The following is a 57671-nucleotide window of genomic DNA, read 5'->3' as shown; positions in this document are numbered from 1 at the left end:
ATCTATGGACTTATCAGCGGCCCATGCAGAGCAGAGCCACCCCCCGCTTCAAATGCGCTGATCCTTGGTCCGGCCGAGGGCCTGACGCCATCAACCCGTAAAGGGTCGGACTACGCATGCGCGTGCCGCCGCTTCGGCTGCGCCTGTCGCGGTGATTGCGGCCCTCGGCCGAACACATCGGGCGCCTGTCAGCGGGGGATGGACCTCCGCTCGAAACAGGAGCTGGATCAATGTCCTTCCACGACGCACACGCCTTCGCCTTCAGCCTCGCCACCACCCTGATGGCCGTCATCGTCATCTTCCGCGCCGGTGACGGCACGCTCTCGGTCATGCCCGCCAGCGAATATGACGGCGACAGCGTGGCCATCGTCGATGAAATCGACCCTTTCGCCCCATGACCGGCAGAAAATTACCGCGCGCGATGCCGAAACCCTGCTGGTTTCCGCTCCCGCCGACGGCGATGTTCTGCTATGGTTCCGGCCGCGCCGCGGTGGTGGTGGAGGCGCGACCTTCAGACCTTTCTGTCTCGGAGACACCACCATGTTCATTTTTGGCATCATCTTGTCCATCGCAGCCATCGGCTTCTTCTGCTGGCTGCTGTTTACGCTCGCCGTCTTCGCGCTGCCTTTCTTCGCAGGTGTCACCGCTGGCGGCTGGGCCTATCACACTGGCGCAGGCTGGCTGGGCGCAATCCTCATCGGCACGGTCGCGGCCGGGCTGACGCTCGGCTTCGGCCAGGTCTTGCTTGCAACCGTCCGTCCGCTCTGGGCCAAGTTTGCGATCGCCGCGATCTTCGTCGCGCCCGCCGTCATCGCGGGTTATCACGCCGTCCACGGAATCGTGAAACACACCATCCCTTCGGAGACTTGGCAGATCGTCTTCTCGGTCCTCGGCTCGATTGCGGTGGGCATCACGGCGTTTCTGCGCATTGCGGGCATGGCAGCGCCCGACCCTGTAAACCAGGGGCTGGCGCGGGCTTAGGCGGCCCCGACACCGTGGGCGGCAACGCCCGAACAGCGGGGATAGACGCCATCCCTGTCGCCAGAGATCGCGTGGGTGTTGGGCAGGAGCGACGGATCGGAGCCGCGCCCCAAGGCCCGCACCCTCGAGGGAGCTTCGATCAGCGGCACACACGAATGGCGGCAAAGCCCGAACATGGGTGACGGGTTTGTTCTGTGGTGGCCGGGCACGGGAGGGAGCACAACCTGCCTGTCCTGCAAGATGCAACGATGCCGGTGAACCGCCGGTCCTGTTCTCTTGCCGATCGCGAGATGTCGCCGTGCGTCTCCTTCATCTGTCCCGTTGAACGAGCGCACCTCACGGCCTCTCCAATGGCCTGATCTGGCCGAAGACCGGCTTCGCCTCGACCGCCTATGCCGCAACGGCGTGTCGCAACTTTCTTCCCCTGGGTTTCACCCATTCCTCGCGAGACAAGAAAGTCGCGCCTGCGCCGTCCTCCGCTCCGCTTCGGTCGCAAGCGATGCGTCGTCGGTCGCCTCCGGCCCACCGATCGCCATCGAGGCCGCATGGTGCGGGCTCGAAAACGCAAAAAAAGGAGACTTACCATGGCGACCATCGGCACCTTCAAGAAGACCGGCTCGAACGAATTCACCGGCGAAATCGTCACTCTCAGCGTCCAGGCCAAGGGCGTGCGCATCGTTCCCGACCTGCGCGCCACCGGCGAAAACGCCCCCAGCCACCGCGTTCTGGTCGGCCGCGCCGAGATCGGCGCCGCCTGGTCCAAGCGTTCCAACGAAGGCCGCGACTATCTGGGCCTCAAGCTCGACGATCCGAGCTTCAACGCCCCGATCTACGCCAATCTCTTCGACGATGAGGATGGCGAAGGTTACTCGCTGATCTGGTCCCGTCCCAACGGGCGCCGGGGCGACTGAGCCCCCGGAGCAAGGCCCCGGTCGAAAGGCCGGGGCCGCTTACCCGCCAAAACCGAATCAGTTCGGCACGTAGAGCGGCGACGGGCCAGAAGTTGAGCACCACAAACACCGAATTGTGGTGGCGCTCACTCCAAGAACGACTAAAATAGCCGTAGTTCTGGCAAGTGCGTTTCGGCCGGTGGGAGGTGATCATGCATGATCACCGCCCGACAATCACGGGCCGCACGCGCGTTGCTGGGTTGGACGCAGGAGACGCTCGCTGACAAGGCCCGAGTATCGCTGACCGCTCTCAAACGCCTCGAATCCGAAAGCGGGCTTGATGTGTATGAGACGACGCGCGATCAAGTCAGGCGGGCACTGGAAGCCGCTGGCGTCGTCCTTCTGTCCACCGACAAGGGCGAAGGAGTGCTGCGGCTTCATGACGAACACCAGCGACGATCCCCATCCTAGCCGTCGCGCCCACGCGGCGGCGATCCTGCCTGTTTTTCCACGGTCCGCATGTCCTGCGTCAATGACGGCGGCGGATTTGGTTAACAGGATCGCGTCAGGCGAATAGGATGGCCCGGTGACACGATCAGCCCCGCAGTTTCTTGACGAACCACCTCCCGGCCAGGGTCTGACGCCCTATGACCGAAAGCACATGACTTTGTATCTCCGCTTGCTCGACGCCGCTCGCGATGGTGCCGACTGGCGCGAGGCTGTACGGATTCTGTTCGGTCTCGATCCCGAACTCGATCCAAGACGTTGTCGCCTGATCCACGACTCGCATCTTGCCCGTGCGCGCTGGATGTCCGACCGCGGCTATCGAAATCTGGTCCGCGACAGTCAAAGGCACTGACGGAGTGATGCCGCCCCGGCATCGCTCTCTGCCGTCAAGACCTCTTCCCTCAATCAACCTTTCCGGGAAATCATATCGCTCCCGCAATTTGGTCAATCGATGGGAGGAACGCGATGACGCCGGACGCATCCCTGTGGCGCTCGCCCGCGCACTACGATCCCATCGATGATCTCACCGCATCCGACCTTGCCTGGGAGTGGCTGCGCCGAAACGATGCTTATGACCATGACTACGAAGCGTTTGATGACGCGCATGTCGATCGACAAGAGCTGACAGGTAAGATCCGTCAGCAATGGGGGTTACGATTTCCCTGTCGATCCTCTGCGCGCCCCACCAAACGCCCCCGTCTTTTGGCTACCGCAGCATGACACCAGCATCCTGGTGCTCGGAGCTTCGCCAGCCGAGTTGGGCCCAGTCGATCCGCCACCGGTTATCGATGCAGCGGTCTCAGTGACCGAAAACAACACTGCTTACTTGCTGTTTGACCTCGGCAGCGGCCAACAACTTCAACTCATTCACCAGGGTCTTGCAGCTACAGCAGCAATCATTCCGCTCGGTGTGGATGGGTTCGATCGCCTCGAAGCCGTTTATCGGCTTCTGGCTGCTCTGCATGGCCGTGCGGTTCCTCCCGACACACGTTTGACTGCCCAGCAACGGGCACGAATGCGCCGAATGCTGCAAGCTTTCGACGGTCATCGGGCCGGCGCGACCGGGCGCGAGATCGCGCAGGTCATGTTCAGAACCGGCGCACTGGACCGCAGCGAATGGCAAACTTCTTCAGTGCGGTATGCCGTCAAGGCGCTGATCCGCGATGCCCGAACTATGATCGCGGGTGGCTATCGCAAACTGCTTCGGCATCGCCGCGCTTTTTAGGCGTAGATGGCTCGCCCGGTGGGCGATTTCGATACCCCCCAACTTCGCCCTCCATCCCGACACTCGCCCTTCGCCATCGTGACCTTCGTCCGCCGCCGATCATCGGCGGCCCCACCGAAGATCACGAAAGGCCGATCCATGCGACCCGACCTCGCCGTTTTGCCGCCGCGCTTTCTGCGCACCAAGGAAGCGGCTGAATTCCTCAGCCTTTCCGCCCGCACGCTGGAGAAACATCGCACCTACGGGACTGGCCCGGCCTATCGCAAGCTCGGCGGGCGCGTCGTCTATTCGGTAGACGATCTCGAAGCTTGGGCCGCGCGTGGCGCGGTGACCTCGACCTCCGATCCGCGGGGCAACGTGCTGCCTGCCAAGCGTCAGGTGCAGCCGCTTGTGGCGCAGCCTGGCCGCTTCGCACGCTGATCGCGGTTTCAGAATGGCGGCGCGGCATCAGTCCCTCTCGGAGCGCGGACAGCTCGACCTGTTCCGGGCGCTCCCCGGCGATTTCGCGCCACGAGACGCGCAGGATCTCATGGCCTATCCGTTCTTCTCCCTCTCCAAATCCCATCGCGTCGCGCCGATCGACTTTTGCGCCGGCAAGATCGCGATCCGGGTCGAGGCTGTCCCCGATCACGGCATGGCGACCATATGGGACGCCGACATCCTGATCTGGGCGGCGAGTCAGATCGTCGAAGCCCGCGACGCGAGGCTTCGCACCTCACGGCTGATGGCCGCCACCCCGTATGAAATTCTCCGGTTCATCGGCCGCGGCACGAGCCTGCGCGATTATCAACGCCTGAAGGCGGCGCTCGATCGGCTCCAGTCCACCACCATTTCGACCACGATCCGCCAGCGCGCCGAGGGCCGACGGCATCGCTTCTCGTGGATCAACGAGTGGAAGGAACGCACCGATCGCAACGGGCGGCCTGACGGGATCGAACTGATCGTTCCCGACTGGTTCTACCAGGCCGTGCTCGACGACGCGCTCGTGCTGACCATCGACCGCGCTTATTTCGATCTCACCGGCGGCCTCGATCGCTGGCTATACCGCATCGTGCGCAAGCATGGCGGCCGGCAACGCAATGGTTGGCGTTTCGACTTCCGTCATCTGCACCAGAAGTCGGGTAGCCTGTCGCCCTTCAAGCGCTTTGCCTTCGAGCTGCGCGACATCATTCGACGCCAGCCACTGCCCGGCTACACGCTGTTTCTCGAAGCCGAAATCGGCGGGCGGATGCTGCTCGCCTTCGAGCCGATTCCGGCCTGTGGACAGACTGTGGATAGCGTCGTGCCATCGGGAACCGGCAGGCGCGTGCTATCGGGAACCACCCCCTCGTGCCATCGGGAACCTAAACAAGGCCTAACCCTCGGCACGAAAAGCGGAATTTGCTCCCCTAACTTAGAGTCTAACAGAGAATCTAACTCTGTAGAGCGGACGCGTGAGGTGGAAAATCTCATCCGCGGCGCCGCAAAGGCCCTTCGCGGTGCTCGCAAGCGGCCGACAGCGCCAACCGCCGAAACCCTGGTCGCGCCGTTGCTTCCCCTTCCGTCACCGGGGAAGAAGCCATGATCGTCGCGCTCCTCAACCAGAAGGGCGGCGTCGGCAAGACGACCCTGGCCCTGAATCTCGCCGGCGAATGGGCACGGCAAGGCAAGCGGGTCACTTTAATCGACGCCGACCCGCAGGGATCGGCGCTGGACTGGTCGCAGCAGCGGGCGCGCGAAGGACTGCCGCGTCTGTTCGGCGTCGTCGGCCTGGCGCGCGACACATTACACCGGGAAGCGCCGGAACTGGGGCGCACCGCCGACGTGATCGTGATCGATGGTCCGCCGCGTGTCGCAGCGCTGATGCGCTCGGCGCTCCTCGCCGCCGACCTGGTGCTGATTCCGGTGCAGCCGTCGCCACTCGATGGCTGGGCTTCCGCCGAGATGCTGACGCTTCTTGCGGAAGCGCGCATCTACCGACCGGATCTCACCGCCCGCTTCGTGCTGAACCGCTGCGGCGCGCGCACTGTGCTCGCCCGCGAAACGGCCGAGACGCTGGCCGATCACGATCCGCCGGTGCTCACCGCCACCATCAGTCAGCGCGTCGCCTTCGCGGTCGCCGCGCAATCGGGACGGCTGGTGTCCGAACTGGACGACGAAACGCCCGCCGCGCGCGAGATCGCGGTGCTGGTAGCGGCGATCGATGCACTCGACACAGGAAGGACGACGCCATGAGCGAACGCCCGACCCGTCGCGGATTCGCCTCACGCCCAGCCGATCCGGAGCAGTGGATCAAGGCGGCAGATAGTGCGCCGCGCGACAGCGACGCCGGCAGTTTTTACGCACGGCTCACCATCGACGTGACGCCAGAGCTGCGCGGCCGGATCAAGATCGCCGCCTTCCGGCGCGGCGTCACCGTCGCCGACATGCTGCGCGAGCTGCTCGCGCGTGAATTTCCCCTTGACCCCGATGGAGACCATCCATGACCGGCAACGCGGCTCCTCGCGTGCTCGGCGGCTCCGTGCCGATCGCACACGCATCCGACGACCTCACCCATGTCGAATTGACCTGGGTGGAAAAAAGAATCGAGAACTGGATCAGGTTCGGCCGCGAGGCGCGAGAAACCATCCTCGACCGCCGCCGCCGCGTGCTGTCGTTCCGGCCCGGCAGCACCTTCGCCTTCGTCCGTTGGGCGTCCAATGACTTCGGCACGATCATCTCGCGCATCGACATCGTGTGCGCCGTCAGACCCGGCGATGCCTATCAGACGCTGCCCTTCGTGCGCCCTGGCGGCGACATCCTGCTCAAGATCGAGGGCTGGCCGAATGTCCAACGGGTGCTCCGCCATATCGATGCGGTGGAAGCCGCTGGGATCGACCCTTGCGAGGTCGGCGCCGATCACTGGCGCCATGTCGCCAACCGTCTGAGCGCCGGACATGAGCCGCGTCCCTACACGGCCGAGCGCCATCAGGCGTGGCTCAAGCGGCGGGAGATCGAGCGATGACCCGCTTCGGCTATGTCATGGTGACGTATTTCTCTATCATGGGCGTCGCCATCGCGTCGTTCGTTCCGACGCCGCTACGCCTCGTGTGGAACGCCTCGGCCAGCGTGCCAATCGGCCTCTATGACCTCGATCCGCCCCGCCATCTGGCGGTCGGCGATCTGGTCGCCGTCATGCCGGACAAGCCGCTCGCCGATTTCATGGTCGAGCGCGGCTATATCGGGCGCGGCTTGCCGCTGATGAAGCGTGTCGCCGCACTTCCCGGTCAACAGGTCTGCCGCACCGGCGATGCCGTGACGGTCGATACCGTGCCGATCGGCGGCGCGCTCGACCGTGATAGACATGGCCGTCCGCTGCCGGTCTGGCAGGGCTGCCGCCGCATCGCGGATGGCGACATCTTCCTGATGAATCCGTCCGTCCCCGACAGCCTTGATGGCCGCTATTTCGGCCCGATGCCGGCACGCACCGTCATCGGCAAGGCGACGCCGATCTACACCGACGAGGCCGGCGATAGCCGTTTCGTTTGGCGGGCCCAAACCTCAACGACCACGCACTGACCCGCTTCCCATCGGCGGGAGCGGTGCTCGCCGATGGGTCTTCCAACGCCACCGCTAAGGAAACCACCATGCCACAGATCGGGACATTTACGCACGACGAAGACGGCATTGGCTTCGTCGGACATCTGACAACACTGATGCTGGCTCAGGACATTCTCATCGTCCCGGCCGAGCCATCAGACGCCGAGAACGCGCCCCAGTACCGCGTCCATATCGTCGATGGCGAGACCGGAGAAGCGGGCGCGGAGATCGGCGCCGGCTGGAAGCGCACCGGGGAGCGCGCGGGCGGATACATTGCTGTGGTGATCGACGATCCGGCACTGCCGCAGCCGGTCCGCGCCAACCTGTTCCGCAACGACGATGCCGGCAAGGACTGGTCATTGCATTGGAGCCGTCCCGCCAAGCGCGACGCGAAGGACTGACGCCATGCGCAGCACCGTCCTCCTCCTCCTTTCCGGCCTCGCGCTTGCTTGCGTTCAATCCGTGCCGTCGCTCGCCGATCCCGTCGCGACCGCCCGGCCAACGCCGCGCGATCCTTACGCCGATCATGTCGCGGAAGCGGCACAGCGCTTCGAGCTTCCGGCTGCATGGATCTGGGCGGTGCTGCGCGCGGAAAGCAATGGCGATCCGCGCGCCGTCTCGCCCAAGGGGGCGATCGGCCTGATGCAGATCATGCCACAGACCTGGGTGGGCCTGCGCGTCCGTCACCGTCTCGGCGCGGACCCATACGACCCGCACGACAACATCATCGCGGGCGCGGCCTATATCCGCGAGCTGTTCGACCGCTACGGCTCGCCTGGCTGGATCGCCGCCTACAATGCCGGTCCCGGTCGCTATGAGGCGTCGCTGAGCGGCCGTCCGTTGCCATCCGAAACCCGCGCCTATCTCGCCAATGTGGCACCAGCGCTGGACGGCAACGGTGCGACCAGACCTACCGTCGTGGCGGCCGTCGATCCGCTGGCGTGGACCCGTGCGCCGCTGTTCATCGGACAGCCGGATCGCCGCCCCGCTGCCGATCCTGTGCAGGCCGAGCGCTCCTCGACCGATACGGGACAGACGCCAGCAGTGCGCGACGTTTCTGCCATCGTGCCGCAATCCGGCGGGCTGTTCGTCGCCCGCGCTGATACGGGGACGATGCGATGAGCACCGTAGTTCCCGATCGCACGATAGCGGGCGCTGGCGTATTCCGGAGAGCGCAGAGGTGGAGCACAGGCAACACGACCGAAGGATGGCAGGATAAAAGGCCGCAATGTGCGGCTTTGGCCGGTCGTGTTGTTTCAAGGACTTATGAGGCGTTTTCGCGATGTGCGGCGTTGCTGCGCACCTCGCGGCCATGCCGATTTTCTCATCTGTTCCGGGGCTTGGCGAGATGTGCGGAGCCTCAGCCATGACAGACGAGATCAATTTCCGCATCCGTCCCGGCCGCATTCGCTCATCCGGCGCGCAGCGCGCACGGCCCTTCATCGCCCAGGCGCTCGCCGCCGCCAAAAAGGCCGGGGCCGGCGTCTCCCGCTCAGGGCGGATCGTCTCCGGTCATCGCTCCCGCTTCGGCCGGGGACAGCGCGCCAGCGTCCAGGCAAATCGGCTGATTACGGCCCGTACACGCGGCGCGGTTATCAAGGCGCGGGTGGTGCGTCATAGCGCCCGGTCGGCGCCGCTCGCCGCCCATCTCACCTATCTGCGCCGCGAGGGCGTGACCCGGGACGGGGAGAAGGCCCGGCTGTTCGGCCCCGGCGGGGAGGACGTCGATCCCAAAGCGTTCGCCGGACGCTGCGAAGGTGATCGCCACCATTTCCGGTTCATCGTGTCCCCGGACGACGCGACGGAGATGACGGACCTCAAATCCTTCGCCCGCGATCTCGTCGGTCAGATGGAGAAGGATCTTGGCACCCGTCTGGACTGGGTGGCCGTCGATCACTGGAACACCGAGCATCCGCACGTCCATCTGATCGTGCGCGGCGTCCGCGACGACGGCCAGGATCTCGTCATCTCCCGCGATTACATCAAGGACGGAATGCACGACCGCGCCCGCGATCTCATCACTCAGGAGCTGGGGCCGAGAACCGATCTCGACATCCGCCGCGGGCTGGAACGCCAGGTCGATGCGGAGCGCTGGACGCAGCTCGATCGCCAGCTTGTCCGCGACGCACGAGACTCCGGTGTCATCGATCTGGCCCCACGACCGGGCGAGCAACCGGATGCGTATCACGCCCAGAAGGTCGGACGGCTGCGCAAACTCGAAGGGCTGGGTCTCGCCGCCGAAGTCGGTCCCGGCCAATGGACGATCGACGACAAGGCCGAGGCGGTGCTTCGAGAACTGGGTGAGCGCGGTGACATCATCAAGCGGATGCACCGCGCACTGACCGAGCGCGGCATCGAGCGTGGATCGGCGAGCTATGTGCTGGCCGCCGAGAGCCTTGACGTGCCCATCATAGGCCGGCTGGTGACGCGCGGTCTCGACGACGAGCTGAGCGGCACCGCTTACGCCGTGGTCGATGGTGTGGACGGGCGCACCCACCATATCAAGATGCCCGATCTCGATGCCGCCGGCGACAGCGCGCCCGGGTCGATCGTCGAGCTGCGTCGGTTCGATGACGCCAAGGGACAGCGCCGGGTCGCCATCGCCATCCGCTCTGATCTCGACATCGATCGCCAGATCACAGCATCGGGTGCGACCTGGCTCGACCGGCAGAACATCGCGCGCGAACCGGTCGCGCTGTCCGATGGCGGGTTCGGGGCCGAGGTCCGCCAGGCGCTCGACCGCCGAGCCGAGCATCTGGTCGAGCAGGGTTTCGCCGAACGCGGCGGCCAGCGCGTCATCTTCACCCGGAACCTGATCGACACGCTGCGTGCCCGGGAGCTGGAGGCGCTGGGGGAGAAGCTGGCGGCCGAGACCGGCCAGTCCTTCAACCGCGCCGCCAGCGGCGAATATGTCGCCGGCTCCTATCGCCAGCGCTTCACGCTCGCCTCCGGCCGCTTCGCCATGCTGGACGACGGCCTTGGCTTCCAACTCGTGCCCTGGACGCCCTCCCTCGAAAAGCACCTGGGCCGCCATGTCTCGGGCATCGCCCGCAGCGATGGCGGCATCGACTGGAGCTTCGGCCGCAAGCGCGGCCTCGGCCTTTGATCCCATGCAGAAAGACCCGACGATGTCCGCTACCAAAATACTCTGGGGCCAGATTCTTGTCGTCGCCGCCATTGTCCTGACCTGCGTCTGGGGCGCGACCGAATGGGTCGCCTGGCGTCTCGCCTTCCAGCCCGAATTGGGCGCACCGTGGTTCCGGCTGCTCGGTTTTCCCTTCTACCTGCCGCCGTCCTTCTTCTGGTGGTGGTACGCTTATGATGCCTATGCGCCACAGGTCTTCATTGAGGGCGCCTATATCGCCGCTTCGGGTGGATTGATCGGCGCCGCCGTCGCGATTCTCATGTCGGTCTGGCGGGCGCGCGAGGCCAAGAATGTCGAGACTTATGGGTCCGCGCGCTGGGCCGAGAAGGGGGAGGTTCAGGGCGCCGGCCTGCTCGGCGCCGATGGCGTGGTGCTCGGCCGCTATGATCGCGACTATCTTCGCCATGACGGGCCGGAGCATGTGCTGTGCTTCGCGCCGACCCGCTCCGGCAAGGGCGTCGGTCTGGTCGTGCCCTCGCTGCTGACCTGGCCGGGATCGGCTATTGTCCACGACATCAAGGGCGAGAACTGGCAGCTCACCGCCGGCTTCCGGTCGAAGCATGGCCGCGTGCTGCTGTTCGATCCGACCAACGCCAAATCCTCGGCCTATAATCCGCTGCTGGAAGTGCGCCGCGGCGAATGGGAAGTGCGCGACGTCCAGAACATCGCCGACATCCTGGTCGATCCCGAAGGCAGTCTTGAGAAGCGAAACCACTGGGAGAAAACCAGCCATGCCCTGCTGGTCGGCGCGATCCTGCATGTCCTCTATGCCGAATCCGACAAGACGCTGGCTGGCGTCGCCGCCTTCCTGTCCGATCCAAAGCGGCCGATCGAATCCACGCTCGCGGCGATGATGAAGACCGCGCATCTGGGCGAAGCAGGGCCACACCCCGTCATCGCCAGCGCCGCCCGCGAGCTGTTGAACAAATCGGAGAACGAACGATCGGGCGTGCTCTCAACCGCCATGTCGTTCCTCGGCCTCTACCGCGATCCCGTCGTCGCCGAGGTCACGCGCCGCTGCGACTGGCGGATCGGCGATATCGTGGGTGGGAAGCATTCCGCCACGCTTTACCTTGTCGTGCCGCCCTCCGACATCAACCGCACCAAGCCGCTGATCCGCCTGATCCTCAATCAGATCGGCCGCCGCCTGACCGAGGATCTGCAGGCGAAAGGCGGCCGCCATCGCCTGCTCTTGATGTTGGACGAGTTCCCGGCGCTCGGACGGCTCGACTTCTTCGAGAGCGCGCTGGCCTTCATGGCCGGTTACGGCCTCAAGAGCTTCCTGATCGCCCAGTCGCTGAACCAGATCGAGAAGGCGTATGGCGCCAACAATTCGATCCTCGACAACTGCCATGTCCGCGTCAGCTTCGCCACCAATGACGAGCGCACCGCCAAGCGGGTGTCGGACGCCCTCGGCACCGCCACCGAAATGAAGGCAATGCGGAACTATGCCGGGCACCGGCTTTCGCCCTGGCTCGGCCATCTGATGGTGTCGCGCTCGGAAACCGCCCGACCGCTGCTCACGCCCGGCGAGGTGATGCAGCTCCCGCCGACCGACGAGATCGTCATGGTCGCCGGCCTTGCCCCGATCCGGGCGAAGAAGGCGCGCTACTATGAGGACGCCAGGTTCAAGGAACGCATCCTGCCGCCGCCGGCACTTGCCGCGCCCAAAATTGCCCGGCCTGACGATTGGACCGCCTTGCCATTGCCACCCGGCCCGCAGATCGCCGAGGGGACGGCAGCCGCTGAAACCGGGGATGACGATCCCACCGAATCCGAACGCCGCCAGCAGCCGGAACTCAACCGGGTACTGTCGCCCGAGAAGAAGATGCCGATCGACAATCCGTTCGAGATCGACGCCGACCGCGACGAGACGGAGGACGATGCAGCGCGCAACAGCAGGATGAGCCGGTTGATGCAGGGCGTGGCGCGCCAGGTCTCGCTCGATCCCGGTGATGGAATGGAACTGTGAGGGACCGATGACGAAACCGCCCCGTAAGCAGCGCCTCTCCGTCTATCTCGATCCCTCCATCATGAGCCGCCTGGCGGAACATGCCGCGCGCCGCGACCATTCGCGCTCGCTGGTGGCGGAAGCGGCGATCGAATCCTTCCTCTCGCCCGATGCCGCCGAACGGCAGGAGGCCGTCATCGCCAAGCGCCTCGACCAGCTCGATCGACGCATGACGAGGCTGGAGCGCGATGTCGGCATCGCCGTGGAGAGCCTTGCCGTCTTCATCAAATACTGGGTCTCGACCACGCCGACCTTGCCGGAGCCAGCCGCCCAGGCGGCCCGCGCCAAGGCGGGCGAACGCTACGATCAGTTCGTCACGGCGCTCGGCCGCCGTCTCGCCAAAGGACCGAAGCTGCGGCAGGAAATCTCGGAGGACATAATGGGAAACGGGTCAGATTAAGTCTTCCTACGCACGACGTTAGCCCTCGCGGCACAAGGTGTCTAATCGCCTGACTTACTGACCCGTATCGGGGTTGAAACATGAAGCGGCTCGAAGTCCAGCGGTGTCGGGTCATCGCCTTGACCGTTCTCGAAAAGCAACTGGGCCAGTCCGCTCGTCAACATGCAGAGATGCGGACCGGGATTCTCGACGATGCCTTCGTGCAGAACCGGACCATGGGCAAACAGGATCCCCCCGGACGGCTGGACCCACCGGCCGATCTCGGCGGCTTCGCATTTCCATGGATCAACCCGATTTTGGATCAGAAGATCAAGGCCACTCCAGTCCGCCCAGAAGATGCCGACGCCCGCGCCGGTATCCTTGATGCGAACGAAGTAGACCTTCGTTTCGTCAGTGTGTCCGTAATCGCCCATCGCTGCCTCCTGGCGCAGTCACGTCGTGACGCTCCAATCTTTTAACAGATGTCTTGGCAAAAGAAAGCTGTCCTGATAGAGGAAGTTCGGAAAGGGGCGCTCGGCGATGCGGCGATTCGGATGGAAGACGGCGGTGATCGCTCTCCTGTCGTTTTTGCCAGCGGCTTGCGGCTCCAATGCAAGCACTCAGCATGAGAGCGCCAAACCAGATACGAATGCCGAGCAGGTGCAGGCATCGGCCGGGAAGCCCGCACAGTCGGGCGATTGCATCGTTTCCCCGGTGGCAGAAGCCGAGAGCATCGCGCTCGACGATATACGCTGGCAGCGCTTCGATTTCTGGGTCGATCGGATGCGCCGCGGCGTCGCGCGACCCGCCGACGCCGGCGACCGGTCCGGCATCGGGCATTTCTGCGGCAGTTGGCTGGTAACGGTGCGTCAGCCCGATGCCGATAGTCGTTCGGGGACCATCGGTCTGACGGTGATGCCTGACGGCAGCTATTTCGCGCTGGTCCGTGACGGGCTGGCGGACGATGGCTACGAGTTCCACATCGATCGCGGGCAACTGGCGGCGAGCGAGCGCGGTCTGCGCTTCGTTTCCGATCAGGGCTGGAACGACGAGGGACAATGGTTGCCGGTCAAGGGCGGTGGCATGGTCGCGATGATGCTACAGCGCATCCTGCTGTTTCAACCGATCGGGCCGATTGCCGGCCGACAGGTACGGACCGTGGCGGACAGCGTGGCGACGACGGGCAAGGACATGGCCTCCAACGTCGCGCTGGCGTTGGCCGTCGCGCACACCTGGTCGCCCGACGCCGAACTGCGCGCGCTGGAGGCGCGACCGCACGATGGCGATTTCACGAACCCGGTCATCGTCCCGTCCTTCTATTCGCCGCAGAAGAACGTGACGATGGTCATGCTGTTCGATCCCGCCAAGGGGCAACTGCCGTCCGGCCGGACCTATCCGGGCGATGCGACCGGCACGGCGCACGCCATCCCGGCCGCGGCGACAGGCCTGCCGGCGGTCGCGGGCGGCGGTCGCGACGACGGCCCTGCTGTCTTGCGCTGGTGGGGAGACGGAGACGCCGCGCGACTGTGGTGGGTGTTCGGGCGCCCGATGACCGCGAGTGGTCGCGGCGACATTTGCTATGATGTGAAGCAGGGCACGACGCGGGACTGCCGGGCGCTGTTCGGCGATGATGTCGCCGATTACGAACGGCGCGCTGCCCAAGTCAGACGCGCACGTGCGCGACCGCCTGCGCCGTCTCCGCTGCAAGAAGGGGAAGCGAACGGCTGGTTCCTACCCCCGTGTGCGCGGGGCGGATTCGCGCCCGGTGATCAATGCTGGGACGGCGGACCGAAGACCGTGGTGCAATGAAGTCAACCGGGACGTTGGAACCGTGGTGCGGGAAAGGCGATGATGGGGAAAGTATCGAGCGTGGCGGGCAATCTGCTCAAGGTCGGACTGATGGTCCTGTTGGTAGTTTGGGTCTGGGGCGCGCGCCGGCAGGCGGGCGACCGTCACTGCTATCCGGTGAAGGCGACCCAGGAAGAGGCGTTCGGTTTCTTCGACTGGATCGCGACCGGGTGGGACTGGCCGCTTCACTGGATCAACGGCACGCGCGCCGAACCGATCCCGTGCAAACCGGGCGTCATCGGCATCATGCAGGGCAAGGTCACGGTCGATATCTCCGACGACGTTTGGAGGGGGAGCGAGGCGTTTCGGAGCGAGGCGTTTCCCGGCGTCGGTGGCGTAGTGAAAAACGGGCACAACCCGCTCGACGCCATAACCAGCTCGCCGGTCGGGCATCGCTATCTCGATCGCTACCTGGCCGAGCATTCCGGCAACCGGGCCGCGACGCCGGGCGCCACACCGACCACCGCCACTGGCGACGAGGATCAGGGTCTCAGCCCCGAGGCGCGCGACCTGTTGGACCGGCGCCTGCAAGAGATGAATCGCTCGAACGTTCAGCGGTGACGCGCGCCATGCGCAGCGGATGGCGCGCGGCATGGCGGGCGAGCAGCATCGCCGCCGCCTGCGCGGTATCGCGTCGCATCCCGGTCATCACCGTCGCGACCACGGCGCTGTCCGGACGGCTCGCCATGCAAAGCCGCGATGCCTCGTTCCGTATCTTGACCACCACACACAGGCCGCGCGCGACGTCGCTATAGGCGACCGACCGGATCGGACCGACCCTCGCCAGCCAGCCCGACGGCAGGAAGCCGCGCAGGAACGCGCGATCGTCATCGCCTTGCGGTCCATCGCCCAGGCCGCGCGACAGCAGCGCCACCCGCCGCGCATCCTCTGCGGATCGGTAGAAGGTCAGCATCATGCGCGCGCCGTCGCTGCGTCCGACCCAGCGCCGCGCCCAGGGGCCGCGCGTATCGTCGGACGCGAAACGCTCGGCGCGTTCGGCGCCCCACGGCGCAAGCAGCGGCCGTGGTGAGGCGAGCAGAAGCGCCACCGGGAGCAGATACCTCACGCACCAAGCTCCATCATCGTCATTAGCCGCTCGAACGGCTGCGGCACCGCATCGGGGAACAGTTGATCGAGCAGTTCCGGCGGTGTCGCCGGATCGCGCGCCGCCGCCCGCGCGAGCAGCGCGATGGCGAGGTGATCCGGCGTCAGATGCAACGCGGCTGCCGTATCGCGAACGACGGGCACGGCGGCGACCTCGCGCACCAGCGCCGCCGCCGCCGGCGGCAGGTGCGCGGGATCGCCGGAGCGCAGCGACAGCATCCCGTCCTGACGCCACAGCACCTGTCCGGCCGCCGACCGCAGACGGCGGCCGAGCAGCGGCAGGTTGAGCGGCCGTGTCCGTGGCAGCAGATGATCGCGCAGCCAGTTGCCAAGCCGGACGGTCCACGGCGCGCGGGCGTTGGGGGTCGGAAGCCTCGGCAATGTCCTGCCTCGCCGGCCGGGCTGGATGTCGCCACCATCATCCAGTGGCGGCGCTTCAATGACCGGTGAGACGGGTTCCGCGACCGGCGGCATCGCGGCGGGGACGGGCTGGACCTCGGCCGCCCGCGCATCGACCAGCGCGAGCTTGCGCATCGCGGGCAGGACGCCGGACGCCTCTCCCTCCGGGCCGACGAAGACGAGGCTGGTTTCCGTCGTCAGCAGATTGCCCTTCACCGCCAGGTCGCGCACCCGCGCGCGATCGACTTTGCCGCCGGCCGTGAGCAGCGCCGCGATTTCGGTCGCGCAATGCAGCGCCATTTCCGCGCGCACGTCGTCGGCCGAGCGATCGGTCAGCGCCCCCTTGAAGCCGGCTGGGACGACGACCTCCAGCATTATCGGCGACCCGTCGATCCGCTGCTTCGGCGGCAGATCGCGTCCGGCGGCGAGCACCCGGATCGCGTCGGCGCCCTCAATGGTCAGCGTGACCGGATGCGACACGCCGCTGTGGCGCGGCAGCAAATGATCGGGCAACGCCGGAACGGCGCGGTCCGGATCCACGCCCGGGCACAGCCGCAGCATCGCGCCGGTCTCCCCGATACCGATCACGCTTTCGAAACGCAGCGTGACCGACTCTCCCGGCCGGACGCCGGCGACCGACAGCGCCTGCCAGCCCTGCTTCAGTTCTTCCAGAAGGATCGCTCGGTTCCCGTCGATCGCACCGCCGTCATAGGTCCCTTCGGCGCGACGACGCGCGCGCGCGCGCGCGCTCCAGCGCTGGTCGCCGATGCTGACCGCCATGTCGTGGACGACGGCCCCGGCCAGCGCTGGTGGCATCGTCAACACCACCTCGATCGGCACGTGTTCTCGATTGGTAAACGTGCGCACGAGGATCAGCCGGGCGATCGGCGGCACAATGCGGAGCCGGATGTCGGTGGTATCGAGCAGCAACGGCGGGCGGGGTGTCGCCGCGGGCCGCAACAGCGGCAGCAGCGGATCGGTCAGCCCGGGGCCGGTCGGCTCGATCATCCCGCCCCCCCGGCCGCTGCGCGCCGGCGCGGCTTCGATGCCCCGCTGGACAGGGCGGACCGCAACCGCGCCTCCGTCCGCTCGACGATCTGATCGACCGCCGCATCACTGCCCAGAAGCTCGGGCGCGATGACCAGCGTCACGCCATCCACGACCGGAACGGGTACGCCTTCGCGGGCGTCGAGAAGCAACCGGATCGCCGCGTTGGGAAAGCCAAGATCCTTGAGGCGCTGGAACCGCCGGATCACCTTGACATGCGCGTCACCGTAGCGGGCATAGGTCCGCCCGCCATCCGGCGAAGGAACGAAGCCCTCGCCGATCAGGAACCGGATCTGGCGAACCGTCGCGCCTGTCGCGGCGGCCAGGTCATCGAGTTTCATGGGATATCAGCATATCGACCTGTCCGTGGGCGACCCAGGAATTCCAGCATCGCCGTTGCTCCCTTTTAACACATGATTTGTGAAAAGCAATTCGGTCGGTGACGGTGCGCACATTCTCCCTTGCCGTATATCTCGCTTCTTGCGACAATATTCTTGTCAAAAGAGACAGGGGACGAGTCGGATGAATATGCGTCTAGCGCTGCTGACCATCGCGTTGCTGTCGGGATGCAATCGGCCATCGGACAGCTCGAACACCGCGACGCAGTTGGAAGGGGAGAACCGATCGCAGGAAACGACCGAACCTTTTGCCGCGACCAATGCCCTTGCAGGCGGCTTCGACGCCCGCGCCGATATCGACAGCTACAACCGCACGGTCGAGCTTGCGAAGGATGCGCTCGCGCTTGGCAATCTCTCCGGTGCCTCGGGCGTCAGGAAGGAAACGCCCGGAATGTCCGAGGGCGAGCGGGAGTTCACCGCACGCGCGCTCGCCAGCACCCTCCCGCCAGTCGGCAGCGGTGATGGACCCGAACGCGTGGTGCAGCACGAGGTCAATCTCGATCCGCCCCGGGATGCCAAATGGATCGCGCGGTCACGGGTCGTCTATGCGGGTGCAAGGCCGATCGAAGTCTATCTGTTCGATGACCCGGTTGTTCCCGCCAACGCCGCGCCCGAAGATGCGGCGTCGATGCTGGCGTGGAAATCCGACCGGCTCATCGACATGCCGATCGGAGAACTGGCGCGCACGAGCAGCACGGGCAAAGGCCCCGCGGCGTGGTGCATCGCGTTTCCGATAAAGGTGTCACGCGAGGGCATCTGCACCATGACCGCCAACAGCACGAAGCGGTTGCTGCTGACCACCTACATTCGCCGCGACGACAGCGAGCCTGTCGCCAACCGCGAGGCTCTCGGACGGCTTTTTGACGCACTAAGAGCAATGTATGCGAAGCGGTGAGCAGCAATCATCTGATTGCCCACATCGCTAAAAGGCCGATACCTGGTGGTCTATGGACGATCGCCAGGACAGGAAGGCGACAACTCCCTATGTTTATTTGGGTCTTGCTTCTCGCGTGGATCGGATCCGTTGTGATCGTCGTCCGCTCCTTTCCGAAGGCACCGGAGGTACGGCGTCGTCTGAATGCCTTATTGTTCATGATCATACCGTGGGGTCTCACGATTTTCTTGGGTCCTTTCGTGATAGACCATCATGCGGTCGGCACGCACATCCGGGAACGGATGATATTCGGCCAGTATGCGGCCGTGGTCCTTCTTTGTTTCATTGCTGCTATCGGCATCGTTCGGGCGCGTGGCGCGAGACGATGCGCATTGGCGATCAGCGTCGCTAACTTGATCCCAGTCTTTCTGCTGGTCTGCGTCAGCGTCATGATCCTTGACCCCGGCTCCTAAGCAACGCGCAACGTGCGTGAACCGAGTGCCGCCAACCGTCGCAGCCGCGCCGATCCGCTTGCGGCACGCGCCACGGCCGGCGAGCGCTACGATCAGTTCGTCACCGCGCTCGGCCGCCGTCTCGCCAAAGGACCGAATCTGCGGCAGGAAATCTCGGAGGACGTGCCGTCAAACGAGTCTGGGTAGGTATCAGGTCACATAGCGTCACGGACGCTTGAACCTTGCTCGCATGAGTTCCGCCTCTTCGCGGATCACACATCCAACGACGTGATCGTTGATGAGGCCCATCGCCTGCATGAATGCATAGACGGTGGTCGGGCCGACAAAGGCCCAGCCGCGTTTCTTGAGGTCTTTCGACAATGCGATGGAAGCGGCCGTGGTCGACGCCGTTTGCGGCGCAGCCAGTTCGTCCGCCTTCGGCTCGAAGCGCCAGATATAGGCGGCGATCGAGCCTTCCCGCTTCACCATCTCTTGCGCCCGCTTGGCATTGTTGATGACAGCGGCGATCTTGCCACGATGTCGGACAATGCCGGCGTCGGCGAGGAGGCGTTCGACATCCGCATCGGTGAAGCGTGCGATGCGGTTGAAATCGAACCCGTGAAACGCGGCACGGAAATTCTCGCGCTTCGCAAGGATGGTCCGCCAGCTCAGACCCGATTGGAACCCTTCGAGGCACAACTTCTCGAATAGACGGCGATCATCAGCGACCGGGAAGCCCCATTCGGTGTCATGATAGTGCAGGAACTCGGGCGCCGCCGCGCACCAGCGACAGCGCGGGCGATCGTCGGGACCGGGAATGGTTGCGTTCATAGCTCAAACCTTGAGGAAGGCGAGCCGGTCATCGGTGCGGCCGGGCGTGACGGCGAGGATATCGGCGCTGACCACGCCTTCGGCAACGAAGGGATCGTCGCGCACCCGCGTTTCGATCTCTTCGGCCGAAGCGTTGTGCGCGATGATCGCGCCGCCCATGTTCGGCAGGAGACTTCCAACCAGCAGGAAGACGCCATCGTCGAAGCCCTGCCTGATCCAGGCATTATGCCCGTCCATGAACTGCGGAGCCTTGGTCTTGTCGGCGAAGCGAAGGGTGATGATGAACATGCTGGCATCCTCAAGCGGGGTGGCGGGAATCGGCGGCTAAGGCGGCCGAACATTCTGTACGCAGCCACGCCTCAATGTCCGCGACCTCGCGGCGGATAAACTGTTCGTCCCGAAAGGCAGTGGCGAGTGTTGCGACGCCCTGGCTTCGCATCAAGAGATGAAGGGCCAGCGCATCCGCATCCGCATCACGCCCGAGCGCCGCGAACTGGCCCGCGAGCCAGTTGCGGAACAACGTGAGCAAGCCAGCGGCCTCATCCTTTGCCACATGATCGAGCTTGGCCAGCTCGTTGCACAGCGTTCCAACCGGGCAACCATACGCCATGATCTTCGTGCGGTTGGCGATCAGGATATGCACGAAGCTCAGGATGCGATCCGAAGGCGATTCCGTATCCTGCTCCCACGTTTCCAGCATGGCGCGGGTGTTCGAGATGCGCTGCGCGATCACCGCGGCGAGGATCTCGTCCTTGGTCTTGAAGTGATAATAGAAGTTGCCGCGTGACAGGCCGACATCCCTGGCGATGTCGGCAAACGACGACGCCTCGAAGCCATGCTCGTAAAAGAGACGGTCGGCGACATCGACGATCTGCCGGCGTGTATTGCTCGCACTCATATACGGCTTCCACGATCAGGGCGCAGAGACAAGCCAACCTGACCCGCGCCGTAGGACATTTGACCTAATTTTCTAGGTCGATTGTCCTACGGCGTCAAGAGCCTCGATTGAGGCACTATGTCTGCTCAGCGAATCGCCGACGGCGCATCACCGCGTTCTTCGTCAACCTCGAAGCTGTTGTCAGCAATAGGACATGGCGTTCCGCCGTTCTCCTGTATTTGCACGCTACACTACTACGACGCTGAATACTTGTTGTAACCGCCCAAAATCCGGCTCTTTTAATCAACCCCGCAAGGGGAAGGTCTGTCGATCCCCGCTGAACTCGGGGTGACATGAAGGCTTCACAACACAATCGAGAAGGTTTCGCACGCGGCGCGCGGATGCTGCGCACGGCGCTAGGGCCAGCGATTGCCCGGTTTCTGGAAGATGCGTCCGTCGTCGAGGTGATGCTGAACCCGGACGGGCGCATCTGGGTCGACCGGCCTTCCGAAGGACTGTCCGACACGGGCGAGCGGCTGTCGCCCGCCGATGGCGAGCGGATCGTCCGCCTGGTCGCCCACCATGTCGGCGCCGAGGTCCATGCCGGCGCCCCGCGCGTCTCGGCCGAGCTGCCCGAAACCGGAGAGCGGTTCGAGGGGCTGTTGCCACCCGTGGTCGCGGCCCCGGCCTTCGCCATCCGCAAGCCCGCCGTCGCCGTGTTCACGCTGGACGATTATGTCGCGGCGGGGATCATGTCGGCGGCCCAGGCCGATGCGCTGCGCGAGGGTGTCGCGTCCCGCGCCAACATCCTCGTCGCCGGCGGTACATCGACCGGCAAGACCACACTAACCAATGCGCTGTTGGCCGAAGTGGCGAAGACCTCCGATCGCGTCGTCATCATCGAGGATACCCGCGAACTGCAATGCGCTGCACCCAACCTCGTCGCCATGCGGACCAAGGATGGCGTCGCCTCGCTCTCCGATCTCGTCCGCTCCAGCTTACGCCTGCGCCCCGACCGCATCCCCATCGGTGAGGTGCGCGGCGCGGAAGCTCTCGACCTCCTGAAGGCATGGGGCACCGGCCATCCCGGCGGTGTCGGCACGATCCACGCCGGCAGCGCCATTGGCGCTTTGCGGCGGATGGAACAGCTCATTCAGGAAGCCGTCGTCACCGTACCCCGCGCGCTGATCGCCGAGACGATCGACCTGGTGGCCGTGCTGTCCGGCCGCGGTTCCGCGCGGCGCGTGTCCGAACTCGCCCGCGTCGCGGGCCTCGGCCCGGACGGGGATTACCGCATCGCGCCCGTCAACCATCACCCCCAGCCTGAAGGAGCCTCCCAATGATGCCTGTTGTCCACCGCCTGCGCCTGTCGCGCCGGCGCCTCGCCATGACCGTTTCGGTCGCCACGCTCAGCGTGATGGTGGCGGCGCCCGCCCATGCTTCCGGCTCATCGATGCCGTGGGAAGCGCCGCTGCAATCCATCCTCCAGTCGATCGAAGGACCCGTCGCCAAGATCATCGCCGTCATCATCATTATCACCACCGGCCTGACGCTGGCCTTCGGCGATACCAACGGTGGGTTCCGCCGACTGATCCAGATCGTCTTCGGCCTGTCGATCGCGTTCGCCGCGTCGAGTTTCTTCCTGTCGTTCTTCTCGTTCGGCGGCGGGGCGCTGGTCTGATGGGCGTCGTCGATCAGGGCGGAGAGGTGCCGGGCTACACCGTCCCGCTGCACCGGGCGCTCAGCGAACCCATCCTGCTCGGCGGCGCGCCGCGCGCCATCGCCATCATGAACGGTACGCTGGCCGGCGCGGTCGGGCTCGGCCTGCGGCTCTGGCTGGCCGGCATCCTCATCTGGGCGATCGGGCATTTCGCGGCGGTGTGGGCGGCGAAGCGCGATCCGCTCTTCGTCGAGGTCGGCCGCCGCCATCTACGCATCCCCGCGCACCTTTCGGTCTGAGGGGGCGCGGCCATGATGAACCTCGCCGAATATCGCGACAGACAAGCCCGGCTCGCCGATTTCCTGCCCTGGGTGGCGCTGGCGGCTCCCGGCATCGTGCTCAACAAGGACGGCAGCTTCCAGCGCACCGCGCGGTTTCGCGGTCCCGATCTGGATTCGGCCGTGCCGGCCGAGCTGGTGGCCGTCGCCGGCCGCCTCAATAACGCCTTCCGCCGTTTGGGTTCGGGCTGGGCGATCTTCGTCGAGGCGCAGCGCCATGCCGCCGCGACCTATCCGAACAGCACCTTCCCGGATTCGGCGTCGGCGCTGGTCGATGCGGAACGGAAAGCCGATTTCGAGGAAGCCGGATCGCATTTCGAGTCGGGCTATTTCCTCACCTTCACCTATCTGCCGCCGGCCGAGGACGCGGCGCGCGCCGAGACCTGGCTCTATGAGGGCCGCGAGAAGACCGGTATCGATCCCCATGAGGTGATGGCTGGCTTCGCCGACCGCACCGACCGGCTGCTGCGCCTGGTCGAAGCCTTCATGCCGGAATGCCGCTGGCTCGATGACGGCGAAACGCTGACTTATCTGCATGGCTGCGTCTCGACACACCGCCATCGCGTCCGCGTCCCCGAGACGCCGGTCTATCTCGACGCGCTGCTCGCCAATCAGCCGCTCACCGGCGGGTTGGAACCGCGCCTGGGGTCGGCGCATCTGCGCGTGCTGACCATCACCGGCTTCCCGACCGCCACGACGCCGGGCCTGCTCGACGAGCTGAACCGGCTGGCCTTTCCCTATCGCTGGTCCACCCGCGCGATCCTGCTCGACAAGACGGACGCGACGAAGCTGCTGACGAAGATTAGGCGGCAATGGTTCGCCAAGCGCAAGTCGATCGCCGCGATCCTGAAGGAGGTGATGACCAACGAGGCGTCGGCGCTGGTCGATACCGACGCCTCGAACAAGGCAGCGGACGCCGATCTCGCGCTTCAGGAACTCGGCGCCGACTATGCCGGCATCGCCTATGTCACCGCGACGGTGACGGTGTGGGACGCCGATCCGCGCATCGCCGACGAGAAGCTGCGGCTGGTCGAGAAGGTCATTCAGGGCCGCGACTTCACCGCGATGGCCGAGACCATCAACGCCGTGGACGCCTGGCTGGGATCATTGCCCGGCCATGTCTACGCCAATGTCCGGCAGCCGCCGATCTCCACGCTCAATCTCGCCCACATGATTCCCCTGTCAGCGGTGTGGGCGGGGCCGGAACGGGACGAGCACTTCGCAGCCCCCCCGCTGCTGTTCGGCAAGACCGAAGGCTCGACCCCGTTCCGGTTTTCCCTTCATGTCGGCGATGTCGGCCATACGCTGATCGTCGGCCCGACCGGCGCGGGCAAGTCGGTGCTGCTGGCGCTGATGGCCTTGCAGTTCCGGCGCTATGCCGGCGCGCAGGTCTTCGCCTTCGACTTCGGCGGCTCGATCCGCGCGGCGGCGCTCTCCATGCGCGGCGACTGGCACGATCTCGGCGGCGGGCTGACCGAGGGCAGCGCCGACAGCGTATCGCTGCAACCGCTCGCCCGCGTCGATGACGCCGCCGAACGGGCATGGGCGGCCGACTGGCTCGGCGCGATCCTCGCCCGCGAAAGCGTCGCCATCACGCCGGAGGTGAAAGAGCATCTCTGGACAGCGCTGACCTCGCTGGCCTCCGCGCCGATCGAGGAACGCACGATCACCGGCCTCTGCGTCCTCTTGCAGTCCAACGACCTCAAGCAGGCGCTGCGTCCCTATTGCATTGGCGGGGCGTGGGGCCGGTTGCTCGATGCCGAGGCCGAACATCTCGGCACGGCGACGGTGCAGGCGTTCGAGACCGAGGGGCTGATCGGCACCGAAGCCGCGCCCGCCGTGTTGGCCTATCTGTTCCATCGCATCGAAGACCGGCTCGACGGATCGCCGACCCTCATCATCGTCGATGAGGGCTGGCTCGCGCTCGACGACGAGGGCTTCGCCGGCCAGCTCCGCGAATGGCTGAAGACGCTCAGGAAGAAGAACGCCAGCGTCATCTTCGCCACGCAGTCGCTGTCGGACATCGACGGCAGCGCCATCGCGCCCGCCATCATCGAAAGCTGCCAGACCCGGTTGCTGCTTCCCAACGAGCGCGCGATCGAGCCGCAGATCACCGCCATCTATCGCCGCTTCGGTCTCAACGACCGGCAGATCGAGATCATCGCGCGGGCCATGCCCAAGCGTGACTATTACTGCCAGTCGCGGCGCGGCAACCGGCTGTTCGAGCTGGGCCTGTCGGAGGTGGCGCTAGCGCTCTGCGCCGCATCCTCGAAGACCGATCAGGCCGCCATCGCCCGCGTCACCGCCGAGCATGGCACGGACGGATTCCTCGACGCCTGGCTGCGCCATCGCGGCGTCGGCTGGGCCGCCGATCTCATTCCCAACCTCACCAACAAGGAGAAGTCCCAATGAAACTGCGCCGTTCACGCGCGGCGTTGCTTGCCGCGTCCATCCTGTCCGTCCCGCTGGCCCTGTCGCCGATCATCACGACACCAGCGCAGGCGCAATGGGTCGTGTTTGATCCGTCCAACTATGCGCAGAACGTGCTGACCGCCGCGCGCTCGCTTCAGCAGATCACCAACCAGATCACCTCGCTCCAGAACGAAGCGCAGTCGCTCATCAATCAGGCGCGCAATCTGGCGAGCCTGCCTTACTCGTCACTCCAGCAGTTGCAGCAGTCGGTGCAGCGCACCCAGCAACTGCTCAGCCAGGCGCAGAACATCGCCTATGACGTCCAGAAGATCGATCAGGTCTTCAGCCAGAAATACTCGACCGCTTCCATGTCGGCGTCGGACGCGCAGCTCGTCGCCGACGCGAAATCGCGCTGGCAGAACACGGTCGGCGGCTTGCAGGACGCGATGCGCGTGCAGGCCACCGTGGTCGGCAACATCGACACCAACCGCACGCAGATGTCGGCGCTGGTCGGGTCGAGCCAGTCGGCGACCGGCGCGTTGCAGGCGACGCAGGCCGGTAACCAGCTTCTCGCGCTCCAGGCCCAGCAACTCGCCGACCTCACCGCGCTCGTTGCCGCCAACGGCCGGGCGCAGGCGCTGACGGATGCCGAACGCGCTGCCGCCGCCGCACAGGGACAGGAACAGCGCCGCCGCTTCCTGACGCCGGGATCGGGCTACCAGCCCGGCAACGCGCAGATGTTCCACGGTAACAACTGAGCGGGGGCGTGATGGACGGCAAGACCCTCGCGCGTATCGGCGCCATCGTCTTCGTCGCGCTGGCGATCACCGCCACCGCAATCGAGATAAACCGGCCCGCCGAGCGGGCGGACGATCCGGTCGCGCAGGTGCGACCGGCACCGGCGCGAGATCCGCTGCGCGTGGAACTCGCGCGGTGTGGCGCAATGGGCGAAGCCGGTGGGCGCGATCCGTCCTGCCTTCACGCCTGGGCCGAAAACCGTCGCCGCTTCCTGGGCCAGCCCGCGCCGGTCGCGTCCCCGGAGCCGACCGCTCCAACCCCGTCCATACCAGACCAGAACGGGAGCCGCTGAGATGCAGGGCGCCGGCGTCATCGACCATTTCCTGGATGTCTTCACCCGCTATATCGACAGCGGCTTCGGCCTGCTGCGCCCCGAAGTGGCGTTCATCGCGACCACGCTGATCGTCATCGACGTGACGCTGGCGGCGCTGTTCTGGTCGTGGGGCGCCGATGAGGACATCATCGCGCGGCTGGTCAAGAAGACGTTGTTTGTCGGCGTGTTCGCCTACATCATCGGCAACTGGAACAACCTCGCCCGCATCGTCTTCGAGAGCTTCGCCGGTCTCGGGCTGAAGGCGTCAGGCACGGGGTTCACCACCGCCGATCTCCTGCGCCCCGGCAAGGTCGCGCAGACCGGCCTCGACGCCGCCCGGCCGCTGCTCGATTCCATCTCCGACCTGATGGGCTGGGTCTCGTTCTTCGAGAACTTCATCCAGATCGCCTGCCTGATGTTCGCCTGGGCGCTGATCCTGCTCGCCTTCTTCATCCTCGCCGTCCAGCTCTTCGTCACCCTGATCGAGTTCAAGCTGACGACGCTCGCCGGCTTCGTGCTGATCCCGTTCGGCCTGTTCGGTAAATCCGCCTTCATGGCCGAGCGCGTCCTCGGCAACGTCATCTCGTCGGGCATCAAAGTCCTGGTGCTCGCCGTCATCATCGGCATCGGCTCGACCCTGTTCTCCGAGTTCACCGCCGGCTTCAACGGCGCGACGCCCTCGATCGACGACGCCATGACCATCGTGCTCGCGGCCCTGGCACTGCTGGGCTTGGGCATCTTCGGCCCCGGCATCGCCAACGGTCTCGTTTCCGGCGGCCCGCAGCTTGGTGCGGGCGCGGCGGTCGGCACGGGTCTCGCCGCCGGTGGCATGGTCGCGGCGGGTGCAGCGACGGTCGGCGCCGTGGCATCTGGTGGAGCTGCCCTTGCCGGAGGCGCTGCCGCTGCCGCCCGTGGCGGGGCCACACTCGCGGGTGGCGCGTCCACCGCCTACAGCCTTGGCGCGGCCGGCCAGTCCGGCGCATCCGGCGTTGCCTCCGGTCTTGGCAATGTCGCATCGACCGGCGCATCGAAAGCCGGCTCTGCCATCGCCAGCCCATTCCGGCGTGCCGCCGCCTCGATGCGCGAGAGCTTTGAAGCGGGTGGCCGCGCCGTATCCGGTGATGCGGGCGCGGCCGAGGCAGATGCCAGCTCCGCCGCATCTGCACCCGCCGCCTCCGCCACGCCATCGTCCGCCGACCGCCCGCCCGCCTGGGCCAAACGCATGAAGCGCGGCCAGCAGATGACGCATGGCGTCCAGGCCGCTGCCCACGCCGTCAAATCCGGCGATGCCCATGGCGGCGGCTCTTCCGTCAACCTCTCCGAAAGCGACTGACCATGTTCAAGCGACCTTCCACCCACTACGGCAAATCCCCCGAACCCGAGACGCCCTATCAGCGCGCCGCCCAGGTCTGGGACGACCGCATCGGCTCGGCCCGTGTACAGGCGAAGAACTGGCGGCTGATGGCCTTCGGCTCGCTGGCGCTCTCCGCCGCTCTCTCGGCCGGAGTGTTCTGGCAGTCGATGAACGGTTCGATCGTGCCATGGGTGGTGCAGGTCGATCGGCTTGGACAGGCGCAGGCGATTGCGCCCGCGACCGCCGACTATCAGCCGAACGACGCGCAGATCGCCTTCTACCTCGCGCGGTTCATCGAGCAGGTCCGGGGCATTCCGGCCGACGCCATCATCGTGCGGCAGAACTGGCTGCGCGCCTATGACTTCACCACGCAGGCCGGCGCGCTGGCGCTCAACGACTATGCGCGCTCGAACGATCCGTTCGCCAAGGTCGGCAGGCAGCAGGTCGCGGTCGAGGTGTCGAGTGTGATCCGCGCCTCGCCATCGAGCTTCCGCGTCGCCTGGATCGAGCGCCGCTATCAGGACGGTTCGCTCGCCAGCTCCGAACGCTGGTCCGCGATCCTCACCGTCGCCGTACAGCCGCCCCGCGATGCCGACACGCTGCGGAAGAACCCGCTGGGAATCTACATCAACGCCATCAACTGGTCGAAGGAGCTTGGACAATGACACCGACCTTCCGCAAAGCTGGGAGGCCGGCTTTCCGCAATGCCTCACTCGCGGCTTTCCTGCTTTCCGCTTGCGCCCTCACGGGCTGTGCGGGGCACACCCCACCGCCGGAGATTTCCTATGACGATGCGGCTCCGGCCGTCATCGCCGCCGATCCGCCCAAGCCCGTGCAGGTCGTCGAGCTGCCCAGGCCGCTGCCGCTTCCCGGCCAGTTGAAACCGGTCAGCAAGGACGGCAAGCCCGAGCCAGAAGCCGCCGATCCGACCGTGCGCGTCAACCAGGCCAATGCCGCCGCGCGGATGCAGCCGGTGCGTAACGGCTTCATCAATTCGATGCAGGTCTATCCCTTCGTCGATGGCGCGCTCTATCAGGTCTATGCCTCGCCGGGGCAGATCACCGACATTTCGCTCCAGCCCGGAGAACAGCTCGTCGGCTCCGGCCCGGTCGCCGCTGGCGACACGGTGCGCTGGATAATCGGCGATACCGAGAGCGGCACAGGCGCGGCGAAGGTCGTGCATATCCTGGTGAAGCCCACGCGCGCCGAGCTGATGACCAACCTGGTTATCAACACTGATCGTCGCACCTACCATATGGAACTGCGCTCGACGCCTTCGACCTATATGGCGTCAGTGTCTTGGCAATATCCGCAGGACCAGCTCATCGCGCTGCGTCGCCAGAACAGCCAAGCCGAGGCCCAGCAACCGATCGCGAACGGCATCGATCTCTCCCGTGTAAATTTCCGCTACGAGGTGTTGGGCGACCGCGCGCCGTGGCGGCCGCTCCGCGCATTCGACGACGGCCGGCAGGTGTTCATCGAGTTTCCGCGCGGCATCGGCCAGGGCGAGATGCCGCCGCTGTTCGTCGTCGGGCCGGAGGGCGCGACATCCGAACTCGTGAACTACCGCGTGCGCGGCAACTACATGATCGTCGATCGGCTGTTCGCCGCCGCCGAGCTTCGCTTCGGAGCCGACAAGAACCAGAAGCGCGTCCGCATCTCCCGCACCGATGGGAGGCCAGCGTCGTGAAACAGGATGATCCCGACAAGAAAGAAGGGCGCGAGCCAGAGGTTGGGCGTCCTGTCGAGCCCACTGAAGATAATGCACGCCCGCTGACCGGCGAGCCGGTCGCGCCGATGCGGCTGCGGCCCGAGCCGCCGCGCATCACCCGCCTGTCGCGCAAGGTGCTCGCAGGTCTCGGTCTTGCCGCCAGCGTCGGCGTCGGCGGCGCGCTGATCTATGCGCTCCAGACCCGTCATGGCGGCGAACAAGGCCAGGAACTGATCTCAACCGATAACCGCACCACGCCGGATGGCCTCGCCGGACTACCCAAGGACTATAGCGGCGTCCCCAAACTCGGCCCGCCGCTGCCCGGCGATCTCGGCCGTCCGATCCTCAACGCACAGAATGCCGGTCAGCCCGTACCGACGCCGGGGATTGCCACCCCTTTGGGGCCTGTCGGACCAACACCGGAGGAACAACGCCGGGCGCAGGAACTGGAATCGGCGCGGACCGCAAGGCTGTTCGCCAACACCGAAACGAGGCCGGGGAACACCGCCACAACGCCGACTACCGCGACCGTACCGCAACCCGATCTCGCCAGTCTCGGCCTCGCGCCGCAGCCAGCCACACCCTCGGCGCAGGATCGGCAACTCGCCTTCCTCAACCAGACGCCCGACAAGCGCACCGTCTCCCCGGATCGCGTTGTAGCGCCCGCGTCGAAGAATGTGCTTCAGGCTGGCGCGGTGATCGCCGCCGCGCTCATCACCGGCATCCACTCCGATCTGCCAGGCCAGATCACGGCGCAGGTGACGGAGAATGTCTATGACAGCCCGACGGGTAAGATCCTACTCGTGCCGCAGGGCACCCGCGTCATCGGCCAGTATGATAGCGGCGTCGGGTTCGGACAGCGCCGCATCCTGCTCGTCTGGAGCCGGCTAATCTTCCCGAATGGCCACTCGATCGTACTGGAACGCCAACCCGGCGCCGACGCCGAGGGCTATGCCGGGCTGGAGGATGGCGTCGATTACCATTGGGGCGAACTGTTCAAGGCCGCGGCCTTGTCCACGCTGCTCAGCGTCGGCGCAGAATCTGGTTCGTCGAGCGGCGAAAGCGACATTGTGCGGGCCCTGCGTAACGGCGCATCGAACAGCATCAGCCAGACCGGCCAGCAGATCGTCCAGCGCCAGCTCAATATCGCACCAACGCTCACCATCCGGCCGGGCTTCCCCGTCCGCGTGATCGTCACGCGCGATCTTGTACTCGAACCCTACGGAGGCTGACATGGCGAAGCTGAAACTCGGCCCCATAACCGACGACAAGCCGGTCAAAGTCACGCTGGAACTGCCGGCCGGTCTGCACCGCGAACTTGTTGCCTATGCAGACATCCTCGCCAGCGACGCCGGGCAGGCTGTTGGCGATCCTGTTCGTCTGATCGTGCCAATGCTGCAGCGCTTCATCGCGACGGATCGGGAGTTTGTGAAGGCCCGGCGTGCAATGCTGCCGACTTCGCGGAACCGTTGATCCCGAAAGACTGATCCACTCGCGCCATTGAACGCGCGAGATCGAGCAGTCGCAGGAATGCCGGATTATCATTGCGCGACGCCCAGACGGCGCGAAATGGCAATATCTCGCCGACGATCGGGCGAAACACCACGCCGGGAAACTGCGTGCCCGTCGTGGCCTCGCTGGTCACGGTGAGTCCGCGTCCGAGCGCCACAAGCTGCATCAGATTATCTCGTCCTACCGCCTGCTGCTGGATCTCGGGATGGTGTCCGAGGTCGGCGAGACGCTGGACGAGATAGTCGTGGATTTCTTCGCCGGGCGCGCTCTCGCTGACTATGAAGGGCTCGCCAGCCAGATCGCCGAAGGTGACTTCCATGTCGTCGGCATGAGGGTGATGCAAAGGCAACACCGCGAAGATGCGTTCCGTCCAAAGGTGCTGGCTCTGGCAATCCGGCCAGCTCGTGAGCCCAGTCAAGAACGCAACGTCGAGTTGACGCTGCCGCACGGCGGCGACGTGTTCAGCGGGATTACCATCGGCAAAGCTCAACTTCACCGCTTTGTAGCGCTGCCCGAAGGCTTGGAAGAGGTCAGCCAGAAAGCCAGAGGCCAGCGACGAAAAGATGCCGATTCGAACTTCGCCATCTTCCCCGCGGCCGATCGCAGACACTTCCGCTCGCGCCATCCCGATTTGCGACAGTGCCTTTCGACCGCGTTGAACGAATTGCCTGCCTGCTTGGGTGAGTTGCACGCCACCTGCCGATCGCGTGAACAAGGGGGCGCCAAGCCGATCTTCCAGATCACGAATTCGGCGGCTGATAGCTGATTCCTGTATGCCCAGTGCGGCAGCTGCTCGGCGAAAGCTACCGTGATCGGCAGCGGCAATCACATAACGAATGTGCCGAATTTCAAAGGGCAACGCAGCAACTCCGCCTCTTCTCCGATTCGGGCCAATCGCCGTCTGCAGTTTGAGGAATTAGGTAACTCTACTTTCATTCGACTGACTTCTCGATGAACCCGAGGGTGTTCGCGTTCTCAATCAACGTTCTCACTTTTGCTCGATCTAGGCCTGATGGAACATCAGCGTCGATTTCCAAACGAAGTTTCACGGCGCTATTCGGAAGCGTTGTGAGCTGCTCGACGATCGCCTCGACAATCTGATGGATGTCCCGCGCTGGCCGCTCAGGTGAGATCATCACCGCGCCAATAAATCGCGTCGGCTTCTTTTCTGTCGGCGACGTGGTAGGTCCGCCACCGATGACAGGTTCGCCCGGCGTCGGCAGAGTACCGCCAGCGCCCCCTAGCGTGCCGCCAGCATCGGTTTGTACTGGCGCCGGACGGTGTGCGTCGGCGACATCCGGTTTAATGATGACACTGTCGCTGTCGATGACCACTGGCGTATTGCCCGCCCGCTCGATAGCAAGCCCCGCATAGGTGTCCGTCTTCTCGTCCCACCGCTCGGCATAGGCGAAAGGACCGGGCAGGATGCCGCTGATCGCCGCATGCACCGCCTTGACCAGCACATCCTGCCCTTTCAGGCGCGGCAAATAGATGTAGCGGTTCAGATATTCCCGCAGATCCTTGAGCGACAGTCTCGGCTTGTCGTTCCAGATGTATTTCTGGAGATCGCGGTCGAGGCGCGACGGCCCCAACTCCATCAGCAAGCCCTCTTCAGCCACCAGCTTCTTGCTAGCCCGAGCCAGCAGCCCGTCCTGCGCCGGAATCTTGCCCGACACCCACTCCCAATCGGCCTGGGCACTCTCCTGGGCCGGATAGTGCAGATAGCACCACGCCTCTTTGAGGCGGGTCTTCATCGTTTCTCTCGCTTCGGCTTGCTTCGCCTCGGCGAGCTTCTGGTCGCTCGGCCGGAGTTCAAGGCGCTCCTTGTCGCGGACGATTTCGCCCCAAGCCAGGGACGCGCGAACGGCATCCCGCAGATGGTCGAGTTGCCGGGCTTCCGCTGCGATGAACACCAGCATGTTGCGATAGACGCGCGGCGTACTGCCCCGCTGAGTGAGGATGTCCTTCGCTTCGACCAGTGCATCCGAGCCATCGCGCCCGTTGTGGGGATATTTGACGCCCAGCACGACGGCGCGCACGCCGCCCGCCTCGTCGGGAACTTCAGCTGATGACGCGGGTGCCACCTGCACGGCATCGAAATGCCCGCGGTCGGCGAGGCCGTTCACATATTTTCCGAGTTCGGCGTCGATCGTCACGTCGACAAGCGCCGCCTCGATCTGCGCAGCCTTGTCCGCGGCGATGCGATTGAGGCTCGCCGACATCGAATACCAGTACCGACCAAGATCGGCGTGCATGAACTTAGCCTGGTTGGTCAGCCGGCGCAGCGCATCGCCGAAGATCGCAGGGCGCTCGCCCGGCTGCACGACGCCGAGATTGATCTGCTTATCGTCGAGGCCGGTGTTCTGTTGCTGGGCAGTGGGCGCCGTTCCCATGAAAATCGCGCGGGCAACGCGGCGGGTCGCCGAGTACCGGTTCAGGTTCGGCGCCGACTGATCGACTTTGTAGGGAGTCGACGCAGTGCCATCGACATCGCCGGCGATGATCGACTGCCAGCTCACGTCGAGATAGTGGAGCAATTCCGGCTCCACACGCGGCGAACTCACCGCCACGCTGCCGGGCATAATCATCACCGACGGATCGGCATTCATCCAAAGCTCGTGAATGGCCTGCGCCATCAGGCGCAGCACGCCGCGCGTGCGCTGAAATTTTTCGAGGGATCCCCAACTTGTGTAGAGCTGGTCGAACAGTTCGGGATGGATCGGATAAGCCTTTTCCAGCTTGCGCCGGTAATCCTCATCCGCGCAGCCTTGCGGGAAATCGTTGGCGTTCTCGCGGTAGAGCTTGGCGAACTGCTTCAGCGTGTTGTCGCGGTGGTGGAATTTGTCTCCCGGGATGTCCTTGAACAGCCGCCGCCGGACGATCTCATAACTCTCTTCCTGACTAGCCGGTCTCCACGAGGATTCCACGCGGCTGAAGGTCTGCTTGAGACGCGCAAGCGCCTCTTGACCGCCTTCGCCGCCGACCTCGATCTGCGAGGCCGGCAAGGACGCGACGAGTAGTGTGCCAGGGCTGGCCTTGACCGCCTCGGTCAGCGACTGGACGAAGGACAGGTTCGCGTCGAACGATCCCGAAGGCAGCCCCTCGACCTTGTAGATCTGCCGCAGGTAAGCGACCCATTCATCGATCAGGATCAGGCACGGCGCGTATTTCTTGAAGAGCGCCTCTAGGAGGTGTGAGCCCGGCGCGATGCCGCTGGCGTCGTTTTCCGCCACCATCGCGTAAGCGTCAGCGCCGCCGAGCTGCCAAGCAAGTTCACCCCAGGTCGTGCGAATCTTGCGGTCGCCCTCCGCAAGGAGCAAGTCCTGCGGCCCCCGTGACGTGCCGACGAGCACGGCCCGGTTGATGGCCTTCGGCACGCTGAGCCCCTGCTTCTCGAGCAACTGGTCCAGGCCGGACAGGTCCTGGACCGGCGTCGGTCCCGCCATGTGATAGAGGGCCAGCATCGAGTGCGTCTTGCCGCCGCCAAAGTTGGTTTGAAGCTCGACGACCGGATCGCCGCCGGTGCCTGACAGCCGCTTCGCGGCCCCGACCAGAAGTGCGCTCAAACCTTCGGTAAGATACGTACGGCTGAAGAACTGGCGCGGATCGCGGTACTCCGGCGGCGCGCTGCCCGAGTGGACTTTGGCGAGGTCGGCCGCGAACTCAGCCTGCTGGAACTCGCCGGTAGCGACATCCTGGTGCGGCTCGACCACCTCGCGCCACGGCAAAAGCCCCGCCACCGTTTCTACCGAGATCTCGAGGCGCTGGGTTTTCCGCCGCTCCTCATTGCGCTGAAGTTCAGTGAATTTCGTGCGGAGGATGGTATCGCGCATCTTGCCAAGGAGCTCGGCCGTCTCGCCGGCGCTGATCGCCTCCATTAGACGACGCATAGAATCGAGCGCGCGCTCGGCATCGTCGTAGGTGAAGGTCTCGTTGTGCGAGAGTTTGTTGCGGACGTCGCCCAGTTCGTTGACCAACGAGCGTTCGGCGCGGCCGAGAACCGCCTTGAACGCCTCGCTCCAGAAACGATCCATCGCATTGAAGAGCGCGGCCTGATCCCAACCGACCTCGCCATTGCTGTTTGGGCGCAGGCCCGGCAGCTTCTCAAGAACCTGGACCTGCCAGTGCCCCTTGAGCGAGGTTTCGAGCCGCTTTTCGACGAAGGGAATCAGCGCCGCCGGCAGCAGTTCCATCCCTTCAAACACATATTGGCGCGTACTTTTTGCCACGGTCCGTTCCCCCCTTAAATGTCCAGCCGGATCTGACGATCGCCGCTTGTGTCGTGGATGGCTGCCGCAGCCTTTGTCAGCTCGGTCCAATCGGCGATCAGGGCGTTGTAGGCCGTGGCCTCCTTCGCATCCTTCCGCTTGTTGGCGCTGATGTCGTAAAGGCAGTAGGCGAGATCCTTCACCGCCTCGGCCTGGGTGTTGATTTTCTTCAACAGGACAGCGGTGTCGTGGGAGATGCCGTCCTTCTCGTGCCGCCTGACCAGATGCTGGAGGCACTCCCACACCGTCAGGTGTCGGTCCTCCTCCGGGTCCCAATCCTCGTCGAGTTCATCACGGGCGAGGATGCGGACCTTGCCGGCCGCGCTGTCCACGATCCCGGCATGCTTGACGCTTTCGACCGAGATGCCGCGCGCCGTGGCGATGCTGTTGGCCGTCCCGTACTCGCCGGTCTTCAGCCCATTCTGCTCGAACCAGGTGATAGCGAAGCGCGTGTCTGGGTCGAACTCCCCCTGGATACCGCCCAGGTATTCGTCCAGTTCCTTGTTGATCAGCTGTAGTGCGGTCTTCACACTCATCGGATTGTCGTCCGACTCCAGTACAGCCTTATAACGCGAGAATACCCCCATGCCGGGTCCAATCGCAGATTGCGGCATATCTGCTGGTGCAATGGTAGCAGCCTGAAGCTCTGAGATCGCCGGCGGCAATTCACGTTTCAGGGCACGGATAAATTCGGCACGGGTAACGACCTCGGCTGTGATCTCCTTTTTCCGGCACACCAAGACGACCGAATTTGCGAGAGCGTTGGTTCCAGTCGCAATTGTCCGGGCTGAACGCTCCGTTCGAACAGGCCACGTTCCAACAATCGCGTAACCTGCTTCAATCACAGCTTGTAAGAAGGTTGCCCAGCCGGTTGAACTCAGGCCGTCTTGCTCGACCTCGCTTTGCTTAAAGGCATAGTAGATTGTCGCGGGAAATGATGAAGATGATTGGCGGGCGAGGCTAGATATAGCCGCCGTCATACCCGTCAAAAAATGCTCCTCAGCATTCGCTTTCCCGCCGTGCCGATAAGGCGTCGCGACCAGCTCCTCTTCTTTAGGAACGGAAATAGTGCTTCCAAGATCAGGATAAACATCCTTGATATTACGCCTGAGCCATACATAAAAATAATCTGATAGATCCGCGTATCCTATATTGTCGTAGTATGGCGGATCAGTCGAAACGACTGCTCCATTCGGCAAACGTACATTCTGCGCATCGTGCTGGATCTCAGTGCCGGCCGCGTTTGGACTCAGCCCAGAGAGAGCCTTCCAGACCCAATCGACGGCACCGAGATAGTTTCCAGTACTATCGCTGAAGACATTGCATTCAGCGAAATCCCAAGTCATCGGGATCGCCTGCCGAGCAAACGTGAAACGGATGAACTCCGATGACGACCATGTGGCGATCGAACTGCCAGCATCCGCAAGCCGGTCAATCGCAAACGACAAATACACGCTGACAGCTTCGGCGTAGGCTTTGGCACCTTTGCCGCCATCGCGCAGTGGGGTCGGATCAGAAGCGAGCCCGGCAACCAATGCGTCAGTCTGAATCTGTGTTCGCGCCTCTTGGACTAACTCGCTGAAGGTGTTCAGCGCTACCAACTGTCGGTCGGTAAACAAATCACCGAAGGTCGCCAAACCGTAGTCCACGGTCCAGAAATTCCGTGGATCATTCGGCAAACTGGTTCCTGGTTTCCAGTCGGGTTTTGCCGAAAAAGCGAGATGCTCGTGCGCCTCCGCAGGTGCGACATACGCCCGGCCACGATTGCCTTCCGCCACGATCGCAATCAGGGTTTGACCCATGTTGCCGGCGCGGCCATTGCTTTTCACATAGTCAGGTGTGATCGCCGTATCCGACATAAGGCAACGGAAATTTGCACCGCGACCGGCCTTCGTCCCTTCTTTGGCCGCAGCGAGTTCGGCTTTCGTGCCACCTTGCCTGATCCGATAAGAGATGGCCTTGGCTTGCTTGTCGACAATCGGCTCTACCCACGTTTCCTTCCCGGCCTTAGTGCTGAGCAGGAAACTCGATGCGATAGGAACCTGCACGCTGGAAAAGGCAGGGTCGGGGCTGGGTACTGTTCTTGCCCAAATCCAAGCGATCACCGTCCCTTTGCCACCGCCGTACTCCTTCGGTAGATCCACTTGTGGATAAAGATGCCCGATGCGCTCCCACGCCTTCTCACGCACCCACTCGCCATAGTATTTGACGTCCTCCGCAATGCCCTCGGCGTTGCGGTAAAACTGCCGGTCCTTTGGGCCTGGATGAATCGGTTCCTCGTTCTTGAACTTCGGCGGGATCTCGATCATCGCCTTGCCGATCATCACCGCGACCGGATTCAGATCAGACCCATAGGCCGGAAAACCGAGACGCTGCGCCTCCAGTGGAATCGATCCACCGCCCGAGAACGGGTCATAGACCGGCGGCAGATCGCCGCCACAGCTCTTGCGGATTTCGGCGCGGGCACGTTCCAGCACCTCCTCGTTGGTCGAGTTCTCCCACTTCACCAATTCCTCAATGATGCCAAACAGGCGCTTGCGCTCGGCCTCCTGCGCTTCATGCGTGGGGAATTTTTCGAGGTCGCTCGACGGATCATCGACAAGCTGGGCGAACAGCACGGCGCGGCACGCCGCCAACGGCCGCCGCGCCCACCATAAATGCAGCGTGGACGGATGCCCGTGCCGGATCGATTTTTCGCGCGCTGAGGCCTCATTGATCTTCTCAAGAGGAATCGCGACTTCGATGAGCTTTTTCTTGTATTTTGTCACAGTTCCACCTCGATCCATTCAAAATCCGGAAATGGCTGGCTGGGACGCTGCAATCTCAGCTCGCCCAGTAAGGAACCATCCGAAAAAACACTGCCGTAAAACGCCCCACCATCCAGGTCAGCAGGCGTGTCTCGCCACTCGGAAGGCTCAAGTGCCATCAACTCTGAAGCGGCGGCAGATTGTGTCGCCGAGCTCAGTGCGTTGAGGACTTTGAGATCGAGACCGACTAGCTCGATGTCGACGCCATCCCGTAACCAGGGGAGAGGCCAGAAGGGCCAGTCCCTAAAATCACGCCAGAATTCACGGCTGGATAGTTCGGGGTGCCTTGGCATCACTGAGGCTATGCTGACGGCGTACCGACGCCCGGCAACGGAGATAACAGGAAGCTCGTACCGCTGCGGCTCTCCGTCGCCCGCACGAAGCCGAGCAGCCGCTTCGTCCAAGCCCATAGCCGACAGCCATGAGGCATAGTTTGCCCGGCGAACCACGTCCGGGGGAAACTCGACCGGACTTTCTGGGGTCTCCGGCTCGGGGTCGACGAAGGCGATGAGCGATGTCTCGCCAGAGGTATCGTTGGCCTCCCGCAGGAAGGTGCCGATCGCAAAACTCTTGATTGGCTGGGGATTGATATACTTGTCCCAACCGTCGAGTTGGCTCAGTCCATCTTTCAAAGCGCCTTTGATGGGTGGCATCTTGCCCGGGGAGGAAAATCCGCCCTTCGACTCAGCGAGGACCCATTCTCTTTGGCTATTTTCGGCGATAAAATCAGGCGCCTTGGACTTGTCCGCCGGCCATTGTCGGTTCTGCGTGGCGGCGCGTTGCGTCCACTCGGTTTCAAAGCGACCGACGTAGGCGTAGCCTTTGTCCTCCAGGAACAGCAGAGCCATGCCTTGTGCGATCCGCCCCGCAAAGCCCGACCCTGAGAAGTCGGCGTAGAAACTCGACATGCCGTCTAGCAGGCACCACTCGTTCGCCGTCCAATCAAACAAGTGGCCATTTTCGAGCAGAAACCCGGTAGCCCCCAGCCATCGAATCGGGGTGGTCGGCCATCGCAAGCAATCGGCCTTCTTGACCGCATGAGCTAAGCGCCAAGCGCTGAATTCAACGCTCCCCGATGCCTTAGGCAGCGGCCGTGTTCGACCGTGGGGCTTCTCTACCTTGGCTTTCGTCAATTCATGGAGAGGCAGGCAACTGCGTCCGCGAAGTGCACGAACGACCTGCCTGGAGGCGGCTCCCCAACTAGACATATTTACAAGCGGCAAGACCATCAGTGTGCGGCCTCCGCCCGTTCCAACAATCGGCGAAGATCAAACTGAATTGCGGTTTCAAGGAACGACGGCTCCCGCTCGACCAACGGGCCACGCACATAGCGCGGCGCATGGGCGAAGCCGGCCGTAACCGGCACAATAGCGAGAATGAACTTCTCCGGCTCGTGCAGCGATGTGATGACTTCCTGCCGCGTAACCATCACGCTGTCGGCTCCGTCGATGCGCCCCTTGACCTCGATGAAGCGCAGATGTCCCGACTTCGGATCGTGCGAGGCGATGTCATAGCCGATCTTCTGGGCGGAGACGTCGGCCGGCTCGTTGCCCAGCGCCCGCTCGGCCTCCATGACAGCTTCCATCGCAGCAAGCTCGATCACCCGGCGCGCAACGGGGTCTTCCGCGAAATGGTTCGGGACGCTTGGCGCCTGACGCTCTTCCAGTAGCCCACGCGGGATGACGACCATGCCGCCCCGCACGCGCGGCGGCTGCGAGGAGATAAACCGCTCCCGTTCAAGCTGGTCCATACGGCGCTTTTGCCGATCCGCCAGATCCTCGGCCCGGCGCTGCGCGTTCTGCCAGTTCACCCGAGTCTTCTTGCCGGCCCGCTCCTCTTCCTTCAGCTCGAAGGCGCGCGAGTCCCAGTAATTGATCTCCTTCTTGAGCCGGGCGCGAACCTCCTGCTCGACCTTTTCGATCTCGGGCAAGCGCCGCGCTTTAACCTCGGCGACATGGCCCTGCGCCAGCTCGACCGTCGCGAACCGGATCGCGGCCTTTTCCAGATCGGTAGTCAGCCAGCTCTCCTCCAGAAGATCACGCACGCTGGCGATCTCTTCCGGCTTGGCAGGCCGCAGGTTCAAATGCGGCGCGATGCCGGCGTTGACGGTGTTTCCGGCCTTGTCGATGGCGGCGAACTGGAGCCGCTGCGAAATCACATGCGGCTTGCCGGCGCTGGTGACGCGACCGTCCTGGACGGTGTGTTCCAGCAGGAAAATCGCCGACAGCGCGTCTCCAGCATCGGTGTCGTCTACCAGGATCGCGCCCTGCCGCATGATTTGCTCATACTGCTCGCGGATCAGGCTGATTACAGCTTCGAGCAGCGGATGGCCCGGGCAGACGAAAGCTGCGACCGGCTGCTGGTTGATTTTGTCCTTCTCGAAGCAGATCCGCTCATATTGCGTCTGGAGCGGTGCGCCATTACCGATCTGACGATCCCGCTCTCGGATACGCACCGGCACATGGGCAATCTCCCAGCGCCCTTCCTCGCGGCGCTTGATCCGGCCCCCCAGATGCTGGAACGCCTCGACGAAGAAGCTCTGGATGTGATGCGGTTGCAGGCGCAACGCGTCGGCGCGCTCCATTTCGAGCCGCAGTTCCTCGACCTTGGCCTCCGGCATCGTGTCGTTGGTCAGGGCGCGGCGGCGCAGAAGCTCAAGCAGGTTCGCCTGGTCGACGGCGCCATCGACCTGCTGGAACAGGCGGGCCTTGACCTCTTCCCGCTCGCCATACTGAATCGCCTCGAACAGCAGATCCTTGAGCGCCACGCCGTCGAACAATTCCCCGAGCACGTCATAGACGCGGCCGCCCAGCGCCTCGCGCGCAGCTTCCAGCTTTTCGAGCAGCCGGGCGTAGACCTCGCCCTCGCGCGTATCAGCCGCGACGAGATTCCACAGGTGGCACACCTCTGTCTGACCGATGCGATGGATGCGGCCGAACCGTTGCTCGATCTTGTTCGGGTTCCACGGCAGGTCGTAATTGACCATCAGGTGGCCGCGCTGAAGGTTCACGCCTTCACCGGCCGCGTCGTTGGCGATCAGGACCAGCATGTCCTTGTCCTGCATGAAGCGCTCGACGACCTTACGCCGCTCTTCGCGCGACACGCCGCCGTGGATCACCTCGACCGCCTCGGGATTGCCGAGCCGCGCCCTGACCTTGTCGAGCAGGTAGTGCAGCGTGTCCTTGGGCTCGGTGAAGATGATCAGCTTGCGGCGATTGCCAGCGGCGTCAACCATCAAATCGTCATCGAGGATACGGTTGAGCTGACTCCACTTTGTATCCACGCCAGAACGGAGAACACCGAGCGCCATAGTCTCCAAGCCCTTCAGAGTCTCGACTTCCAGGGCAAGTTGCTCGACCGTCTCGGCCGTCGTCGCGCCCGTCGAGATCAGGTCCTCAAGCTCGTCGATCTCCTCCTGACCATATTCCTCGATGTTGCCGAGCATGTCGGCATTGATCGTCGGCTCGCTCGTACCTGCCCGGCGGCCCTTGGCGGCAAGGCGAGCTTCGCCCAGTTCGTTTTCCAGCCGCTCGCGGCGACGCTTAAGGGACTGGTAAATTGCGGCCGGTGACGAAGCGAGCCGGCGCTGGAGGATCTGCAATGCGAAGCCGACATTGTTACGCTTCTTACCGTCGCCCTCCGCGAAGCGCTGCACGCGGTTCATCTCCGTGCGCACATATTCAGTGACGGCGGTGTAGAGCGCGGCCTCCCCCTCCGAGAGCTGATATTTGACCGTGCGCGCCCGCCGCTCAGGGAAGAGCGGCCGACCGTCGAATTTGAGCAGTTCCTCCTTGGTCAGCCGCCGCATCATGTCTTCGGTGTCGGCGTAGTGGACACCATCGCGGAACCGACCCTCGAACCGATCGCCGTCGAGCAGCGCCATGAAGAGCTGGAAATCCTCTTCCTTGCCATTGTGCGGTGTGGCCGACATCAACAGCAGATGCCGGCAGACCTGGCCGAGCTTCTGGCCGACCTGATAGCGGCGGGTGTATTTCACCTCTCCGCCAAAATAAGTGGCCGACATGCGATGGGCTTCGTCACAGATGATGAGGTCCCATTCGCGCGCGCTCATGAGCTTCTCCTGAAGCTCCTCGTTGCGCGCCAGCACATCGAGACGGACGATCAGCCGGTCCCGGTCGCTGAACGGATTGCCCGACCGCGAATTCTCGATCATGTCGCGGGAAAGGATGTCGAACTCGAGATTGAATTTCTGGCCGAGTTCGTCCTGCCATTGTTCAACCAGGCTGCCGGGCGCGACCACGAGGCAGCGCTCCAGGTCGCTACGGGCGATCAGTTCCTTCATCAGCAGCCCGGCCATAATCGTCTTGCCGGCGCCGGGATCGTCGGCGAGCAGGAAGCGCAGCGGCTGTCGCGGCAGCATTTCGCCATAGACTGCCGAAATCTGGTGCGGCAGCGGATCGACCAGACTCGTGTGGATCGCCAGATACGGATCGAAATAGTGCGCCAGCTTGATGCGGTTGGCTTCCGTCACCAGCCGCAGCAACGCGCCGTCAGCGTCGAACGACCAGGCCCGCCCGCTCTGCTCGACCTCAAGCCGGTGCTCGTCATCCCGATAAAGAACGGCCTCGGCCACCGAGCCGTTGTGGTCGCGGTAAACGACGCTGATCGCCTGATCGCCGATCCAGTCCACCGAGATCACATGCACAGCCTGAGCCGAGGCCACGCCCCGCACCGATGCGCCATTCTTTATGTCTTCAAGCCGTACCGCCATCAGCCGGCGCTCCCCAGGTCTTTCATAGCTGAAGCTCCGCTCGCTCAAGCGCAGCTTCAGTTTCTTTGCGGTTTATTGTTACGATATGCTGCGTATGGGCGCTCTGCTTCGTGGCGTCACCCAGCAAACCCAGACGCTTCAAAACATAAAAGAGCATCGCATAGCGGACTGCGAGCACGCCATTACCCTGATCGAGCCCATAATCCTTGGCGACAACCTTCTTCTGGCTCGCCGTCAGCGCAGGGTGCGGCCCGATGACGACATCGAAATAGTTGTTCCAGAGCCAGTCCCGGTCGCCCGATTCCCCCGGCTCGCCTTTCGCGCCGACATCGAGGATGCGCGGCAGCAGGAAGTCCTTGAACTTATGCTCCAGGTGGCAATAAGCCCGCGCGTGCCAGCGAAAGCCATCATAGCCGAAGGCATGAGGCGTGATGCGCCGCCAGATAGGGTCCGGCCGCACCTTGTTCATTGACTGATAGAAGATGTCGACGGAAACGCCCTCGCGGGTGGCGTCGAGGATTTTACGCAGAACCTTGATGTCGATGTCCCGCCTGGGGGTCAGCGCCACATCGGCGCTGGGCAGAGCCGCAATCCACGAATCATGGGCGGGAAGAGCGCCCTCGGCGACCGAGCGAAGCTGCGCGAGATAGACATAGGGGTCCGGCTCGAGAAAGCGCAGGACGAAGTGCTCGGCGGCGACATAGCGCTTGGCGCGGGTGTCGTACTCCATGTTGCCGGGCGCCCGCTCCTGATAGAGCGTCAGGTCCTTCGACGCCTGCGGAACCGACACGCCAAATACCTCCACGAGGTCGGCGCGGTTGATCGACCCCTCCCAAAAAAGCCGGAACTCGATGAACTCGAGCCGGCGCCCCACCCCCCATTTCAATGCCGTCGCGGCCTCTGCCATTGCCTCAGCCTCGTGTAGATGAGCATAAAAACTAGATGGACAACCCGATCTAGTCCGTGTAATTATTATTCACACTGCGAGGTTTCGTCAATGGATAATCAGATGCACTCGGAGGGGCAGGATGCGCAATCGCGCCGGCCGGAACCTCAAATCAGCGGCACGCGGACGGCGGTCACCGCCGCTGGCGCGGCGCCGCAAGCCTAAGCAGCGCCCGGAAGGAGAGCGTCCATGACCATCGCACATCGATCCACCCTGGTCGTTCATGGCCGCCTCGCCATGCGGGAGGCCCGTCTGGCGGCTGGACGGGAGAAGCGCCAAGGCCTTCAGATCATGTCCTTCGAGCAAGCCGCCGTGCGACTGGCCGGCGGCTTCGTCCGTCCCATCGACGACGAAAGCTTGCGCACGGCGATCCAGGCGGCCCTGCCGGCGACGCCGATGGGCGAGCTGGAGAGCATCAAGGATCTTCCTGGCATGATCGACGCAGCCGTCGACACGCTGCACAAAGCCTGGCGCGCGGGTATCGATCTGGCCATGCGCGCGGCCGACCATCCGCGCCTTGCCGCCATCGCGCGCCTGGAAGCGGCGGTCATCGAGCGGCTTCCGGCTGGCATGATGCGTCCTGTCGACATCGTCGCGACTGCGACCGCCCGCATCAATCATGCCACCGCCGTCCTTGGCCCCATGGAGATCGCCGGCCTTACCGAGCTTTCGCCGTGCTGGCGGCCGCTACTTCAGGCCCTCACGGCCTACATCCCCGTGCGGTGGGCCGCCGGCCCAAGGAGTGTTCCCGCATGGCTCGACGGCACAGGCGTCGCGATCGTGCGCACACCGGGGCAAGCGCCGGAGGTCGGCGCCGTCAGCGCGGCGACGGCCTATCACGAGGCTATCGAGGCGATGCGCTGGGCGCGACACCTGCTCGCCTCGGGCGTCTCGGCCTCAAAGATCGCTATCGCGACCGCCTCGCCCGCCGACTATGACGATCATTTCCTGGCCCTGCGCGCCGACGCCAATATCGACCTGCACTTCGTCCACGGCGTCCGCACCGTCACCACTCGCGAGGGACAGGCGGCAGCTGCGCTGGCCGACATCGTCGTGCGCGGCCTGTCGCAATCGCGTCTGCGGCGCCTGGCGACACTCTGCCGCGACGGTGGGGCATTCCAGGCTCTGCCTGAAGGCTGGCTGCGGGTTTTGCCGACCGATGCGCCCCTTTCGACGCTGGCCGCCTGGAACCGCCTGTTTGCCCGGCTGGCGCCGGAAGACTGGCCTGAAGCCGCCGATCACACTCCGGCGCTACGCGCGGCGATCGAGATGCTGGCAAAAGGCCCCGAAGCTGCCAGCGAAATCGGCGAGACCTTCCTCAAGGGCCGCGCGCTTGCGATCTGGCGCAAGGCGCTGCTCGCCGGCCCCGCCGCCTCGGTCGACGCGACGCTGGAGACCATGAAACAGGATGACGGCCTAGAGGCGTGCGCCTGTGTCGCCTGGATGCCGGCGAGCGCGCTCGCGGCCTCGCCCCGTCGCTTCGTGCGCCTCCTCGGGCTCAACTCCTCGCGTTGGCCGCGCGGCATCGCCGAGGACCGGCTGATCCCGGATCACATCATTCCGACACCGATTCTCGATCCCCTGCCGGTGAACCTCGCCGACCGCCGTGACTTCGAGACCATCCTCGCCACCACAGGCGATGCCGTCGTTCTCTCGCGCGCCCGGCGCGACAGCGATGGCCGTCTCCTCGGACGCAGTCCCCTCCTCGCCGGGCACGGCGACGAAACCTATCTGCGCCGCAACGCGACTCCGGCCCACGCCTTCAGTGAGAGCGACCGGCTGATGGCGCGGCCCCAGGAGTTCGCCGCCGATCCACAGGCGACTAGCGCGATCGGCTGCTGGCGCGACTGGCGGCAGGCGGAAATTACCGCCCATGACGGGCTGGTGCGCGCGGATCATCCGCTCATGCTCGCCATTCTTGGCCGCACCCAGTCGGCCAGCTCACTGCGCCGCCTGCTACGCAACCCGCTCAGTTTCGTGTGGGTCTACGGGTTCGGGTGGCGCGAGCCGCAGAGCAGCGCCGAACCCCTCGTGCTCGATGCGCTGGGAATCGGCGATCTTGTCCACATGGTACTCGACCGAGCCCTGCGCGATCTCGAAGCCGCAGGCGGGCTGGCCAGCGCCGCCACTGAAGCCATCGAGGCGGCTGTGGGCCGGGCGGCCCAAGCCGTCGCCACCGACTGGGAAAGCGAACGTCCGGTTCCACCGGCCGTCATCTGGGGGCGCACCCTCGATGATGCCCGCGTGCTGGCAGGCCGCGCCCTCATCTATGGCGACGATGCACTGCCCGGCGCGCGCGCTTATGGCGAGGTGCCCTTCGGCGGCTCGGAGCCGAAGACCAACGCTGACGTACCCTGGGATGTGAGCCTGCCGGTCACGATTCCTGACACCGGCTTCAACATCGCCGGCTATATCGACCGACTCGACATCTCGGGCGACGGCAAGCGCGCCCTCGTCCGTGATTACAAGACGGGCCGGCCGCCGCGCGGCGACATCCGCCTGAACGGCGGACGCGAGCTTCAGCGCTGCCTCTACGCGTTCGCGGTGAAGGCGCTCCTCGGCGACGACGTCGCCATCAGCGCCTCACTGCTCTATCCGCGCGAGCCGGTCGACCTCCAGCTCGACGATCCCGAGGCTGTGCTCACCGAGATCACTGGCTATCTGCGCGCCGCGAGAACCAGTCTCGCCGGCGGCGCAGCCCTGCCTGGTCCCGATACGGGCGGCGACTACGACGATCTCGCCTTCGCCCTGCCGGCCAATGCCGGCGCCACCTATTGCAAACGCAAGATGCCGGCCGCGACGGAGCGGCTGGGCGAAGTCGCTCAGGTCTGGGAGGCGGAATGATGAGCAACGTATCCAAGATGCTGAAGGATGACGGTGCCCGCCGCGATGCCATCAGCCTGCACGACCGCTCGATCCTGGTCGAGGCCGGCGCCGGTTCGGGCAAAACCGCTGTCATGGCCGGCCGCATCGCCGCCATGCTGGCGCAAGGCGTCGCGCCGCGTTCCATCGCCGCCGTCACCTTCACCGAGCTTGCCGCGAGCGAGCTGTTGTCCCGTGTCCGCGAGTTCGTCGCCGACCTCTCGGCCGGCAAGATCGCGACCGAACTGCGGGTGGCGCTGCCCGATGGGCTGTCGGAGACTCATTTGACCAATCTCGCCGCCGCCAGCGCCGCGATTGACGAAATCACCTGCTCGACCATCCACGGCTTTTGCCAACGCCTGATCAAGCCCTATCCGGCGGAGGCCGACATTGACCCCGGCGCGGGCGTCATGGATCGCAACCAGGCCGACCTCACCTTCCTCGAGATCGTCGATGGCTGGCTGCGCGAGCGCCTGTCCGGCGGCCAGGGCGGCCTCCTGGCCGAAATGGTGCTGCACAGCCCCGGCGAGACCGTGGCGCTCATCCACAAGATCGCCGAGAATCTGCGCCGCCGCCGCACGCTCCAAGCCCCGCCAATCTCTCCCCTTGACGGCCACATGACAGCGTTCCGGCAAGCGACGGCCGATTTTGCGGACTTCATGAACGGCACGGCGGCGGCTGAACCGGAAACGGTGACGATCGTGAAGCGTCTGGCCGAAATGGCGACGGCCCTTGCGAACGCGCCTGATTCCGCGACGCCCGCCGGCCTCGTCCGGCTCCTGACTTCGCGGCCCCATCCTGACCTTTGCACCAAGGCTGGCGCGTTCGCTTCCTACCGCAAGAAGGGCAAATGGGCGACAGCAGCCAAACAAGCGGGCCTCTCCAAGGCCGACGGCGATCGGCTGAACGACGCGGCCGAAGCGCATTACACCACCTCCTGCAATGCCTGGGGGGCGCTCATGCAGGCCACCGCCGGCCACGCTCTGGCGGCGCTGATCGAGGAGGCTCGCCCGATCCTGCAGCGCTACCGTGATCACAAACGGGCCAGCGCCCAACTGGACTTCGACGACCTCATCTTCGCCGCCCGCGATCTGCTGCGCGACCATGATGCTGTTCGTCGCGCACTCGGGCAGCGTTTCGCCCATGTCCTCGTCGACGAGTTCCAGGACACCGATCCCTTGCAGACCGAGATCTTCTGGCGTCTGTGCGGTGAGCCCGTCGACGACGCCAATGACTGGACGGGCTTTCACATCCGGCCTGGCGCGCTGTTCCTGGTCGGCGATCCCAAGCAGGCGATCTATCGCTTTCGCGGCGCCGACGTCGGCGCCTATGTCCAGGCGCGCGACGCCTTTCGCGCCCAGGCCCCCGACAGCCTGCTGTCGATCTCGACCAATTTCCGCTCCTGCGCCTCGATCCTGACTTTCGTCAACGAGCGCTTCGAGGCCGTGCTCTCGGCCGATGGACAGCCGGGTTTCACCGCACTGGACCCATTCCATGACGATCGCGGCGGAGTCTGCGTGGCGGCCCTCGACATCGCCGTAGCCGATGAAAACGGCAAGGCCAGCGCCGAGCAACAGCGGGACGCCGAAGCCGACGCCATCGCCGAGCTGTGCGCCCGGCTGATCGAAAGCCATCCGATCGTTGACCGTCGCAGCGGTGCCAAGCGGCCTTGTCTGCCAGGCGACATCGCCCTGCTGGCGCCCACCGGCGCGGAACTGTGGCGCTACGAGGAAGCCCTGGAGCGCCGCGGCATCCCCGTGGCGACCCAGGCCGGCAAGGGTCTGTTCCGCCGCCAGGAAATCCAGGACCTGATCGCGTTGACCCGCGCCCTGGCCGATCGCCGCGACACCCTGGCGCTCGGCGCGTTGCTGCGCGGACCTCTGGTCGGCCTGACCGAAGAAGAGTTGCTGGACATCATCTGGAGCCTGCCGCGCTCGGAAGAACAGCCGGATCGGATTCCGCGTCTGGATCTCAGCATCGACCCCGCCGTGATCGCCCATCCGCTCGCCCGCGAGGTCATCGAGCGGCTGCAATCGCTCTCCCGGCGTGGCAACAGCACGACGCCGCACGAACTGCTGTCGCAGGCAGTGGATGTCATGCGCGTCCGCCCGCTTCTCTTTGAGCGCCATCGCGGCCAAGCCGAGCGAGCGCTCGCCAATGTTGATCTCTATCTCAGCCTGTCGACCGGCTATGCCGTGCGCGGCCTGCGTGCCTTCGCAGAAGCCATGACGGCTGCCTGGTCGGACGAGGCGCGCGCCGTCGAGGGCCGACCGGACGCGCAGGAGGAGGCGGTCGCGCTCTTCACCATGCACGCGGCCAAGGGGCTCGAATGGCCGATCGTCATTCCGGTCAACACCATGACCGGCGTCATGGCGCCCGAGAGCGCGGTCATCGATCGGCAGACCGAAACCTTCTATTGCCCGGTCCTCGGCGTGCAGCCCGAGGGTTACGAAGCCGCGCGCGAGGCCGAAAAGAACGAGCTGGACCGCGAGCGCGTCCGGCTCTGGTATGTTGCGGCCACCCGCGCGCGCGAACTGCTGGTATTGCCCCGACTCGACACCACCCCCGCCAAATCCGCATGGATCGGTCTCGTCGATCTGTCGCTCGCCGATCTGCCGGGCATCGACCTCTCCCATCTGCCGGCCGACCTCACGCCGAGCAGCGCCGGCGCGGGCAACAGCCAGACGCGGGCGAGCTTCGCCGCCGAAGCCGAAAGCATCGCCGCCGCACAGACCCGGCTGACCTGGCTCGCCCCCAGCCGCGACGAGGACGCCACCGGGACCGTGCTGCGAGAGGAGGAAGTCGCGCTCTGGCCGGGGGCGGCCGACGACGAGCTGCCCGAGCTCGAAGCCGCCGCCCTCGTGCAGGGCGGCCGCGAGCGCGGGCTTATCCTGCATAAACTGATGGAAGAGGTGCTGACCGGCGAAACCCCGGAAGCGGAAGCTGCCCTGGTCGAACGGGCTGGCCACCTCATCCGCGCCCTCGGCCAATCCCCGGTCGCCGATCCGGCAACGGGACTGTCGGCGCAGGAGCTGGCGACCTGTGTGGCCCGGACCCTGGCGCTGCCCGAGATCGCAGCTCTACGGCCCGATCTTCTGGCCGAGCTTCCTGTCTATGCCGCAGAAGAGGCCGACGGCGTGGAGACCGTGACGGCCGGGATCGCCGACGCCCTGACCGTCGACGTCGACGGCCGGCCGGTCGTGGTGGTGGACTGGAAAAGCGACGTGAACCCTGACGACAAGGCGCTCGAACACTATCGGGCTCAGGTACGGGCCTATCTCGACATGACCAGCGCCGAGCGCGGGCTCATCGTCCTGATGACGAAGGGAACGGTCATCGTCGTCTCGCCCTCGCCACAGACCGTGGCAGCCTGACGGAGGGAGAAACGATGGCCTCCCGCAAGCGCCCCACCGGCTCCAACCAGGACGATCTCTTCAACCCCGAGATCGAACTCCTGCTGCCGGCTCGGCTTGCCGTTGACGGCAAGGTGCTGGGAAGCCCTGTGCGTCAGTTGGCTGTTCCGGCGAAGCGTGTGCGGTGCCGACTGCGTCCCTTCGCCATCCGCCGTGTCAATGGTCACGAGACGACCCTGGAATCCGGCGAGATTCTGAAGATCATCAGCGCGAAGACGACCACGCCATTGGAAGCCGATCTCATTCTCCTTGTGCCCGGCGCAACGGAGCCGGAACGGATCGCTGCGGCGCTCGAACTGGGTGAAGGCCGGTGGATGAATGTACCGCCCACCAGCATCGACACGCTGGATCGTTCCGCGCGCAGCGAGCGCCTGAAGGCTGTCTCCGCTTCCTGGATCGACGCGATTCATCTGCGCGAGGGGCGAGCCGCGGCGGACGGCCAGCCGGCGCAGCCTGGCTTGCGGCGTCCACAGGTCGGCGCGCTTCATGCCGCGCTTGCCCACGCGACGCGATCGACCGATCCGGCCACCATCGTCATGCCGACGGGCACGGGCAAGACCGAGACAATGCTGGCGCTCAATGCCAACCAGCGGTTCGAACGCCTGCTGGTGGTGGTGCCGACCGACGCGCTACGCGAGCAGATCGCGAGCAAATTCGAGACCTTCGGCGTCCTGAAGCAGCAGAAATGCCTCGATGAGACCGCAGCCTTCCCTTTGGTCATGCGGCTCTCGCATATTCCGACCAGCCAGGCCGAAGTCGACGAAATCTTCGACAGCGCCAATGTCATTGTCACCACGATGCAGATCGCTGGCCGCGCCGAGGCACCGGTGCAGGAGCGGATGGCGGCCCGCGCCTCAGCGCTCTTTATCGACGAGGCGCATCATATCGGGGCACGGACGTGGAAGTCCTTCCGCGGGCTCTTCGTCGAGCACGAGCCACCAATCCCAGTGATCCAGTTCACCGCTACGCCGTTTCGCGAGGACGGAGGCCGCGTCGATGGCGAGTTCATTTACACCTACCCGCTAAAAAAGGCGCAGCAGGAGGGCTATTTCAAGCCGATCCGCTTCGAAGCAGTCTTCGGTCTGGACCAGCCTGACGCGGACCAGGCCATCATCGACAAGCTCGGCGAAGTGCTCGCCACCGACCTGGATGCTGGCCTCAATCATCTTGCGATGGCCCGCTGCAACACGATCGAACGCGCCAAGCACCTGCACAGGCTCTATGCGGCGATCTATCCAGACTTTCGGCCAGTCATAGTCCACAGCCAGCAATCACTGAAGGAACGGCGCGAAAATCTTGCCGCGCTACGCCGTTTTGAGAGCCGGATCATCGTTTGCGTCGATATGCTCGGCGAGGGCTTCGACCTGCCCGAGCTGAAGATCGCTGCATTGCACGATCATCACAAGAGCGTTGCGGTGACGATCCAGTTCGTCGGCCGCTTCACCCGCCAGGACCCGAGGCTGGGTGATGCTACGGTGATCGCCAATACCGGCATCGACGATGTCGATCGCGCGCTGGCCAAGCTCTACGCTGAAGACGCCGACTGGAATGCGTTGGTGGAGGCGCTCAGTTCCGCAAAGATCGAACGCCAGGTTCGCCGCGCGGAAATGTTCAAGGGCTTTTCGGGAGATCTGAGCGACATTCCGCTCCAGACCCTGGAACCGAAAATGAACGCGGTCCTGTACCGGACCTCTTGCGACGCTTGGGATCCCGTTCGCGCTGAAGAACTCTACGACCCCGGCGTCTATCTCGGCATGAAGCTCAACCCGCATCAACGGGTCGCGATCTTCGTGACGCGGGCGGAGGAGCAGGCACGCTGGACCTCCGCGCAGCAGGCGGTGAACGTCACCTGGGACCTGCACATGCTTCACTGGGATCAGGCATGCGGCGTGCTCTATATCAGCAGTTCTGCAAAGGGGCCGTTTGACCGGCTCGCAAAGGCGGTTTGTGGCGATACGACGCGCCGCGTGGAAGGCGAGGAAGTGTTCCGCAGCCTCCACGGGTTCAAGCGGCTCATCCTGCGCAATCTCGGCCTCACCCACCATCAGGGACGAGGCGTCCGCTATTCGATGTATATGGGCGTGGATGTCGCCGATGGCCTCGACAGCGCGAAGTCCCAGTCGAGGATCAAGAACAACATCTTCGCCACCGGCTTCCTCGAAGGCCTTCCTGCTTCACGGGGATGCTCGGCCAAGGGCAAGTTCTGGTCCAGCGCCAAAGTCCATGACCTGACCGACTGGGTGGACTGGTGCCAGGATGTCGGCCGCACCGTGAACGATCCCAGCATCACGACCGACGGCGTCTTCAAGAGCGCGATGCGCCCCCACCAGATCAGCCAACGACCGGCTGTTCCGCCCGTGGCGATCCATTGGCCTGAATCTCTGATCACGCAGTTCGAGGAGCGGATTGAGATCTCGTTTGGCGATGTGCCGGTAACCTTCGCCGAATGCGATATCGAGTTGCTCGATAACGCGCGCACCGGGCCGCTGCGCTTCGCCGTGCGAAGCGACGACCACGCGGCCGAGTTCGAGATCGTCTTCAGCGACGGCCACGCCCGTTACCCCCAACGCGCCGGCCCCAAGGCGACGATCAAGATCGGCGGCAAGGTCCAGACGCTCTCGGAATCCTTCGGCGAGGACTCACCTCAGATCGACTTCGGTGATGGCTCGCTTCTCATCTACAGCCATCTCTACACCCTGCCCGAGGGCGAAACGATCGAGCCGTACCCGTCAGACAAGATCGAGGCATGGGATTGGTCAAAGGCCAATATTCGCGTCGAATCCCAGGGCACGGACAAGCGCGCTGACTCTGTCCAGCGTCTGGTCATCGACACCCTGTTGGCCGACCCAGATCCCTATGACGTGATCTTCGACGATGATGGCAAAGGCGAAATCGCCGATGTCGTGGCGCTGCGCATAACTGACAGCGTCGTTTCCGTGACCCTGTACCACTGCAAATATTCAGGGGCGGATACGCCAGGTGCGCGCCTCGGAGACCTTTATGAGGTTTGCGGACAGGCTCAGAAATCCGCTCGGTGGCGCGACCGGCCAAACCGCATGCTTCAACACATGCTGCGACGCGAAAAGATGCGCCGCGACCGTGGTCTCAGCTCGCGAATCGAGCAGGGCTCAGCCGCCGCGATCAAGAAGCTCAAGGTCGGGTGGCAAGATCACCGCTTCGAGTTCGACGTCCGCATTGTGCAGCCGGGGCTATCCCGACAAGCCATCGGCGAAGAAGGCCTGCATCTGCTCGCCGGCGTCGAAACCTACCTACTCGAAACCCGCGCCATGAGGCTGAAAGTTATTGGAAATGAATGATGCCTAGGGGCATCGGAAATCTTCTTATGCTGTGAATTTTCTCAAGCCTTGGGGGCAGGCTTCGTGTCAACTTTTGGGTTCACTTTTTTATCGCGCAAAGCGCTGGGCCAGGCCGAACAGATGATGTTCGGCGGCGCGGCGGGCGTGCGCGATGAGGTTGGTTTCCTCATCGTCCACCAGCGCTACGCAGATCACTTCTTCCCCGGCACATCGGTTCTGCACACACGGCTGCGCTACGCGCTTCTCATCCCCTGGCTTTACCAAAGCCTGCGGACGAAACGCCCTGTTCCCAAGGATTTTGGCCAAGCCTTTTCTGATCTCGAACATGAGCTGACCGGCCGGCTCAAATATGTCGAGGGCGTGGGCGGCGAGAAGGATGGCGTGATCGGAGGGGAGGTCTTCCCCCGCACGATCAGTCAGCCGCCAGCCTATGTCTATTGGACGGCGCTCACCAAATGGGGACTGATCGGCGCCCGCCCCGATGGCCGGCCGTGGAGCCGCCCGGACATGGCGAAGCTCCTGGCAGCGTCCAGCAAGCGCGCGCACCATGACGATGACGGAAAGCCCCTAGAAACAGTCGCCTGGCCCATCTCGGGGCTGATCGATGCACCCAGGGACTGGGATTCTTGGGGTGACTGGAATGACCGGTATTCCCAGGATGACCAAGGAAAACTAGCGCTCGACCTTTTACCCCCAGAGCAGATCTATCTCGCGACCAAACTCCGCGCCGTTCGCTCGCCGACCGATCCAAGTGAGCCGTCGCTCTTGTCGAAATTGGTTGGAAAACCACTCGGCGGGGCGGATCACTGCTGGGACAACGAAATCCTAGCCCTCGCCGGCAGGGAAGCCGCCATGCTGAAGCGGGCCGGCCAGGCTGCCGCGCTTTCGGCCATCGGCAGGGCGATCTATGCGGCTCAGGTCGAGACGCTCAAGGAAACCCGCGACAAGCGGCCACAGCCAAATTTGCACCGCGCCGAACTGAACGACGCGATCGAGCAATGGGGCAAGCAGGCCGCTCGGCTGGATATGGACCTGTTTCTCGCCGAAATCGGCCACCTCCCGCCTGCGGTGGAGGGTGTGTTGAAAGAAACTTCGGCCTGGGTCAGGGCGAATGGCAAGGACCCCATGCAGCTTCTCGAGGTGTACGCGCGGGCGGAAGTCAGCAGGAAAGACAATCGCGCGCGTCTCGCCAGCAATCAGTTCGGGGTCGATCGGCGTATGGAATGGCAAGGCGAGCACCATGGCCGCGCCGAGCCGCTCCATTATCGCTGGGGGAATGTGAAGCGGCTCCTGCGCGATCTGGAAGACGTCGCATGAGCGATCCTCAGGCATGGTCCGGTCAACCCTATCTCGACGAGATGCGGCCTGGGCGACTGGAGACGGTCAAGCTCGCATTGTTTGCGACCTACTCAGTCGATCTGTCGGCGGTCGCGGCGGCGTTGCTCGCCCTGATTGCTCGCAACAACGACAAGGGCAGCGGCACGGCGGTCGATTTTGCCGAGGCGATCGACAAGCTGCGCGATCGCGTCAGGATCATAATCCAGCGCGGTCGGATAGCGCGGCCGATAGCGCTTCCCCGTATCGCGGGCATCCTCGATCAGTTCATCGTCGAGCAGCCTTACGATGAACTAGAGCGCAGCTGGCATCCAAAGATTGCTTTGGTCGCCTACAACGGTCCCAAAGGGGAAACCCGCTGGAAGCTCTGGATTGGCAGCCGGAACCTCACCCGATCGCAGGATCTCGACGCGGGCGTTTTGCTGGACGGCAGCGAAAAGCGCGCGAAAGGACGAGTTCGGCTCCCAGGCATCGGAGCACTCGGGGCCATCCTCGCGCGCTCCGCGTCGCGCGAGGATGCCGATGGCATCGCAGAGCAACTGGAGGCGGTCTGGTGGGACGCCCCAGACGGGTTTCAGTTGCGCAGCCTGCTCAATGGACTGGATGAAGGCGTTGCTCTGCCATCGGAACCACCAGCCGGCGCGGTCGATGGCATAACCATCATCAGTCCGTTCTTGTCGCCCGATTTTGTGAAGAAGGCAGGTGGCTGGGGCAAGGCTGGATCCAGAACGCTGATTTCGTCGATGCCGGCCCTCACGGACATGGCGAGGCGGCCCGGCAAGCCGCTGGACGGATTCTCCAAAATCCTCGCCTATACTGCGCCAGACGTGCTCGTTGACGAAGCTCCGCTCGCGCTGCCAGGCGTCGAGCCCGCGTCCGAGGATGATGCGGAGCCGGCCCCCCTTGCTCTGCATGCCAAGATTTTTTGCTTCCACTCGGGCGAGAAGACCATCTTGAGAGTGGGGAGCGCCAATGCGACCGAGAGGGCCTGGTCGGGGCGCAACGCGGAAATCATGGTCGAACTCGAGGCCGGCGAAGCGTTCGGCTCCGGCCTGGCATTCCTGATCGGTAAAGCGACGCCGGTCACCATCGAGGAACTCGCCGTCGCCGATCCGCCCAGCACGAGCGCGGCCGATGCCCTGGAAGAGTCGCGCAAAGTGCTGATGGCATCCTGGAACCCGGTTCTGCGTCGAGACGGGGAACGCTTCTCGATCGATGCGGGGGCAGTTCCCTTGCTTGCCTATCCCGAGCACGTGCTGCACGCCGGACCTGCAAATGGCGACCTACTGGCTTGGCAGACGGACGCCGTCCGCCTCGATCTTGGCACGATCCCCTTGTCACTCCAGTCCGCCTTCATTCAGGCTCGGATCAGCGGACCGGACGGCGCTTTGCGATGGATGCAGCGTGTCACCGTCGATCCGCCGCTCGAAGAACAGCGTGATCTGGCCGCGCTGGCCAGCCACATGGGGCTTCGTGCATTTCATGACTGGATGCGCGCGATTCTCAGCGGCGACACACTGCCCGTCGGCGGTGGCGCATGGGATGAAGACGCCGGGGTGCAGAGCAACCGCCCCCAGAGCTTGGGATACGACCGCCTCACGCTCGAGGATATCCTCACGGCTTGGGCACGCGACCGCAAGGCGTTCGGTCGGGCCGATCGTCATTTTGCGCCCTATGTCGACGCCCTTCTCGCCCACGGTGAGAATCTGAGCGAAAGGGAAAAAGCTGACTTGAACGAACTTGTGCAGATCTGGGCCATCGCGCGGACGCGGCTTGCCTCATGAGCGCCAGATCGAAACCCTTCCAGTCCGCAACGGTCAGGGCTGCAACCGCTGCGCTGTCAGGAGGCAACCCGCTACGCCGGTTCCTGGTCGCGGACGAGGTCGGCCTCGGCAAAACCGTCGTTGCCCGTGACACGCTGGCAGCCCTGGCAAGCAAAGCGCGCAAGTTCACGGTCTATTATATTACGAGCGGGCTCAAGGTCGCGGACCAGAACAAGGTCGAGCTGCTCCGCTTCCTCGACAAGAACGAAGCCAAGGACGCACTCTCCACCATCGACCGCGTCGGCCTCATTCCGTTTGAGGAACGGCGCAAGGAAAAGATACGGCTCTACGCCTTTACGCCCACCACATCATTTTCCAGTTCGCAGCGCCTCTACGGCGGAAAGGCTGTCGAGCGTGCGTTCATCAAGCTGCTGTTGGATGAGCTGTACCCCGGCCTGACCGATGCCTTTCCTGAAGGCTATATCGAATATGGCGCGACCTCCGGCTGGCCATGGGCGTGCGAGGAGGCTCAGGGCAAATTCGACAACGTCTCCGCCCTCTTCAAGACGGCCTATGGCCGAGCGCTACGTACGGAATTTGGCAAGCCTGCCCGCGAGAACATTCTGCGTGCGATCGAGACGAGCAAATATGGTCAGAGCCTAGGCCGGATGCGAAAGGCGCTCGCTCAAGCCGCTTTGGATTCCGCCCCGCCCGACCTCGTGATTTTCGACGAGTTCCAATGCTATCGCGAGTTGCTCGACGCAGGCACGGATAACCCTTTAGCGCGCCAACTGCTGGCGGGTAACAATGGAACGCCGCCGCCGATCCTCCTCCTGTCAGCCACGCCCTACCGCTTCTATGCGGAGCGCTGGGAAAATGGCGTCGGAGCCGCTCCCCATGTCGAATTTTTCAAGATTATCGAGTTTCTGGGCGGGTCGGCTGCACGCGCAGAGGCCGAAACCCAATTTCGTCGGTTTGGTGATCTCTTGCATTTGATCGGTCATCTGCCGGCCGACAGTCGGCAGGCGGCGATCGAAGAGGCCCAAGCACTCAAGCATCATCTGGAGAGGCTCCTCACACCGCTCATGTCGCGGACCGAGCGCCCGGTTTCCGACCATGCCGGAGAGCCTGCGCCGCCCTCCGTAAGGATCGAGCCCCACGATCTCGACGTCTATCGCCATTTTACCGACCACGTATCGCCCAAGCTTGCCGGCAGCGCAGTCAGCTATTGGCTTTCAGTCCCGCTCCCTGCGCAGGCGCTGGGGGACCGTTATCAGATTTCTCGCAATATAGACTTTCCCGCCACACGCAGCGTTCCCCGCCTCGGGGTCACCAATTGCTTCAAGCCGCCAAAAGATGGCTGGGGGAGCGCCAAGCTGCGAGCCCTCAATAGCCTTGTACCGACAGAGGTGCTTGCGCTCCCTTGGGTGTTGCCATCGCTGACCTGGTGGACGCCTTCAGGCCCATGGGCGAAGATGACGCAATCGCCCAAGATGCTGATCTTCAGTAGGTTCAGGGCAACACCACAAAGTCTGGCAGCCCTCGTCAGGGTCGCGTCCGTCAATGTGGTGTAGAATTGGGTGTGGCCAGCGGGCTGCATTTTC

General features: G+C 64.4%; 52 protein-coding genes and 1 pseudogene. 40 read left to right on the top strand and 13 right to left on the bottom strand.

All coding sequences use genetic code 11. The features are described 5' to 3' along the window. Window positions 1-230: 230 nt before the first annotated feature. The 18 genes and pseudogenes from AX672_RS18935 (at window position 231) to AX672_RS15710 (ending at window position 12717) form a co-directional block, all read left to right on the top strand. Window positions 231-398, top strand: coding sequence for a hypothetical protein (locus AX672_RS18935; protein ID WP_183769783.1), 168 nt, complete (start codon window positions 231-233; stop codon window positions 396-398). Next, window positions 373-981: a hypothetical protein gene (locus AX672_RS15785; protein WP_246370425.1), complete on the top strand. Its 609-nt coding sequence runs from the start codon at window positions 373-375 to the stop codon at window positions 979-981. The genes AX672_RS18935 and AX672_RS15785 overlap by 26 nt, the downstream gene beginning before the upstream one ends. A gap of 584 nt (window positions 982-1565) precedes the next feature. Beyond that, the gene (locus tag AX672_RS15780; protein WP_054362415.1) at window positions 1566-1892 is read left to right on the top strand and encodes a DUF736 domain-containing protein; all 327 of its coding nucleotides are present in this window, start codon (window positions 1566-1568) and stop codon (window positions 1890-1892) included. Window positions 1893-2087: 195 nt separating this feature from the next. After that, window positions 2088-2342 (top strand): helix-turn-helix domain-containing protein, encoded by a 255-nt coding sequence (locus AX672_RS18345; RefSeq protein ID WP_082730590.1) that lies wholly within the window; start codon window positions 2088-2090, stop codon window positions 2340-2342. Window positions 2343-2532: 190 nt separating this feature from the next. Next, window positions 2533-2730 carry a DUF2285 domain-containing protein gene (locus AX672_RS18340; RefSeq protein ID WP_221220812.1) on the top strand — a complete coding sequence of 66 codons (198 nt, stop codon included), beginning with the start codon at window positions 2533-2535 and terminating at the stop codon, window positions 2728-2730. A 113-nt stretch (window positions 2731-2843) separates the two neighbouring features. Next, window positions 2844-3098, top strand: coding sequence for a transcriptional regulator domain-containing protein (locus AX672_RS18335; RefSeq protein WP_082730588.1), 255 nt, complete (start codon window positions 2844-2846; stop codon window positions 3096-3098). 82 nt (window positions 3099-3180) lie between these two features. Continuing rightward, a complete protein-coding gene (locus AX672_RS15765) occupies window positions 3181-3603 on the top strand; it encodes a DUF2285 domain-containing protein (RefSeq protein WP_231731395.1) in 423 nt (140 codons plus the stop codon). A gap of 138 nt (window positions 3604-3741) precedes the next feature. Beyond that, window positions 3742-4023: a helix-turn-helix transcriptional regulator gene (locus AX672_RS15760; RefSeq protein ID WP_066652962.1), complete on the top strand. Its 282-nt coding sequence runs from the start codon at window positions 3742-3744 to the stop codon at window positions 4021-4023. Window positions 4024-4036: 13 nt separating this feature from the next. Then, window positions 4037-4858: pseudogene (locus AX672_RS15755) on the top strand (replication initiator protein A); the annotation flags it as partial. Between the two features lie 305 nt (window positions 4859-5163). Then, window positions 5164-5817, top strand: coding sequence for a ParA family partition ATPase (parA, locus tag AX672_RS15750; protein ID WP_066652959.1), 654 nt, complete (start codon window positions 5164-5166; stop codon window positions 5815-5817). Further along, a complete protein-coding gene (locus tag AX672_RS15745; protein WP_066652957.1) occupies window positions 5814-6068 on the top strand; it encodes a hypothetical protein in 255 nt (84 codons plus the stop codon). Before parA ends, AX672_RS15745 begins: the two co-directional genes overlap by 4 nt. Continuing rightward, window positions 6065-6586 (top strand): DUF2840 domain-containing protein, encoded by a 522-nt coding sequence (locus AX672_RS15740; RefSeq protein WP_066652954.1) that lies wholly within the window; start codon window positions 6065-6067, stop codon window positions 6584-6586. The genes AX672_RS15745 and AX672_RS15740 overlap by 4 nt, the downstream gene beginning before the upstream one ends. Further along, window positions 6583-7140 carry a S26 family signal peptidase gene (locus AX672_RS15735; protein WP_066652952.1) on the top strand — a complete coding sequence of 186 codons (558 nt, stop codon included), beginning with the start codon at window positions 6583-6585 and terminating at the stop codon, window positions 7138-7140. The genes AX672_RS15740 and AX672_RS15735 overlap by 4 nt, the downstream gene beginning before the upstream one ends. A gap of 68 nt (window positions 7141-7208) precedes the next feature. Then, window positions 7209-7562, top strand: coding sequence for a DUF736 domain-containing protein (locus AX672_RS15730; RefSeq protein ID WP_054362442.1), 354 nt, complete (start codon window positions 7209-7211; stop codon window positions 7560-7562). Window positions 7563-7566: 4 nt separating this feature from the next. Continuing rightward, complete coding sequence (locus AX672_RS15725; RefSeq protein WP_054362443.1) at window positions 7567-8283, top strand: lytic transglycosylase domain-containing protein; 717 nt, start codon at window positions 7567-7569, stop codon at window positions 8281-8283. A 244-nt stretch (window positions 8284-8527) separates the two neighbouring features. After that, the gene (locus AX672_RS15720; RefSeq protein ID WP_066652950.1) at window positions 8528-10267 is read left to right on the top strand and encodes a relaxase/mobilization nuclease domain-containing protein; all 1740 of its coding nucleotides are present in this window, start codon (window positions 8528-8530) and stop codon (window positions 10265-10267) included. Between the two features lie 22 nt (window positions 10268-10289). Then, window positions 10290-12278, top strand: coding sequence for a conjugal transfer protein TraG (locus tag AX672_RS15715; protein WP_054362469.1), 1989 nt, complete (start codon window positions 10290-10292; stop codon window positions 12276-12278). A gap of 7 nt (window positions 12279-12285) precedes the next feature. Continuing rightward, window positions 12286-12717 (top strand): ribbon-helix-helix domain-containing protein, encoded by a 432-nt coding sequence (locus AX672_RS15710; RefSeq protein ID WP_054362445.1) that lies wholly within the window; start codon window positions 12286-12288, stop codon window positions 12715-12717. 41 nt (window positions 12718-12758) lie between these two features. Here AX672_RS15710 and AX672_RS15705 read toward each other — a convergent pair whose 3' ends face one another. Further along, window positions 12759-13130: a hypothetical protein gene (locus tag AX672_RS15705; protein ID WP_054362446.1), complete on the bottom strand. Its 372-nt coding sequence runs from the start codon at window positions 13128-13130 to the stop codon at window positions 12759-12761. Between the two features lie 106 nt (window positions 13131-13236). On the opposite strand from AX672_RS15705, the gene AX672_RS15700 reads away from it, so the two are divergent. Together AX672_RS15700 and AX672_RS15695 are read left to right on the top strand one after the other, a co-directional pair. Then, a complete protein-coding gene (locus AX672_RS15700) occupies window positions 13237-14505 on the top strand; it encodes a hypothetical protein (RefSeq protein WP_066652948.1) in 1269 nt (422 codons plus the stop codon). 60 nt (window positions 14506-14565) lie between these two features. Then, window positions 14566-15105: a hypothetical protein gene (locus AX672_RS15695; RefSeq protein ID WP_054362448.1), complete on the top strand. Its 540-nt coding sequence runs from the start codon at window positions 14566-14568 to the stop codon at window positions 15103-15105. Here AX672_RS15695 and AX672_RS15690 read toward each other — a convergent pair. The 3 genes from AX672_RS15690 to AX672_RS15680 are packed head-to-tail and all read right to left on the bottom strand — an operon-like array spanning window position 15035 to window position 17435. Next, window positions 15035-15610 carry a hypothetical protein gene (locus AX672_RS15690; protein ID WP_066656330.1) on the bottom strand — a complete coding sequence of 192 codons (576 nt, stop codon included), beginning with the start codon at window positions 15608-15610 and terminating at the stop codon, window positions 15035-15037. The two genes, AX672_RS15695 and AX672_RS15690, sit on opposite strands and share 71 nt — an antisense overlap. Next, on the bottom strand, window positions 15607-17055 hold the full coding sequence (locus AX672_RS15685) for a VIT domain-containing protein (protein ID WP_066652942.1): 1449 nt from the start codon (window positions 17053-17055) through the stop codon (window positions 15607-15609). The genes AX672_RS15690 and AX672_RS15685 overlap by 4 nt, the downstream gene beginning before the upstream one ends. Then, on the bottom strand, window positions 17052-17435 hold the full coding sequence (locus AX672_RS15680) for a helix-turn-helix domain-containing protein (RefSeq protein WP_066652940.1): 384 nt from the start codon (window positions 17433-17435) through the stop codon (window positions 17052-17054). Before AX672_RS15680 ends, AX672_RS15685 begins: the two co-directional genes overlap by 4 nt. A 181-nt stretch (window positions 17436-17616) precedes the next feature. Here AX672_RS15680 and AX672_RS15675 point away from each other — a divergent pair, with 181 nt between their 5' ends. The 3 genes from AX672_RS15675 to AX672_RS18710 all read left to right on the top strand — a co-directional run bounded on the left by AX672_RS15675 (window position 17617) and on the right by AX672_RS18710 (window position 19025). Further along, on the top strand, window positions 17617-18387 hold the full coding sequence (locus AX672_RS15675) for a hypothetical protein (RefSeq protein ID WP_054362451.1): 771 nt from the start codon (window positions 17617-17619) through the stop codon (window positions 18385-18387). Between the two features lie 89 nt (window positions 18388-18476). Next, window positions 18477-18839 carry a hypothetical protein gene (locus tag AX672_RS15670; RefSeq protein ID WP_054362452.1) on the top strand — a complete coding sequence of 121 codons (363 nt, stop codon included), beginning with the start codon at window positions 18477-18479 and terminating at the stop codon, window positions 18837-18839. Between the two features lie 12 nt (window positions 18840-18851). Beyond that, the gene (locus tag AX672_RS18710) at window positions 18852-19025 is read left to right on the top strand and encodes a hypothetical protein (RefSeq protein ID WP_246370424.1); all 174 of its coding nucleotides are present in this window, start codon (window positions 18852-18854) and stop codon (window positions 19023-19025) included. Between the two features lie 18 nt (window positions 19026-19043). On the opposite strand, the gene AX672_RS15665 is transcribed toward AX672_RS18710, so the two are convergent. The 3 genes from AX672_RS15665 to AX672_RS15655 are packed head-to-tail and all read right to left on the bottom strand — an operon-like array spanning window position 19044 to window position 20547. After that, on the bottom strand, window positions 19044-19649 hold the full coding sequence (locus AX672_RS15665) for a DNA-3-methyladenine glycosylase I (RefSeq protein ID WP_054362453.1): 606 nt from the start codon (window positions 19647-19649) through the stop codon (window positions 19044-19046). Between the two features lie 3 nt (window positions 19650-19652). Beyond that, on the bottom strand, window positions 19653-19937 hold the full coding sequence (locus tag AX672_RS15660) for a YciI family protein (protein ID WP_054362454.1): 285 nt from the start codon (window positions 19935-19937) through the stop codon (window positions 19653-19655). A 10-nt stretch (window positions 19938-19947) separates the two neighbouring features. Further along, window positions 19948-20547 (bottom strand): TetR/AcrR family transcriptional regulator, encoded by a 600-nt coding sequence (locus tag AX672_RS15655; protein ID WP_054362455.1) that lies wholly within the window; start codon window positions 20545-20547, stop codon window positions 19948-19950. Between the two features lie 380 nt (window positions 20548-20927). Here AX672_RS15655 and trbB point away from each other — a divergent pair, with 380 nt between their 5' ends. The 11 genes from trbB to AX672_RS15600 all read left to right on the top strand — a co-directional run bounded on the left by trbB (window position 20928) and on the right by AX672_RS15600 (window position 30585). Beyond that, window positions 20928-21869 carry a P-type conjugative transfer ATPase TrbB gene (gene trbB, locus AX672_RS15650; protein ID WP_246370423.1) on the top strand — a complete coding sequence of 314 codons (942 nt, stop codon included), beginning with the start codon at window positions 20928-20930 and terminating at the stop codon, window positions 21867-21869. Then, complete coding sequence (locus AX672_RS15645; RefSeq protein ID WP_066652935.1) at window positions 21866-22207, top strand: TrbC/VirB2 family protein; 342 nt, start codon at window positions 21866-21868, stop codon at window positions 22205-22207. The genes trbB and AX672_RS15645 overlap by 4 nt, the downstream gene beginning before the upstream one ends. Next, window positions 22207-22485 carry a VirB3 family type IV secretion system protein gene (locus tag AX672_RS15640; protein ID WP_200912150.1) on the top strand — a complete coding sequence of 93 codons (279 nt, stop codon included), beginning with the start codon at window positions 22207-22209 and terminating at the stop codon, window positions 22483-22485. The genes AX672_RS15645 and AX672_RS15640 overlap by 1 nt, the downstream gene beginning before the upstream one ends. A 12-nt stretch (window positions 22486-22497) precedes the next feature. Further along, entirely contained in the window at window positions 22498-24936 is a 2439-nt protein-coding gene (gene trbE / locus AX672_RS15635; protein WP_054362457.1) for a conjugal transfer protein TrbE, read from the top strand. Next, window positions 24933-25694: a P-type conjugative transfer protein TrbJ gene (gene trbJ / locus AX672_RS15630; RefSeq protein WP_054362458.1), complete on the top strand. Its 762-nt coding sequence runs from the start codon at window positions 24933-24935 to the stop codon at window positions 25692-25694. Before trbE ends, trbJ begins: the two co-directional genes overlap by 4 nt. 11 nt (window positions 25695-25705) lie before the next feature. Then, window positions 25706-26026, top strand: a complete 321-nt coding sequence (gene trbK-alt, locus AX672_RS15625) for a putative entry exclusion protein TrbK-alt (RefSeq protein WP_054362459.1) — start codon at window positions 25706-25708, stop codon at window positions 26024-26026. A 1-nt stretch (window position 26027) separates the two neighbouring features. Then, window positions 26028-27380, top strand: coding sequence for a P-type conjugative transfer protein TrbL (gene trbL, locus AX672_RS15620; RefSeq protein WP_066652932.1), 1353 nt, complete (start codon window positions 26028-26030; stop codon window positions 27378-27380). 2 nt (window positions 27381-27382) lie between these two features. Next, window positions 27383-28066, top strand: coding sequence for a conjugal transfer protein TrbF (gene trbF / locus AX672_RS15615; protein WP_054362461.1), 684 nt, complete (start codon window positions 27383-27385; stop codon window positions 28064-28066). Next, window positions 28063-29091: a P-type conjugative transfer protein TrbG gene (gene trbG, locus AX672_RS15610; protein ID WP_054362462.1), complete on the top strand. Its 1029-nt coding sequence runs from the start codon at window positions 28063-28065 to the stop codon at window positions 29089-29091. Before trbF ends, trbG begins: the two co-directional genes overlap by 4 nt. A 107-nt stretch (window positions 29092-29198) precedes the next feature. Continuing rightward, entirely contained in the window at window positions 29199-30344 is a 1146-nt protein-coding gene (locus tag AX672_RS15605) for a TrbI/VirB10 family protein (RefSeq protein WP_082730592.1), read from the top strand. 1 nt (window position 30345) lies between these two features. Beyond that, the gene (locus tag AX672_RS15600; RefSeq protein ID WP_054362464.1) at window positions 30346-30585 is read left to right on the top strand and encodes a DUF2274 domain-containing protein; all 240 of its coding nucleotides are present in this window, start codon (window positions 30346-30348) and stop codon (window positions 30583-30585) included. Here the strand turns inward: AX672_RS15600 and AX672_RS15595 are convergent. The 6 genes from AX672_RS15595 to AX672_RS15570 form a co-directional block, all read right to left on the bottom strand. After that, window positions 30518-31483 carry a LysR family transcriptional regulator gene (locus AX672_RS15595; RefSeq protein ID WP_082730586.1) on the bottom strand — a complete coding sequence of 322 codons (966 nt, stop codon included), beginning with the start codon at window positions 31481-31483 and terminating at the stop codon, window positions 30518-30520. The genes AX672_RS15600 and AX672_RS15595 overlap by 68 nt on opposite strands. A 73-nt stretch (window positions 31484-31556) precedes the next feature. Further along, window positions 31557-34853, bottom strand: coding sequence for a DUF499 domain-containing protein (locus AX672_RS15590; RefSeq protein WP_054362466.1), 3297 nt, complete (start codon window positions 34851-34853; stop codon window positions 31557-31559). Between the two features lie 14 nt (window positions 34854-34867). Continuing rightward, window positions 34868-37660, bottom strand: a complete 2793-nt coding sequence (locus tag AX672_RS15585) for a DUF1156 domain-containing protein (protein WP_221220811.1) — start codon at window positions 37658-37660, stop codon at window positions 34868-34870. Next, window positions 37657-38649, bottom strand: coding sequence for a hypothetical protein (locus AX672_RS15580; RefSeq protein ID WP_054362468.1), 993 nt, complete (start codon window positions 38647-38649; stop codon window positions 37657-37659). Before AX672_RS15580 ends, AX672_RS15585 begins: the two co-directional genes overlap by 4 nt. A 278-nt stretch (window positions 38650-38927) precedes the next feature. Further along, window positions 38928-42431, bottom strand: coding sequence for a helicase-related protein (locus AX672_RS15575; protein ID WP_066652926.1), 3504 nt, complete (start codon window positions 42429-42431; stop codon window positions 38928-38930). 22 nt (window positions 42432-42453) lie between these two features. Continuing rightward, window positions 42454-43338 (bottom strand): WYL domain-containing protein, encoded by an 885-nt coding sequence (locus tag AX672_RS15570; RefSeq protein WP_054362476.1) that lies wholly within the window; start codon window positions 43336-43338, stop codon window positions 42454-42456. 228 nt (window positions 43339-43566) lie between these two features. Between AX672_RS15570 and AX672_RS15565 the strand changes: the two genes are divergently transcribed. The 6 genes from AX672_RS15565 to AX672_RS15540 all read left to right on the top strand — a co-directional run bounded on the left by AX672_RS15565 (window position 43567) and on the right by AX672_RS15540 (window position 57641). After that, window positions 43567-46221 carry a PD-(D/E)XK nuclease family protein gene (locus tag AX672_RS15565; RefSeq protein ID WP_066652920.1) on the top strand — a complete coding sequence of 885 codons (2655 nt, stop codon included), beginning with the start codon at window positions 43567-43569 and terminating at the stop codon, window positions 46219-46221. Then, window positions 46221-49613: a UvrD-helicase domain-containing protein gene (locus AX672_RS15560; RefSeq protein ID WP_066652972.1), complete on the top strand. Its 3393-nt coding sequence runs from the start codon at window positions 46221-46223 to the stop codon at window positions 49611-49613. Before AX672_RS15565 ends, AX672_RS15560 begins: the two co-directional genes overlap by 1 nt. Window positions 49614-49627: 14 nt before the next feature. Continuing rightward, window positions 49628-52969: a DEAD/DEAH box helicase gene (locus AX672_RS15555; RefSeq protein ID WP_066652916.1), complete on the top strand. Its 3342-nt coding sequence runs from the start codon at window positions 49628-49630 to the stop codon at window positions 52967-52969. Window positions 52970-53032: 63 nt separating this feature from the next. After that, the gene (locus AX672_RS15550) at window positions 53033-54286 is read left to right on the top strand and encodes a DUF6361 family protein (RefSeq protein ID WP_082730591.1); all 1254 of its coding nucleotides are present in this window, start codon (window positions 53033-53035) and stop codon (window positions 54284-54286) included. Beyond that, the gene (locus AX672_RS15545) at window positions 54283-56088 is read left to right on the top strand and encodes a phospholipase D family protein (RefSeq protein ID WP_066652914.1); all 1806 of its coding nucleotides are present in this window, start codon (window positions 54283-54285) and stop codon (window positions 56086-56088) included. Before AX672_RS15550 ends, AX672_RS15545 begins: the two co-directional genes overlap by 4 nt. Beyond that, window positions 56085-57641, top strand: a complete 1557-nt coding sequence (locus AX672_RS15540; RefSeq protein WP_202189357.1) for a hypothetical protein — start codon at window positions 56085-56087, stop codon at window positions 57639-57641. The genes AX672_RS15545 and AX672_RS15540 overlap by 4 nt, the downstream gene beginning before the upstream one ends. Window positions 57642-57671 lie beyond the last annotated feature (30 nt).

The organism is Sphingomonas sp. CCH10-B3, assembly GCF_001556185.1.
GTDB lineage: Bacteria > Pseudomonadota > Alphaproteobacteria > Sphingomonadales > Sphingomonadaceae > Sphingomonas > Sphingomonas aquatica.
This window is presented reverse-complemented; position numbering and strand designations above follow the sequence as displayed.

Bases quoted from the DNA above. Each gene is read 5' to 3' on its own strand.
- AX672_RS15785 (WP_246370425.1), top strand. From the start codon at position 373: ATGAAATCGACCCTTTCGCCCCATGACCGGCAGAAAATTACCGCGCGC.
- AX672_RS15560 (WP_066652972.1), top strand. From the start codon at position 46,221: ATGAGCAACGTATCCAAGATGCTGAAGGATGACGGTGCCCGCCGCGAT.
- trbG (WP_054362462.1), top strand. From the start codon at position 28,063: ATGACACCGACCTTCCGCAAAGCTGGGAGGCCGGCTTTCCGCAATGCC.
- AX672_RS15605 (WP_082730592.1), top strand. From the start codon at position 29,199: ATGCGGCTGCGGCCCGAGCCGCCGCGCATCACCCGCCTGTCGCGCAAG.
- trbE (WP_054362457.1), top strand. From the start codon at position 22,498: ATGATGAACCTCGCCGAATATCGCGACAGACAAGCCCGGCTCGCCGAT.
- AX672_RS15760 (WP_066652962.1), top strand. From the start codon at position 3,742: ATGCGACCCGACCTCGCCGTTTTGCCGCCGCGCTTTCTGCGCACCAAG.
- AX672_RS15745 (WP_066652957.1), top strand. From the start codon at position 5,814: ATGAGCGAACGCCCGACCCGTCGCGGATTCGCCTCACGCCCAGCCGAT.
- AX672_RS15680 (WP_066652940.1), bottom strand. From the start codon at position 17,435: ATGAAACTCGATGACCTGGCCGCCGCGACAGGCGCGACGGTTCGCCAG.
- AX672_RS15725 (WP_054362443.1), top strand. From the start codon at position 7,567: ATGCGCAGCACCGTCCTCCTCCTCCTTTCCGGCCTCGCGCTTGCTTGC.
- AX672_RS15565 (WP_066652920.1), top strand. From the start codon at position 43,567: ATGACCATCGCACATCGATCCACCCTGGTCGTTCATGGCCGCCTCGCC.
- AX672_RS15640 (WP_200912150.1), top strand. From the start codon at position 22,207: ATGGGCGTCGTCGATCAGGGCGGAGAGGTGCCGGGCTACACCGTCCCG.
- AX672_RS15675 (WP_054362451.1), top strand. From the start codon at position 17,617: ATGAATATGCGTCTAGCGCTGCTGACCATCGCGTTGCTGTCGGGATGC.
- AX672_RS15540 (WP_202189357.1), top strand. From the start codon at position 56,085: ATGAGCGCCAGATCGAAACCCTTCCAGTCCGCAACGGTCAGGGCTGCA.
- AX672_RS18340 (WP_221220812.1), top strand. From the start codon at position 2,533: ATGACTTTGTATCTCCGCTTGCTCGACGCCGCTCGCGATGGTGCCGAC.
- AX672_RS15570 (WP_054362476.1), bottom strand. From the start codon at position 43,338: ATGGCAGAGGCCGCGACGGCATTGAAATGGGGGGTGGGGCGCCGGCTC.
- AX672_RS18335 (WP_082730588.1), top strand. From the start codon at position 2,844: ATGACGCCGGACGCATCCCTGTGGCGCTCGCCCGCGCACTACGATCCC.
- trbF (WP_054362461.1), top strand. From the start codon at position 27,383: ATGTTCAAGCGACCTTCCACCCACTACGGCAAATCCCCCGAACCCGAG.
- AX672_RS15645 (WP_066652935.1), top strand. From the start codon at position 21,866: ATGATGCCTGTTGTCCACCGCCTGCGCCTGTCGCGCCGGCGCCTCGCC.
- AX672_RS15705 (WP_054362446.1), bottom strand. From the start codon at position 13,130: ATGGGCGATTACGGACACACTGACGAAACGAAGGTCTACTTCGTTCGC.
- trbJ (WP_054362458.1), top strand. From the start codon at position 24,933: ATGAAACTGCGCCGTTCACGCGCGGCGTTGCTTGCCGCGTCCATCCTG.
- AX672_RS15660 (WP_054362454.1), bottom strand. From the start codon at position 19,937: ATGTTCATCATCACCCTTCGCTTCGCCGACAAGACCAAGGCTCCGCAG.
- AX672_RS15740 (WP_066652954.1), top strand. From the start codon at position 6,065: ATGACCGGCAACGCGGCTCCTCGCGTGCTCGGCGGCTCCGTGCCGATC.
- AX672_RS15730 (WP_054362442.1), top strand. From the start codon at position 7,209: ATGCCACAGATCGGGACATTTACGCACGACGAAGACGGCATTGGCTTC.
- trbL (WP_066652932.1), top strand. From the start codon at position 26,028: ATGCAGGGCGCCGGCGTCATCGACCATTTCCTGGATGTCTTCACCCGC.
- AX672_RS15780 (WP_054362415.1), top strand. From the start codon at position 1,566: ATGGCGACCATCGGCACCTTCAAGAAGACCGGCTCGAACGAATTCACC.
- AX672_RS15545 (WP_066652914.1), top strand. From the start codon at position 54,283: ATGAGCGATCCTCAGGCATGGTCCGGTCAACCCTATCTCGACGAGATG.
- AX672_RS15665 (WP_054362453.1), bottom strand. From the start codon at position 19,649: ATGAACGCAACCATTCCCGGTCCCGACGATCGCCCGCGCTGTCGCTGG.
- AX672_RS15555 (WP_066652916.1), top strand. From the start codon at position 49,628: ATGGCCTCCCGCAAGCGCCCCACCGGCTCCAACCAGGACGATCTCTTC.
- trbK-alt (WP_054362459.1), top strand. From the start codon at position 25,706: ATGGACGGCAAGACCCTCGCGCGTATCGGCGCCATCGTCTTCGTCGCG.
- AX672_RS15655 (WP_054362455.1), bottom strand. From the start codon at position 20,547: ATGAGTGCGAGCAATACACGCCGGCAGATCGTCGATGTCGCCGACCGT.
- parA (WP_066652959.1), top strand. From the start codon at position 5,164: ATGATCGTCGCGCTCCTCAACCAGAAGGGCGGCGTCGGCAAGACGACC.
- AX672_RS15735 (WP_066652952.1), top strand. From the start codon at position 6,583: ATGACCCGCTTCGGCTATGTCATGGTGACGTATTTCTCTATCATGGGC.
- AX672_RS15685 (WP_066652942.1), bottom strand. From the start codon at position 17,055: ATGATCGAGCCGACCGGCCCCGGGCTGACCGATCCGCTGCTGCCGCTG.
- AX672_RS15710 (WP_054362445.1), top strand. From the start codon at position 12,286: ATGACGAAACCGCCCCGTAAGCAGCGCCTCTCCGTCTATCTCGATCCC.
- AX672_RS15575 (WP_066652926.1), bottom strand. From the start codon at position 42,431: ATGGCGGTACGGCTTGAAGACATAAAGAATGGCGCATCGGTGCGGGGC.
- trbB (WP_246370423.1), top strand. From the start codon at position 20,928: ATGCTGCGCACGGCGCTAGGGCCAGCGATTGCCCGGTTTCTGGAAGAT.
- AX672_RS15720 (WP_066652950.1), top strand. From the start codon at position 8,528: ATGACAGACGAGATCAATTTCCGCATCCGTCCCGGCCGCATTCGCTCA.
- AX672_RS15700 (WP_066652948.1), top strand. From the start codon at position 13,237: ATGCGGCGATTCGGATGGAAGACGGCGGTGATCGCTCTCCTGTCGTTT.
- AX672_RS15600 (WP_054362464.1), top strand. From the start codon at position 30,346: ATGGCGAAGCTGAAACTCGGCCCCATAACCGACGACAAGCCGGTCAAA.
- AX672_RS18345 (WP_082730590.1), top strand. From the start codon at position 2,088: ATGATCACCGCCCGACAATCACGGGCCGCACGCGCGTTGCTGGGTTGG.
- AX672_RS15715 (WP_054362469.1), top strand. From the start codon at position 10,290: ATGTCCGCTACCAAAATACTCTGGGGCCAGATTCTTGTCGTCGCCGCC.
- AX672_RS18935 (WP_183769783.1), top strand. From the start codon at position 231: ATGTCCTTCCACGACGCACACGCCTTCGCCTTCAGCCTCGCCACCACC.
- AX672_RS15670 (WP_054362452.1), top strand. From the start codon at position 18,477: ATGTTTATTTGGGTCTTGCTTCTCGCGTGGATCGGATCCGTTGTGATC.